At 62.8% G+C, this 55684-nt stretch carries 57 protein-coding genes and 1 pseudogene (1 of these 58 only partly in view); 30 read left to right on the forward strand and 28 right to left on the reverse strand.

The genetic code is table 11. The features are described 5' to 3' along the window. Window positions 1-7 precede the first annotated feature (7 nt). Window positions 8-310, forward strand: coding sequence for a PilZ domain-containing protein (locus K3146_RS00840; RefSeq protein ID WP_221544325.1), 303 nt, complete (start codon window positions 8-10; stop codon window positions 308-310). Window positions 311-331: 21 nt separating this feature from the next. Here K3146_RS00840 and K3146_RS00845 read toward each other — a convergent pair whose 3' ends face one another. From K3146_RS00845 to K3146_RS00880, 8 genes are all read right to left on the reverse strand, one after another. After that, window positions 332-2056 carry an amidohydrolase gene (locus K3146_RS00845; RefSeq protein WP_221544326.1) on the reverse strand — a complete coding sequence of 575 codons (1725 nt, stop codon included), beginning with the start codon at window positions 2054-2056 and terminating at the stop codon, window positions 332-334. Window positions 2057-2140: 84 nt separating this feature from the next. Further along, window positions 2141-2947 carry a TrmH family RNA methyltransferase gene (locus K3146_RS00850; RefSeq protein ID WP_221544327.1) on the reverse strand — a complete coding sequence of 269 codons (807 nt, stop codon included), beginning with the start codon at window positions 2945-2947 and terminating at the stop codon, window positions 2141-2143. A 1-nt stretch (window position 2948) separates the two neighbouring features. Further along, complete coding sequence (locus K3146_RS00855; RefSeq protein ID WP_221544328.1) at window positions 2949-3227, reverse strand: HPr family phosphocarrier protein; 279 nt, start codon at window positions 3225-3227, stop codon at window positions 2949-2951. Beyond that, window positions 3224-3649: a PTS sugar transporter subunit IIA gene (locus tag K3146_RS00860; RefSeq protein ID WP_221544329.1), complete on the reverse strand. Its 426-nt coding sequence runs from the start codon at window positions 3647-3649 to the stop codon at window positions 3224-3226. Before K3146_RS00860 ends, K3146_RS00855 begins: the two co-directional genes overlap by 4 nt. Before the next feature lie 74 nt (window positions 3650-3723). After that, window positions 3724-4584 (reverse strand): RNase adapter RapZ, encoded by an 861-nt coding sequence (rapZ, locus tag K3146_RS00865; protein ID WP_425594588.1) that lies wholly within the window; start codon window positions 4582-4584, stop codon window positions 3724-3726. A 32-nt stretch (window positions 4585-4616) separates the two neighbouring features. Continuing rightward, window positions 4617-5075, reverse strand: a complete 459-nt coding sequence (locus tag K3146_RS00870) for an HPr kinase/phosphorylase (RefSeq protein WP_221544331.1) — start codon at window positions 5073-5075, stop codon at window positions 4617-4619. Continuing rightward, the gene (locus K3146_RS00875) at window positions 5072-6637 is read right to left on the reverse strand and encodes a sensor histidine kinase (protein WP_221544332.1); all 1566 of its coding nucleotides are present in this window, start codon (window positions 6635-6637) and stop codon (window positions 5072-5074) included. Before K3146_RS00875 ends, K3146_RS00870 begins: the two co-directional genes overlap by 4 nt. Next, window positions 6630-7379, reverse strand: a complete 750-nt coding sequence (locus tag K3146_RS00880; protein ID WP_221544333.1) for a response regulator transcription factor — start codon at window positions 7377-7379, stop codon at window positions 6630-6632. The genes K3146_RS00875 and K3146_RS00880 overlap by 8 nt, the downstream gene beginning before the upstream one ends. A gap of 185 nt (window positions 7380-7564) precedes the next feature. Between K3146_RS00880 and K3146_RS00885 the strand changes: the two genes are divergently transcribed. Then, the gene (locus K3146_RS00885) at window positions 7565-9154 is read left to right on the forward strand and encodes a phosphoenolpyruvate carboxykinase (RefSeq protein ID WP_221544334.1); all 1590 of its coding nucleotides are present in this window, start codon (window positions 7565-7567) and stop codon (window positions 9152-9154) included. Window positions 9155-9303: 149 nt separating this feature from the next. After that, entirely contained in the window at window positions 9304-9798 is a 495-nt protein-coding gene (locus K3146_RS00890; RefSeq protein WP_221544335.1) for a DUF937 domain-containing protein, read from the forward strand. Here the strand turns inward: K3146_RS00890 and K3146_RS00895 are convergent. The 4 genes from K3146_RS00895 to K3146_RS00910 all read right to left on the reverse strand — a co-directional run bounded on the left by K3146_RS00895 (window position 9795) and on the right by K3146_RS00910 (window position 15462). Further along, window positions 9795-11426, reverse strand: a complete 1632-nt coding sequence (locus tag K3146_RS00895) for an FAD-dependent oxidoreductase (RefSeq protein WP_221544336.1) — start codon at window positions 11424-11426, stop codon at window positions 9795-9797. The genes K3146_RS00890 and K3146_RS00895 overlap by 4 nt on opposite strands. A 192-nt stretch (window positions 11427-11618) precedes the next feature. Next, window positions 11619-13157, reverse strand: coding sequence for a DUF1570 domain-containing protein (locus K3146_RS00900; RefSeq protein ID WP_221544337.1), 1539 nt, complete (start codon window positions 13155-13157; stop codon window positions 11619-11621). Window positions 13158-13194: 37 nt separating this feature from the next. Beyond that, complete coding sequence (locus tag K3146_RS00905) at window positions 13195-15051, reverse strand: DUF885 domain-containing protein (RefSeq protein ID WP_221544338.1); 1857 nt, start codon at window positions 15049-15051, stop codon at window positions 13195-13197. Window positions 15052-15087: 36 nt separating this feature from the next. Continuing rightward, window positions 15088-15462, reverse strand: coding sequence for a DUF3597 domain-containing protein (locus tag K3146_RS00910; protein ID WP_221544339.1), 375 nt, complete (start codon window positions 15460-15462; stop codon window positions 15088-15090). A 117-nt stretch (window positions 15463-15579) separates the two neighbouring features. Between K3146_RS00910 and K3146_RS00915 the strand changes: the two genes are divergently transcribed. Further along, window positions 15580-15789, forward strand: a complete 210-nt coding sequence (locus K3146_RS00915; protein WP_221544340.1) for a hypothetical protein — start codon at window positions 15580-15582, stop codon at window positions 15787-15789. An 18-nt stretch (window positions 15790-15807) separates the two neighbouring features. Here K3146_RS00915 and K3146_RS00920 read toward each other — a convergent pair whose 3' ends face one another. Both K3146_RS00920 and K3146_RS00925 read right to left on the reverse strand, forming a co-directional pair. Next, entirely contained in the window at window positions 15808-16476 is a 669-nt protein-coding gene (locus K3146_RS00920) for an energy transducer TonB (protein WP_221544341.1), read from the reverse strand. 163 nt (window positions 16477-16639) lie between these two features. Then, window positions 16640-17296 (reverse strand): alpha/beta hydrolase, encoded by a 657-nt coding sequence (locus tag K3146_RS00925; RefSeq protein WP_221544342.1) that lies wholly within the window; start codon window positions 17294-17296, stop codon window positions 16640-16642. Between the two features lie 130 nt (window positions 17297-17426). Here K3146_RS00925 and K3146_RS00930 point away from each other — a divergent pair, with 130 nt between their 5' ends. The 4 genes from K3146_RS00930 (at window position 17427) to aqpZ (ending at window position 20742) form a co-directional block, all read left to right on the forward strand. Continuing rightward, window positions 17427-18512, forward strand: a complete 1086-nt coding sequence (locus tag K3146_RS00930; protein WP_345723794.1) for a cysteine desulfurase family protein — start codon at window positions 17427-17429, stop codon at window positions 18510-18512. Next, window positions 18509-19603 (forward strand): cysteine desulfurase family protein, encoded by a 1095-nt coding sequence (locus tag K3146_RS00935; RefSeq protein WP_221544343.1) that lies wholly within the window; start codon window positions 18509-18511, stop codon window positions 19601-19603. The genes K3146_RS00930 and K3146_RS00935 overlap by 4 nt, the downstream gene beginning before the upstream one ends. Then, a complete protein-coding gene (locus K3146_RS00940) occupies window positions 19600-19926 on the forward strand; it encodes a 2Fe-2S iron-sulfur cluster-binding protein (protein WP_345723454.1) in 327 nt (108 codons plus the stop codon). Before K3146_RS00935 ends, K3146_RS00940 begins: the two co-directional genes overlap by 4 nt. A gap of 90 nt (window positions 19927-20016) precedes the next feature. After that, a complete protein-coding gene (gene aqpZ, locus K3146_RS00945) occupies window positions 20017-20742 on the forward strand; it encodes an aquaporin Z (protein WP_221544345.1) in 726 nt (241 codons plus the stop codon). 46 nt (window positions 20743-20788) lie between these two features. On the opposite strand, the gene K3146_RS13520 is transcribed toward aqpZ, so the two are convergent. Further along, window positions 20789-20920, reverse strand: coding sequence for a hypothetical protein (locus tag K3146_RS13520; protein ID WP_282098452.1), 132 nt, complete (start codon window positions 20918-20920; stop codon window positions 20789-20791). Window positions 20921-20959: 39 nt separating this feature from the next. Between K3146_RS13520 and K3146_RS00950 the strand changes: the two are divergent. Next, a pseudogene (locus tag K3146_RS00950) lies at window positions 20960-21115 on the forward strand (2Fe-2S iron-sulfur cluster-binding family protein); the annotation flags it as partial. Here the strand turns inward: K3146_RS00950 and K3146_RS00955 are convergent. The 3 genes from K3146_RS00955 to K3146_RS00965 all read right to left on the reverse strand — a co-directional run bounded on the left by K3146_RS00955 (window position 21112) and on the right by K3146_RS00965 (window position 23875). Further along, the gene (locus K3146_RS00955; protein ID WP_221544346.1) at window positions 21112-22107 is read right to left on the reverse strand and encodes a DUF4349 domain-containing protein; all 996 of its coding nucleotides are present in this window, start codon (window positions 22105-22107) and stop codon (window positions 21112-21114) included. The pseudogene K3146_RS00950 and the gene K3146_RS00955 overlap by 4 nt on opposite strands. Further along, window positions 22104-23144, reverse strand: coding sequence for a DUF4349 domain-containing protein (locus tag K3146_RS00960; protein ID WP_221544347.1), 1041 nt, complete (start codon window positions 23142-23144; stop codon window positions 22104-22106). The genes K3146_RS00955 and K3146_RS00960 overlap by 4 nt, the downstream gene beginning before the upstream one ends. A 173-nt stretch (window positions 23145-23317) precedes the next feature. After that, window positions 23318-23875, reverse strand: coding sequence for a type 1 glutamine amidotransferase domain-containing protein (locus tag K3146_RS00965; RefSeq protein ID WP_221544348.1), 558 nt, complete (start codon window positions 23873-23875; stop codon window positions 23318-23320). 144 nt (window positions 23876-24019) lie between these two features. Here K3146_RS00965 and K3146_RS00970 point away from each other — a divergent pair, with 144 nt between their 5' ends. From K3146_RS00970 to parC, 3 genes are read left to right on the forward strand one after another with little or no spacing between them, the layout of a single operon-like run. After that, window positions 24020-24796: an ion transporter gene (locus tag K3146_RS00970; protein ID WP_221544349.1), complete on the forward strand. Its 777-nt coding sequence runs from the start codon at window positions 24020-24022 to the stop codon at window positions 24794-24796. A gap of 28 nt (window positions 24797-24824) precedes the next feature. Next, window positions 24825-25883: an alpha/beta fold hydrolase gene (locus tag K3146_RS00975; protein ID WP_221544350.1), complete on the forward strand. Its 1059-nt coding sequence runs from the start codon at window positions 24825-24827 to the stop codon at window positions 25881-25883. Between the two features lie 60 nt (window positions 25884-25943). Next, window positions 25944-28238 (forward strand): DNA topoisomerase IV subunit A, encoded by a 2295-nt coding sequence (gene parC / locus K3146_RS00980; RefSeq protein WP_221544351.1) that lies wholly within the window; start codon window positions 25944-25946, stop codon window positions 28236-28238. 76 nt (window positions 28239-28314) lie between these two features. Here parC and K3146_RS00985 read toward each other — a convergent pair whose 3' ends face one another. From K3146_RS00985 to K3146_RS01010, 6 genes are all read right to left on the reverse strand, one after another. Continuing rightward, window positions 28315-28893: a hypothetical protein gene (locus K3146_RS00985; RefSeq protein WP_221544352.1), complete on the reverse strand. Its 579-nt coding sequence runs from the start codon at window positions 28891-28893 to the stop codon at window positions 28315-28317. Window positions 28894-29174: 281 nt separating this feature from the next. Continuing rightward, window positions 29175-30350: a CCA tRNA nucleotidyltransferase gene (locus tag K3146_RS00990; protein WP_247711033.1), complete on the reverse strand. Its 1176-nt coding sequence runs from the start codon at window positions 30348-30350 to the stop codon at window positions 29175-29177. A gap of 112 nt (window positions 30351-30462) precedes the next feature. Further along, on the reverse strand, window positions 30463-31056 hold the full coding sequence (locus tag K3146_RS00995; protein ID WP_221544354.1) for a CoA pyrophosphatase: 594 nt from the start codon (window positions 31054-31056) through the stop codon (window positions 30463-30465). After that, entirely contained in the window at window positions 31053-31601 is a 549-nt protein-coding gene (locus K3146_RS01000) for a DUF1285 domain-containing protein (protein ID WP_221544355.1), read from the reverse strand. The genes K3146_RS00995 and K3146_RS01000 overlap by 4 nt, the downstream gene beginning before the upstream one ends. Before the next feature lie 36 nt (window positions 31602-31637). Further along, on the reverse strand, window positions 31638-32183 hold the full coding sequence (locus K3146_RS01005; protein ID WP_221544356.1) for a GNAT family N-acetyltransferase: 546 nt from the start codon (window positions 32181-32183) through the stop codon (window positions 31638-31640). Window positions 32184-32232: 49 nt separating this feature from the next. Further along, window positions 32233-33405 carry a PQQ-dependent sugar dehydrogenase gene (locus tag K3146_RS01010; protein WP_221544357.1) on the reverse strand — a complete coding sequence of 391 codons (1173 nt, stop codon included), beginning with the start codon at window positions 33403-33405 and terminating at the stop codon, window positions 32233-32235. On the opposite strand from K3146_RS01010, the gene K3146_RS01015 reads away from it, so the two are divergent. After that, the gene (locus K3146_RS01015) at window positions 33404-34027 is read left to right on the forward strand and encodes a ribonuclease HII (RefSeq protein WP_221544358.1); all 624 of its coding nucleotides are present in this window, start codon (window positions 33404-33406) and stop codon (window positions 34025-34027) included. The two genes, K3146_RS01010 and K3146_RS01015, sit on opposite strands and share 2 nt — an antisense overlap. Here the strand turns inward: K3146_RS01015 and K3146_RS01020 are convergent. Continuing rightward, window positions 34024-35202 (reverse strand): fumarylacetoacetate hydrolase family protein, encoded by a 1179-nt coding sequence (locus tag K3146_RS01020; RefSeq protein WP_221544359.1) that lies wholly within the window; start codon window positions 35200-35202, stop codon window positions 34024-34026. The genes K3146_RS01015 and K3146_RS01020 overlap by 4 nt on opposite strands. A 273-nt stretch (window positions 35203-35475) precedes the next feature. On the opposite strand from K3146_RS01020, the gene K3146_RS01025 reads away from it, so the two are divergent. After that, a complete protein-coding gene (locus K3146_RS01025) occupies window positions 35476-36618 on the forward strand; it encodes a site-specific DNA-methyltransferase (RefSeq protein WP_282098453.1) in 1143 nt (380 codons plus the stop codon). Between the two features lie 459 nt (window positions 36619-37077). On the opposite strand, the gene K3146_RS01030 is transcribed toward K3146_RS01025, so the two are convergent. Continuing rightward, window positions 37078-37599, reverse strand: a complete 522-nt coding sequence (locus K3146_RS01030) for a hypothetical protein (RefSeq protein ID WP_221544360.1) — start codon at window positions 37597-37599, stop codon at window positions 37078-37080. 550 nt (window positions 37600-38149) lie between these two features. Here K3146_RS01030 and folP point away from each other — a divergent pair. Further along, window positions 38150-39259, forward strand: coding sequence for a dihydropteroate synthase (gene folP, locus K3146_RS01035; RefSeq protein ID WP_221544361.1), 1110 nt, complete (start codon window positions 38150-38152; stop codon window positions 39257-39259). 22 nt (window positions 39260-39281) lie between these two features. Here folP and K3146_RS01040 read toward each other — a convergent pair whose 3' ends face one another. Then, entirely contained in the window at window positions 39282-40064 is a 783-nt protein-coding gene (locus K3146_RS01040) for an SDR family oxidoreductase (protein WP_221544362.1), read from the reverse strand. Window positions 40065-40198: 134 nt separating this feature from the next. Next, window positions 40199-41611: a sigma-54-dependent transcriptional regulator gene (locus K3146_RS01045; RefSeq protein ID WP_221544363.1), complete on the reverse strand. Its 1413-nt coding sequence runs from the start codon at window positions 41609-41611 to the stop codon at window positions 40199-40201. A 196-nt stretch (window positions 41612-41807) separates the two neighbouring features. Here K3146_RS01045 and K3146_RS01050 point away from each other — a divergent pair, with 196 nt between their 5' ends. The 15 genes from K3146_RS01050 to K3146_RS01120 all read left to right on the forward strand — a co-directional run. Next, window positions 41808-41933 (forward strand): aa3-type cytochrome c oxidase subunit IV, encoded by a 126-nt coding sequence (locus K3146_RS01050; protein ID WP_221544364.1) that lies wholly within the window; start codon window positions 41808-41810, stop codon window positions 41931-41933. 10 nt (window positions 41934-41943) lie between these two features. Further along, on the forward strand, window positions 41944-43065 hold the full coding sequence (locus K3146_RS01055) for a Re/Si-specific NAD(P)(+) transhydrogenase subunit alpha (protein ID WP_221544365.1): 1122 nt from the start codon (window positions 41944-41946) through the stop codon (window positions 43063-43065). 376 nt (window positions 43066-43441) lie between these two features. Next, a complete protein-coding gene (locus tag K3146_RS01060) occupies window positions 43442-43726 on the forward strand; it encodes an NAD(P) transhydrogenase subunit alpha part 2 (RefSeq protein WP_006833497.1) in 285 nt (94 codons plus the stop codon). Window positions 43727-43851: 125 nt separating this feature from the next. Next, window positions 43852-45300 (forward strand): NAD(P)(+) transhydrogenase (Re/Si-specific) subunit beta, encoded by a 1449-nt coding sequence (locus K3146_RS01065; protein ID WP_221545179.1) that lies wholly within the window; start codon window positions 43852-43854, stop codon window positions 45298-45300. A gap of 4 nt (window positions 45301-45304) precedes the next feature. Next, window positions 45305-45646: a hypothetical protein gene (locus K3146_RS01070; RefSeq protein ID WP_221544366.1), complete on the forward strand. Its 342-nt coding sequence runs from the start codon at window positions 45305-45307 to the stop codon at window positions 45644-45646. A 56-nt stretch (window positions 45647-45702) separates the two neighbouring features. Continuing rightward, a complete protein-coding gene (locus K3146_RS01075) occupies window positions 45703-46890 on the forward strand; it encodes a parallel beta-helix domain-containing protein (protein ID WP_221544367.1) in 1188 nt (395 codons plus the stop codon). Continuing rightward, on the forward strand, window positions 46887-47888 hold the full coding sequence (locus tag K3146_RS01080) for an SO2930 family diheme c-type cytochrome (protein WP_221544368.1): 1002 nt from the start codon (window positions 46887-46889) through the stop codon (window positions 47886-47888). The genes K3146_RS01075 and K3146_RS01080 overlap by 4 nt, the downstream gene beginning before the upstream one ends. 171 nt (window positions 47889-48059) lie before the next feature. Beyond that, a complete protein-coding gene (locus K3146_RS01085; RefSeq protein WP_221544369.1) occupies window positions 48060-49061 on the forward strand; it encodes an alpha/beta fold hydrolase in 1002 nt (333 codons plus the stop codon). Between the two features lie 53 nt (window positions 49062-49114). Next, window positions 49115-49804, forward strand: coding sequence for an aspartate/glutamate racemase family protein (locus K3146_RS01090; RefSeq protein WP_221544370.1), 690 nt, complete (start codon window positions 49115-49117; stop codon window positions 49802-49804). Window positions 49805-49947: 143 nt separating this feature from the next. Then, entirely contained in the window at window positions 49948-51072 is a 1125-nt protein-coding gene (locus K3146_RS01095; protein WP_221544371.1) for a S8 family serine peptidase, read from the forward strand. Window positions 51073-51226: 154 nt separating this feature from the next. Further along, window positions 51227-52387: a deoxyguanosinetriphosphate triphosphohydrolase gene (locus tag K3146_RS01100; protein WP_221544372.1), complete on the forward strand. Its 1161-nt coding sequence runs from the start codon at window positions 51227-51229 to the stop codon at window positions 52385-52387. After that, window positions 52380-53075 (forward strand): NAD(P)H-binding protein, encoded by a 696-nt coding sequence (locus tag K3146_RS01105; RefSeq protein ID WP_221544373.1) that lies wholly within the window; start codon window positions 52380-52382, stop codon window positions 53073-53075. Before K3146_RS01100 ends, K3146_RS01105 begins: the two co-directional genes overlap by 8 nt. Window positions 53076-53085: 10 nt before the next feature. Continuing rightward, window positions 53086-53538 (forward strand): ABA4-like family protein, encoded by a 453-nt coding sequence (locus K3146_RS01110; protein ID WP_221544374.1) that lies wholly within the window; start codon window positions 53086-53088, stop codon window positions 53536-53538. Window positions 53539-53594: 56 nt separating this feature from the next. Then, window positions 53595-55145: a fatty acid--CoA ligase gene (locus tag K3146_RS01115; protein ID WP_221544375.1), complete on the forward strand. Its 1551-nt coding sequence runs from the start codon at window positions 53595-53597 to the stop codon at window positions 55143-55145. Continuing rightward, window positions 55142-55684, forward strand: partial view of a DUF938 domain-containing protein gene (locus tag K3146_RS01120; RefSeq protein WP_221544376.1) — the 5' portion only. 48 nt of this gene lie beyond the right edge of the window; 543 of the gene's 591 nt are visible here — the first part of the coding sequence; its start codon is at window positions 55142-55144; its stop codon lies off the right edge, out of view. Before K3146_RS01115 ends, K3146_RS01120 begins: the two co-directional genes overlap by 4 nt.

The raw sequence follows: 55684 nt of genomic DNA on the forward strand, positions 1-55684 counted from the left end.
CGGACGAATGGAACTACGACGGGAAAAACGATACTCGATCACCGTCGCTGGGCGGTATCGCAAGGGCACGGGTGTGCGCTTCAACATCGCCATCAAGAACCTGTCCGAATTCGGCTGCCAGTTTGCCGATCTTGTCGGACGCGTGCAGGAAGGCGACGATATCACCATCCGCATCGGTGATATCGGCCCCATCGCTTCTCAGGTGAAATGGATCGAAAAGCGCCAAGCGGGCGTCCAGTTCGAACAACCGCTTCACCCTTCGGTGCTGGAGCACATAATCTCTGAAGGCGGACGCAACGAAGCTGCCTGATCGCGCCGCTCTGACGGTCCCTCAGCGCTCGAATACGATTCTTCCATCGACGATAGTCATAAGGATGCGTCCGCGCAGGATCGCAGCGGGATCGGTCTGTGCGAGAGTGAAGGGGTCAATGTCCATCACCGTAAGGTCCCCCCAACGCCCCGGCGCGATGATGCCTGTCTCGTTTTCCCGAAAACTCGCATAGGCGGCCCAGCTGGTATAGGCGCGGACCGCCTCCTCAATACTGACTGCCTCTTCCGGATACCAACCGCCTTCAGGCTGCAACTGCTTGTCGCGCCGCGTTATGGCCGCGTGCAGGCCGTAGAAGATGCTCTGGTCCGAGCCGGGGCCGTCTGCATTAAAGACGAGCGGCACACCAGCACGGCGCAGGGTGCGCCAGGCATAGGCACCCAGAATGCGCTCCGGCCCCAAGCGGTCCTCGGCCCAAGTCTTGTCCTCGACAGCATGTGGTGGCTCCATCGAGGCAATAATTTCGAGATCGGCAAAGCGCGCAAAATCGACTGGCGCGATGACCTGCGCATGCTCGATCCGGTGCCGGTTCTCTTGCGTGTCGGGGAACTCGGCAAAAGTAGACGCGAGGATATCGAGCGCCTCGCGATTGCCCGCATCTCCGATCGCGTGGATGCCGACCTGGAAACCGGCCCGCATCGCGGCCGCGTTGAGTTCGCGGTCGAAGCCGTAACCTGACCCGCTCACACCGCGATGCCCCGGACGGTCGGCATAGTCTTCGAGCAGGCGCGCCCCGCGTGAACCGAGCGCGCCGTCGTAATAGGCTTTGACCGAGCGGGTCACGAGCATGCTGTCATTGTCGGTATCGGCTCCGCGCGCGATCCATTTGCGCATGAGCGGTTCGTCTCGCAGCGAAAGCATCGCATAGACACGCACCGGCAGACGGCCTTGCGCTTCCAGCGCCTCGAAAGCCGCCATCGACCGCGCGTCGGCCCCGGCCTCGTGGAGGGCCACATAGCCATCTTCCGCCATGCGGCGCAGGCCCTTGAGCGCTTGCCGTTGCATGGCCTCGGCGGTGGGCTCGGGCATTGCCGCGTCGAGCATGGTGGTCGCGCGGTTGAGGAACAGGCCGCTCGGCGCACCATCATCGCCAAGACGCATTTCTCCGCCCTCGGGAACCGAACTCGTGGCGGTTATACCAGCCGCGTCGAGTGCCGCCTGGTTCACCCACAGCCCGAAACCGTGCAGGCTACGCATGACGACCGGATGGTTGGGCACGGCCGCGCTCAGCAGGGCCTTGTCGGGATAGCTGTTGGCCCAGGCTCCTTCATCCCATCCCGCACCGACGATCCATTCGCCCTCGGGGGTAGAGGCGGCACGCTGCGCGACCAGCTCGACGGCGTCTTCTTCGGTCGCAACATCGGTCAGGTCGACCGCATCGAGCTTGGCACCGAGTTCGACCACATGGGTGTGCGATTCCACGAGGCCCGGAATGACGGTCGCCCCTTCGAGATCGACTACCCGCGTCCCGTCCCCGCGCAGGCGCAGCGCTGCCTCAGTATCCCCGACGAAGACGATCAAGCCGTCATCGATGACGACCGCACTGGCATCGGGCCGCCAGCCGGTCGTGCCGTGCGGGGCGTCCGCCGCAGGCACCCCATCGAGCCCCGGTTCGCCCCAGTCGAGCGAATAGACTCTGGCATTGGTGAGGATGGTGTCGGCCGGGTCGGTAGGCGTGGCGGGCGTCGAAGCGCAACTCGCCAGCATGAGGCCTGCCAATCCCGCCAAGATTCCTGAAGTCCTGCGTACCACTGGTCCCTCCTCGCATTCTCCGCACGAAGGGAAGCAAGAACCGCTCAAAGGTTCAAGTGGTTACGCAAGCGAGGCGAGAACTTCATACCCCAGAACCGCCGCTGCAACGGCCGCATTGAGGCTGTCCGCACGGCCCTTCATGGGCATGGTGACGCGCAGGTCGCAGGCCATTTCGTATTCCGCGGGAAGGCCACGGCTTTCGTTTCCGACCATCACGAAGCAGGGAGCGGAATAGGGTGCTCCGCGATAGGGCTGCGCATCGCGCAGGCTTGCGGCGACGAGCTGTCCGGTCCCGCCGCGCAGCCATGGTTCGAACTCATCCCATGATGCCTGTGCGATCCTTTGCGTGAACACCGCGCCCATGCTGGCGCGAACGGCTTCGACGCTGAAGGGATCGGCGCAGTCGTCGATCAGGATCAAACCGCCGGCGCCGATGGCATCTCCGGTGCGCAGCATGGTGCCGAGATTCCCCGGATCGCGCAGAGCCTGGGCAACCAGCCAGATGTCGGCGGAGGATCGATCGAGATTGGAAAGCGAGGTGTCGAACTCTCCAAAGACGCCCGCCACGGCCTGCGGATTGTCCTTGCCGGTGATCTTGGAGAGGATGTCGGGTGTGGTCTCGATCACCTTTCCGCCCGAGGCCTCGACTGCATCTTCCAATGCCGCGAGCAGCGGGTGCGGGTCGCGCCGATCGGCGAGTACCAGCACTTCGGGCACATGGCCGCATTCGCGAGCGTCGGTGAGCAGCCGCAGGCCCTCGGCGAGGAACTTGCCTTCGCGTTTGCGGTGTTTCTTTTCGCGCAGCGCCCTCAGCGCCTTGACCGTGGGATTGGAAAAGCCGGTGATGACCCGGCGATGTTCGGCCATCTTACGGCTCCCCGAAGCCGTCCTCGACCATGGCGGTAAGGTCGGCAAGGACCGCGTCGGCATTGTCGCCTTCGACGCAGATCTCGATCGTGTCGCCCTTGGCCGCGCCGAGCATCATAAGGCCGAGGATGGAGCCACCCGCTGCCTCGTTATCGCCTTTGGCAACGCGCACCTTGCAGCCGTCGGGCAGTTCGGCAACCGCGCCGACGAACTTCGCGCTCGCCCGCGCGTGGAGACCGCGCTGGTTGACCACGAGAACCTGTTTGCTTGCCCCGCTCAACTTGCCTTCCGTGCGCTATCGAGATCCTGGCCGAGGAATTCGCTCGCCACGGTGATGTAGTTACGACCGGCGGTCTGCGCCGCGCTAACTGCCTCGACGACGCCCATGCTTTTGCGCGCGCCGGCGAGACGGATCAGCATGGGCAGGTTGATCCCCGCGATCACTTCCACGCGGCCGGTATCGAGCAGCGAAATGGCAAGGTTGGAGGGCGTCCCGCCGAAAAGGTCGGTCAGAATGATGGCACCGTCACCCGTATCGACGCTGGCGATCGCGTCGGCGATATCCTTGCGTCGCTGCTCCATGTCGTCGTTCGGCCCGATGCAGATGGTTGCCACCCCCTCCTGCTTACCGACCACGTGCTCCATCGCATCGATGAAGTGTTCGGCCAGTCTGCCGTGGGTGACGAGGATCATTCCGATCATGTGTGAATTGCGTCCGTTATGCGTCCCGAGGGTGTAGATTTCCGATTCTCGAGCATCATTTTCCCGGCCTCGTATCAGCGCCGCTCAAGCGGTTCGGCGGGCCGGCTTGTCAGATTGCGGTGGATGACCGTGGGCGAAAATCCCGCCTCGCGCAAGACCTCGGCAGCGCGTTCCGCACTGTAAACCGAACGGTGTCTCCCCCCGGTACAGCCGAAGGCGATATTGAGATAGCTGCGGTCCTGCGCCGCATAGCGCGGCAATAGTTCGAGCAGCGTATCGGTAATCCGCCCGAAAGCTGGGGCGAAGGCCGGGTCCTTCTCGATATGCGCCGCAACAGCTTCGTCGAGGCCCGTCCGTTCGCGCAGGTCGGGGTTCCAGTGCGGGTTGTCGAGGAACCGCATGTCGAACAGGAGGTCGGCCAAAGGCGGCATACCGCGGGCAAAGCCGAAGCTCGACACGGTGATCGTCATGTCGCGCCCGCCGCTCTCGCTGAAGCGTTCGCGCATGACTTGCTGCAATTGCTGGGTCGAGTACTCGCTCGTGTCGATCAGGGTTCCGGCCCAATGGCGCAGCGGGCCGAGTAGCTCGCGTTCGGCCTTTATCCCTGCGGCAACAGGCCGTTCGCGCGCCATGGGATGGGGCCTGCGCGTTTCGTTGTATCGCCGTTCAAGCTCGCTATCGGAACAATCGATAAAGAGCGAGGACAGGTCGACTTCGCTTGTCGCGGCCAGTCTCTCGCACTGCGCGATGATCTCTGCCGGCACGAAACCGCGGGTGCGCGAGTCGAACCCGATCGCGAGCGGTGCATGGCCTTCTGCCTCGCTGCCGAATAGGCTTTCGAGGAAGCGGATCGGCATGTTGTCGATCGCCTCCCAGCCGAGGTCTTCCAATACGTGAAGCGCGGTGGATTTCCCCGCCCCTGAAAGTCCGGTCACGAGAAGAATGCGTTGACGGGACGCGTCCTGCGTCACTGGGCTGCCTCTTGCTCGCCCGATTCTTCTCCCGGAACGGCGAGACCATGCTTGCCAAGCGCGTATTCCGCACGCAGCGCCTGCGTCGCGTCTCCGGGGCGGAACAACAGGACAGGAATGTCCACGCCCGCAAGTGTCGTGGTGGCGAGCTCCATGGGATAACGCGGTGCAAGCGTCGTCAACTGGAGCACCAGCGAGATCGGTGCCTCGCAAGTCGGCAGTTTCACGAGCCCGACATTGCGAACCTCGATCAGGCCCTTGGTGGTGGTCGGTGGACAGGCGAGCGGGTGTCCGTCGCGTTCCTCGATCCTGAGGCCGTCATCGCCGATCAGCGTGGCACCGCGATCGATGAGCGCCAAAGCGAGTGAGCTCTTGCCGCTTCCAGCCTCGCCCGCAATCAGCAGACCGCGTCCGCCGACCTCGACTCCAGTCACATTGGGCAGCTTGATCTTCATCGCGCGGCAGGCAGGTCGAGCACGAGGCAGGCGCCCTCGCTCCCGTCACTGCGTCCTTCGGCGTGGAGCGAGCCATCATGCGCTTCGGCGATTGTGCGGCCAATCGCGAGGCCAAGGCCCGAATGGTTGCCGAAATCCTCGCCTTCCGGCCGGTCGGAATGGAAACGGTGAAACACTTTCTCTCGCTTTTCTTCCGGAATACCCGGCCCTTCGTCGCATACCGTGAGGAGCACACGCCCTTCGCGTCGGATCAGCGTCGCGTCAATAGTTCCGTTGGGAGGCGAAAACGAGACTGCATTGTCGAGAAGGTTCTCGATCACGCGCTCGAGCCGCATCCCGACACCCGAAACCGAGTGCGCCCCGCCATCGCAGGAAATGGTCACTGCGCGGCCCTCGTTCTCCCCCCGCTCTTCGCGGCTGGAGACGATATTGCGCAGAAGCTCGGCGAGATCGACGCGTTCGAATTCGGCGCGCGAGAGTTCCGCGTCGATGCGGCTGGCATCGGAGATCTCGGTCACAAGGCGGTCGATCCGCCGCACGTCATGCGTGGCGATGTCCAGCAGCTGGGCACGCAATTCCGGATCATCGACCGTGCCGAGCGACTCGGTTGCGCTGCGGAGGCTGGCGAGTGGGTTCTTGATCTCGTGAGCGACATCGGCGGCGAAGCTTTCGACCGCGTCGATCCGGTGGCGCAGCGCCGCGGTCATGTCCGACACGGCGCGTGCCAGCATGCCGATCTCGTCACGCCGGTCGGGCAGGCGCGGAACTTCGACCTGCCGGTCACGCCCCTGCCGCACGCGGACCGCGGCCTGGACGAGTTCGCGCAAGGGGCGCACGATGGTCTGCGCGAGGAAGAAGCTGAGCAAGGTCGATACCAGCAGGAACAACAGCACGACCAGCGCCACCGTGGTGCGTGCCTCGCGCACGCTTTGCGTAATATCGGCGGGATTTCGCGTGATGAGCAGCGTGTCGCCATCGAGGCCGACCGGTGCCGCCGCGTTGATCACATGGGTGCCGTCGGGCGCGTCGCGCAATACGATCTGCGTTAGGCTTTCCTCGCGTGCGCGGACGAGTTCGGGCCAGGCGCTCGCGTCGTCTGCCTCCGGATCGACATAGTCGGGCAGGGCAGGTGCACCCACGACACGGTCGAACCAGCGATCCATCCGCAGCGCGAAATCGCTCTGGTCGACTTCGGTCGCTTCCGGCAGGTCGAAACTGGGTGCAGCGAGCTTGAAACTGTCGGATTCCAGCTTGCCGTCAGGCCCGTAGACGCGGATGCGCAGGCGCTGTTCCTTGCCGATCTGGATCAGCAGTGCTTCCTGGCGCTGCGGCGTCGCACCGGCCAGGGCCTCGGCAGTTATCTGCGCTTCGACAAGGGCGAGCTTGAAGCGCTCGTCGAGCAATTGTTTGCGATAGCTGTCGAGATACAGCACGCCGCCGCCCAGCAGCACCAGCGGCAGGACGTTGACGAACAGGATACGGCTGGTCAGCGACAGCCGCCGCGACCATCGCAGCTTGTCCAGCCGCGGATCGCCCCGAAGGACGCTGCCTTTTTCAGCCATCGCTGAAGCTGTACCCGGCGCCATAGAGCGTCTCGATAGCCGAGAATTCGCCATCTATGCTGCGGAACTTGCGGCGCATGCGCTTGATGTGGCTGTCCACGGTCCGGTCGTCGACGAAGACATCGTCGGGGTAGGCCGCGTCCATCAATTGGTTGCGGCTCTTGATAACGCCCGGATGGGTTGCGAGCGCCTCGAGCAGGAGGAATTCGGTGACGGTGAGCGAGACATGCTTGCCGTCCCACGTCACATGGTGGCGGGCCGGGTCCATGCGCAGGCGGCCGCGCTCGATAACCTCGGGAGCAAGCTCGCCAGGTTCGATCGGCATCGGGCGGCGCGCATCGCTGCGCCGCAGGATCGCGCGGATCCGGGCCAGCAACAGGCGCAGGCTAAAGGGCTTGGCGATGTAATCGTCCGCACCCATCTGGAATCCCGCTTCCTCGTCCTGCTCGTCATCCTTGCTGGTGAGGAAGATGACCGGCAGGGGCGAGTGTTCGCGCAGGCGGCGGAGCAGTTCCATCCCGTCCATTTTCGGCATCTTGATGTCGAAGATGGCAAGATCGGGCGGGTTGCCGAGTAGTGCGCTCAATGCCGCTTCGCCGTCAGAATAGACCCGCGTGGCGAAACCTTCTGCCTGCAGCGCGATCGAAACGGTCGTCAGGATGTTGCGATCGTCATCGACCAACGCGATCACGGTGCGATCGTCGCCCTGCGCCACGGCGCCCTCTCCGGCTTCTTTTTCCATCACTTGAGGCGATTAACGCCTTTATCCGCGCAAGACAACGCGCGTGCCATCCCGGCTTGGTACAATTCCGGCGAGCGGGTTTGACCTTCGGGAACACCCCGAGTAAATGCGGATCAACGGGCAGCGCATTCGTATGCGCCAGCGATTCCCGACCAGATTTGACACTAATCGCTCTGGAGATTTCAGTGACCACCGAGCTTTCCCACTCGCTTGCCGCGCAGGGCATCGAGACTGCTGCAAAGATTCACCCCAATCTGACGTCGGAGGAGTTGACCGCCGCCGCGCTCGAGCGGGGCGAAGGCCGCCGCGCCAAGCATGGTCCGCTGGTGGTCGAAACGGGCAAGCACACGGGTCGCAGCGCAAAGGACAAGTTCATCGTCCGCAACGCCGAGACCGAAGACACCGTCTGGTGGGACAACAACGCCTCAATGACGCCGGAACATTTCGCGGCTCTCAAGGAAGATTTCATGTCCGCGCTCAAGGGCAAGGAAGAGCTGTTCGTGGCCGACCTGTTCGGTGGTTCGCAGCCCGAATACCGCGTCAATGTGCGCGTCATCAACGAGCTCGCCTGGCATAACAAGTTCATCCGCACGATGCTGGTTCGCCCGACGGCGGACGAACTCGACGGTTTCGAGCCGGAATACACCATCATCGACCTGCCGACCTTCAAGGCCGATCCGGCCCGTCACGGCACGCGCAGCGAAACCGTGATCGCGGTCAATCTGGAAGAAAAGCTTATCCTCATCGGCGGCACGAAATATGCCGGCGAGATGAAGAAGAGCGTTTTCGGCATCCTCAATTACCTGCTGCCGCCCAAGGGCGTGATGCCGATGCACTGTTCGGCCAATATCGGCCCCGACGGCAAGAGCGCAGTGTTCTTTGGCCTCTCGGGCACCGGCAAGACCACGCTGTCGGCCGATGCCAGCCGCACGCTAATCGGCGATGACGAGCATGGCTGGTCGGACACGGCGGTCTTCAACTTCGAAGGCGGCTGCTATGCCAAGATGATCCGCCTCGATCCCGAGAGCGAGCCGGAAATCTATGCCACCACGCGCATGGAAGGCACTGTCCTCGAAAACGTGGTGATGGACGAGAACGGCGAGATCGATCTCGACGACAACAGCCTCGCCGAGAACACCCGCGGTGCCTATCCGCTGTCCTCGATCCCCAACACCAGCGCCGACAATCTCGGCCCGCCCCCGTCGAACGTTATCATGCTGACCGCCGATGCCTTCGGCGTGCTGCCTCCGATCGCGCGTCTCACGCCCGACCAGGCGATGTACCACTTCCTGTCGGGCTATACCGCCAAGGTTGCAGGCACGGAAATCGGCGTGACCGAGCCGACCGCCACCTTCAGCACCTGCTTCGGCGCGCCTTTCATGCCGCGCCACCCGAGCGTGTACGGCAACCTCCTGAAGAAGCGTATCGCCGAAGGCGGTGCGCAGTGCTGGCTGGTGAACACCGGCTGGACCGGCGGCAAGTATGGCACCGGCAACCGCATGCCGATCAAGGCGACCCGCGCGCTGCTCAATGCCGCGCTCGACGGCAGCCTGAACGACGCCAAGTTCCGCAAGGACCCGAACTTCGGCTTCGAGGTCCCGGTCAGCGTGCCGGGTGTCGACAGCACCATCCTCGACCCGCGTTCGACCTGGGGCGACAAGGACGACTACGACCGCACGGCGCAGAAGCTGGTGCAGCTGTTCGTCGACAATTTCGAACCCTTTGCTGCGCATGTCGACCAGGGCGTGCGCGACGCTGCACCCGAAGCAGCCTGACAAGATAGCCCGCAGCGAGCGGGCGCATAGTCGGAGAGGAGGCCCCCGGCCGCGCAAGGAGAGAGGTGCGGACCGGGGGCTTTTCCGTTTGCATGGTAGCGCAGAGGGCTTAGGCTGGTCTCAAACTAATTGAATCGAGGAGAGAACAGATGAGCCTTGCCCAGATGCTGCAGCAGAGCGGTGCGATCGAAAGCATGGCACGCGAGCTCAATATCGACGAGCAGACCGCGCGCACCGGTGCAGGTGCTCTCCTGCCCGCAATCGTTGCAGGCATGGGCCGCAGCACGGTGGGATCGAGCGGGCTTGGAGGCCTCGGCGGTCTGATCGGCGGGCTCGGCGGTGGCGGCCTGCTCGAAAGCGTGCTCGGCGGCGGACCGACCGATACGGGCAAGGGCAACGATATCCTCGGCAACATCTTCGGCGGCAAGGAAACCAGTCGCGGTGTGGCCAGCGAGGTTTCTGCCATCACCGGGATCGACGAAGGGTTGCTCAAGCAGATGCTACCTATCCTGGCGATGGCCGTGGCCGGCTACATGGCGAAACAGGCGACAGGCGGAGGGCAGTCGCAACAGGGCGGCGGTCTCGGCGGCGGCGCGCTGGGCGGGATACTCGGCTCGATCGTCGGCGGCCTGGCGCGGCGTTAGATTTCGCTCGCCGGGGCGGGCATGTTTTCGACGTAGTCCCAGATTCGGCTGATCACCACCGATCCCTCGCCCACTGCGCTTGCGACTCGCTTGACCGAACCGGCGCGGACATCGCCCACGGCGAAGATGCCGTCCGCGCTGGTTTCGAAGGGAGTCGGCCGACCGACTTCCGCGCCTGTCTTGACGAAGCCCTTGGCGTCGGTCTCGGCGAGACCCGATAGCCATGCCGTGTTCGGCGCCGCCCCGATCATGATGAAAAGCGCCCTCGTTTCGAGCAAGCTCTCGTCTTCTTGCTGGCAGAAAGTGACACCTTCTAGGTGATCGCCGCCACGCAGGTCGGACACTTCCGTATTGTAGTGGATCGTGATCGAAGAATCAGCTTCCAGCCGCTGGGTAAGATAGCTCGACATGCTGGCAGCAAGGCTATCGCCGCGCACCACGAGATGCACATGCGAAGCGCTGCGGCTGAGATACATGGCCGCCTGGCCGGCTGAATTCCCGCCGCCGATCACCACCGCTTCGGTGCCATGGCAGAAGCGCGCTTCCATATCGGTGGCCGCGTAGAAGACGCCTGCGCTCTCAAAGTCTTCCAGACGGTCGAGCGGCAGGCGGCGGTATTGAACTCCGGTCGCAACCAGAATGGATTTCGCGCAGACCTCATCGCCGTCGTCGAGCGTAACACAGAAGGTGCCGTCTTCCCGCCGCGCCAGTGCTTCGACGCTACGCGGCATGGCAAAGCGCGTGCCGAATTTCATCGCCTGGATCTGTCCGCGGTAGACGAGATCGGCCCCGCTGATCCCGGTCGGGAAACCCATATAGTTTTCGATGCGGCTACTGGTACCGGCCTGCCCGCCGATGGCCGTGTCCTCGACGGTGAGCGCGCAGAGGCCTTCACTGCCCGCATAGACCGAGGCGGCGACCCCCGCAGGACCGGCTCCCACTATCAGCAGGTCGTAAAGCGTCTCGCGGCAGACATCGAGATCCAGCCCCAGATGTTGCGCCAGTTTCCGCGGCGTCGGATCATCCAGCACCTCGTCCTGGCCAAGGATTACCGAAGGCTGGTGATCGGTCAGATTGCAAACAGCGAGTGTCTCGTCGTCGCGCCCGTCCATGTCGAGGCTCTGGAACGGGATGCGGTTCCTGCTCAAGAACTGTTCGACTTTGCGCACTGCGCCATCGCGGTCCGCGCCGATAAGCTTGATATTGCTGTTCTTGAGTTCGAACTGCCGCCGCCTGCGCGCGGAAAACACCCTGATCACATGGTCGGAAAGCTCGGGAACACGCGCCATCAGATCGAGCATATCGACGCGTGGCACCTCCAGTGTCCGCGTTCGCTTTGCGGCACGCATCGGAAGAAAATAGGTACCCGCGTTGAGGAAGGCGATCTCTCCCATGAACTGAGTCGGGCCAAGCGAGCTGTCGAGCAGGCGCGCTTCCGAATAGGGGTCTTTCACCTCGATCTCGCCTTCGAGGACATAGACGAACCGGTCCATGGTCTCACCGACCTCGGCGACCATGTCGCCGGGCTCGTAAATTCGCTCCTCGCCGATGTCGCGCAGCATAGCGACATGCGCATCGGCCAGCGGCACGCGCGGCATTGTTTCGAGGTTTTCGCCGAGCGATTCCATATCTTGTCCCTTTGATGTCGCTGCAACTTAGGGACGGTCAGCGAGGAGAAAAGGTCCTAGGTCCGTGTCAAAGTGCCCGGTCAAAGCTCGTGCGGCGGTCTCGGCGGCGGCGGGCTGGGCGAGATACCCGGCTCGACCGTTGGCGGTCTGGTGCGGCGTTAAAGTAAACGTCCGCCGGCTATTGTCGGCAACCTAATCCTCTGCCGACACGTCCTCGGCATATGTCGCGCCAATACCGGGAAACCATGGGCGACCTTCATCGGCTGTTTCCAGATCGGCAAGGAAGAGCTTGGCTTGTTCGCTCAACCCGCCTCCGTGCGGGTTCATCGCCAGAGGGTGCAGCCTGATCTTTGCGTCAGCAATTTGTCCTTGCGCGGCCTGGATAAGGGCCGCGTTCATTGCGAGCGACATGTCAAATGGCGATAGTTGGGCTGCACGTAATATGCCAGAACGTGCCAGATCGCTGGGCGCGACGCCGCGTTCGACAAAAGTCCGGTAGTAGTAGATTAGCGGTGCCGGATGGTCGGGTTCCAGCTTGTTGAGGTCGGATAATGGCTTCATTGCGGCCTGATATGCTGCATCGGCATCTTCAGCCTCGGACGCCTTGCTGAATAGGGCATAGGCCTTCTGGACGTAGGCGTTCACCCGCGATGGATCACTTGCAAGTGCGCGATCCGCGGCTGCGATCGCCGCATCATCGAAGCCAGCATCGAACTCGGCTTCGGCCAACGCCGTTTGGACGCCGGGATCATCCGGATAACGCGCCGCGATCGCCCTTGCATCCACGACCAGCTCGAGCGCCTCCTCGCGAGAAACGCCGCGCTGAGAACGTATCCGAACTTCCATCATCTCGGCTTCGCCTGCCGAGAGTTCGCGGATCGAAACTGGGCCGAAAGGAATTTTCTCAGGTGGAAGTACGAAACTCAGCATGCTCCGCTGGCGGACGTATCGCTCCAGCTCGCGCTGCAGGACGCTGAGGTCGCCAAAGGCTTCGCGCCCGGCTTCGAGCGAGGAGGAGCCCGTACTCAAAAGCATCCAGTATCTGGAAAATTGCCCGGCGCGGTTTTCGTCAAAGATCAGGAGATGATAGAGTGCCCAGCTCCAGCCATAGAAGGCATCATAACGCTTGCCGCGTCTGGCTTCGTAAAGATCCGCATCCAACAACTCCTCCACTGCGACTGGAGTTGCATAGGCAATTTCGAGCGCTCGGTGCTCGGCCGGGCGCCCGATCCGAACGGTACCATTCTTCTCGAAGCTCGCAGAGGCGTAGAATTCCGCTGCACCCTCGCTAAGCCAGCGCGGCATCCCATAGCGGGAGCTCGAGATGAGAAAGTGGTGAGCATATTCGTGTAGCAGGATGACGGTAGAGAAACTCGGGTAGCCGCGCTTAAGCCGAATGTCCTGCACAAAGGCCCGCGATGCACCCGCACGCGGAATGTAGAACCCGGCGACGTTCTTGTTCTCACCCGCGTATAAGTCACGAATGTCGTCCTGATCGCCCACCACGAAAATTGTGACCCGGTTTGATGGGCTGGGAGAAGGCAGATCGCGGCCACTGACCGATTCCATGGCCGCGTGGAACTTCTCGAGGTCCTCCGCGAACCGCCGAACGTCTTTCTCACTGTCATCGGCATAGATGACGAAGTGCTCGCTCGACGCCTCATACCAGCGTGCCTGTACGGGCTGGGCGACTACGACAACAGTAAAAAGCAGTGCGAGTATTCGAAACATCCGGCGACCCCCTCGATGAATTCGAATCATTATTAGATCAGCTATCCCTAACAAGTCCAATATACCGCGCCACATTGGCTTCCATCACGTCCATCGGCACGTTGCCGCCCAGCACCACGGCGTCGTTGAAGGCCTTGAGGTCGTAGGCAGCGCCGAGTTCGCGCTGGGCCTTCTCGCGCTGGGCGACGATGCGGCTGTGGCCGAGCTTGTAGCCGGTCGCCTGGCCCGGCCAGCTGCAATAGCGGTCGACCTCGCCGAAGACTTCGACCGGCTTCGAGCCATTGCGCTCGATGAAGAACTGGCGGCCCCGCTCGCGGCTCCAGCCCATGGCGTGGAGACCGGTGTCGACCACCATGCGGCAGGCGCGGAAGGCGAGGCTCTGGAGGTATCCGAGCTGGCCGACCTCGAAGCCGTCATAGGCGCCAAGCTCGTCGGCCAACTGCTCGCCATAAAGCGCCCAGCCTTCGCTGAACGGATTGAAGGCGAGGATCGAGCGGATGAGCGGCAGCCGGTTAGAGAATTCGCCTTCCCACACGTGGCCGGGAATGGTCTCGTGGAAGGTGAGATCTGCAAGGTCGTATTTGCGGTGCAGGTCGGTTGTCCTGAGGTTGATCCAGAACCGTCCCGGGATCGTCCCGTCCTTGCTGCCCGATCCGCCATAGGCACCCGGCGCGCCCACTTCCTCGGCCGGCGGAATGCGGACCACCTCGAGATTGGGATCGACCAGCGTGTTGAAGGCGCGCGGCATCTGCGCCCTGATCCAATCGATCCGGTCATTGATGAATGCCATGATCTCTTCACGGCCCGGATCGCCTTCGGCAAACTTGTAGCGAGGATCGTCGGCGAGCGCGGCCATGCGGGCCCCAACGGTGCCCTCGGTATAACCGATCGTGCGCAGGATCGGGTCCATGCGGGCATGGAGCGCCTCGAGCTCTTCGAGCCCCTGCTGGTGGACTTCCTGCGGCGTAAGGGTTGTCGTCGTGCTGGAGCGCAGCGCCCAGGAATAGAATTCCTCGCCCTGCGGCCGCGCATACATGCCCGGATCGCCCGCCGCGACAGCGCGCTCGGCCCGCAATTCGGCCAACTGGCGTTCGAGCGCCTCGGCGATCGGGCCGGTTTCAAGGGTCATCGCCATCCTGCCGTGGCTGTGCTGCATCCCCTTCTCGGAGAGCTTGGCCTGCAGGTCCTTGGCGAAAAGCTCGCCCTTGCCGGCGCTGGCAATGGTCTGCTCCATCTGGCCGATGGCCTTGTCGAGGAGGAAGTCGGGCGGCACCAGCCCCATCGCACGGGCCGAACGGATCCGTTCGAGCTCGCCGTCGAAGACCGCGGGCATCTGCTGCAAGCGTTCGATATAGGCATCGGCGTCGTCGCCATGCGCGATCAGATGGCTGGATTGCATGAAGCGCGGAAGGTCGAGATAGGCCCCGACGTTCTGGATCACGACATAGGGCGCGGTCCGCCAGCTGCCGACCGGCACGTCGCCATAGGGCAGCGCCAACCCGTCGAGCGCAAGCCGGTACGCGCTTTCGACCACTTCGAGATTGGTCAGGCTGGTGCTGTCCAGCCCCTGGCGGGGGAAGGCCTTTACCCGCTCGAGATCCTGCTTCAGCGTGGCGGCCTTGGCCTCCAGGCCTACGGGTGACGCGTCTTCCAGCCGGCCGCGCAGGTGTGCGTAGGGTCCGGTATCGACGCCAAGGCCGGTAGCACGCGTCGGTTCATGTTCGAGCAGCCGGTAGGCGACTTCTTCGAGCAGGCGTTCCGCTCCGGCAGCGCCGCTTGCCGGCGCGCCATCGGCGCGCGGGAGCGAGGTGCATCCTCCGAGCGTGAGAGCAGTGGTCGCGCCAAGTCCGGCAAGGACTTGGCGACGGGTCGTTTCGAAGCTGTGATTGGTCATGCGGCCGCTGTGCGCGAGCCGCAAAACCAAGTCAAATCAATCGAGGAATTCGGCGGGGACCTTGCCGCCATTGGCCGACAATTCGCGCATGGTGCGCTTGTGCAGCCAGATATTGTCCTCGGCCGTACCCGAATAATCTTCGCGGCCCAGTTCCTGTGCCAGCGCCTTGCGGTTTTCGTAGGTTGAATCGACCCCGATCAGTTTCATCAGGTCGACGATCGAGGTGCGCCAATTGAGGCGGTCCGAACCTTCCATGGCATCGAGCTGCTGCTCGACATCGACTTCGCTTACGGCGCGCGCTTGGGTGGTCGGGGCATCGGCCCATGCGTTGCCCGTCTTGGCCTCGGGCGCTTCCTGTGCCTTGGCTTCCTTGCCGAAGATCGCTTCCTTGATGCTGCTGAAGATACCCATCTTTCACCCTTCCTCTGCTTGCGCGGCGATTTTGCCGCCTGTTTGACCACTAAACGGCATTGGCAGTTCTACGTTCCACCGCTTTCCACCAAGATGCGAAAGCGCTAGCACGGCGCCATGCTCGATACCGTCCTTTCGATCGTTGTCCTCGCTGCTGTCGCGCTGTTCTTCGGGGCATTCCTGCTGTGGCGCAGGACGGGCAATTTCAAGAATGCCTTCCTGATGGTGATCCTCGCGCTGGTCGCTTTGGCCAATGTCGCGATCTGGACAATACCCGCGGCAGACGGAGAAGCCCCGCTCGACAAGGTCGAACGGGGCTCCGACTAGGCAGCGACCCGCAGGAGGCTATTCGGGCAGCTGCCAGCGCACCGAGGAGGTGTAGCTACCGGCAACCGGCTCGCCATTGCCGCCGCGCGCAGGCTGGAATTTCGCGCGTCGCTGGACGAGCTTGCAGGTCGCTTCATCGAGATCGGTGTGACCTGTCGAGCCGAGAATACGGCAGCCTGTGACCTGTCCGGTGGCGGAGATGTCGAGCCGGAAGCGCGCAACTCCTGTATATTCGCGCCGCACCCAGGTCGGGCGGTAGTCGCTGTCCCTAAGCCACGCACCCGGATCGTTTCGCGGCTTGGCCGAGACAGGATCGAAAGTGGCCACGGGAGCGGGCGGTCCGGGGTCAGCCTTGGGCCAGATGTCGGGGCTCGGCGGAGCCGGGGGAGGAAGCTCGATATCGACCTCTATCGGCGTGCGGTCGACATAGATGTCGATCGGAATGTCGGGCACGTGGACAGTCGTTTTCTCGGGTTTTGCGTCCTGCGCCTTCTCGACTGGTTCGGGGGGCTTGGGCGGTATCTCTTTCTCGAATTCGATTATCGGAGGATCGTCGGGCTTCGGCGGCGCGACGAGTTGCGTCACGCTCAGGCCTGCAATGATCGTAGCGCCAATGGCGGCCTGCACGATGATCGAGCTTGCCAGCCCGGCTGCGGATGGTCCCCTATTCTGGTCTACGTAAGACATTGTCGGTTCCTCTTCCTTGCGATTCCCATTGGTTGGCATGTTACAACATTACCTGTGGAATGCAAGATGCTTGTCCGGTGCTTGTCAGGAGTCCGTCCTGCAGCACGAAAAAGGGCCCGGAATCCGGGCCCTTGATCGATCTGCAAGCCTGAGGCCTCGCGTTCTACGTAATCGGGCAGGCCGGATCGAGGCGGAAGTCGAGATAGTTGTCGACCGACTTCATCAACTCTTCCTGCTCGTTCTCGAAGAAGTGGTTCGCGCGCGGGATCTCTTCGTGATGCACGGTGATGTGCTTCTGCGTGCGCAGCTTCTCGACCAGCTTGGTGACCGCGTTGGGCTGGACCACCGTGTCCTGCGCGCCGTGGATGAAGATGCCGGAGGCCGGGCAGGGCGCGAGGAAGGAGAAGTCGTACATGCTCGCCGGTGCGCCGATGCTGATCCAGCCGCGGATCTCAGGGCGACGCATGAGAAGCTGCATGCCGATCAGTGCGCCGAAGCTTACGCCGGCAATCCAGGTCACCTGCGCTTCGGGATGGACCTGCTGCACCCAGTCGAGCGCGCTTGCAGCATCGGAAAGCTCGCCGATGCCATTGTCGAAACTGCCCTGGCTGCGGCCGACGCCGCGGAAGTTGAAGCGCAGCGTTGCAAAACCGCGATTGACGAAGGTCTTGTAGAGCCGCTGCGTGATCTGCTCGTTCATCGTGCCGCCGCCCTGCGGGTGCGGGTGGAGGATCATCGCCACGGGTGCGCGCGGGCGGGGTCCGGGAGAGAAACGGCCTTCGAGGCGGCCTTCGGGGCCGGGAAAGATCACGGTGGGCATGTAGGAGGTGTACCCCAGTAGAATTTGTCGAGGCGCTTGCACCCGAAAGGGCTTTGCGCGAAGTGGCGCGCTATATAGGGTTTCGCTGCAAAATCGCAATAAATTAAGGCCCCGTCCCGTCACGAACCGCATCTATCTCGACCATGCCGCCACCACGCCGCTGCGACCCGAAGCGCGCGCGGGGATGGAGGAAGGCTTTGCGCTCTGGGCCAATCCCAGCAGCCCGCACGCCGAAGGCCGCCGGGCAAGGGCCGCGCTGGAGGACGCACGCGAGCGGGTCAAGGAAACGCTCGGCTGGGAAGGCGAGGTGATCTTCACTTCCGGTGCGAGCGAGGCGGCGGCTTTGGCCATCGACAGCGCTGACGTGCTCGACGAAGTCGTCAGTTCGGTCGAACACGACTGCATCTACGGCTTCGTTCGAGAAAGAGGCTTGGATGTTGTGGGCGCGTTTGCCGATGGTTCGGTCGACTTCGGCAGCCTCGACGAACACTCGGCAGAACCATCTCACTATGCGCGGGACCACATCGAAAATCGACGACTTGTCGCAATCCAGCATCTCAATTCCGAGACCGGAAATCGTCAGGATAGTGGAATGGTGGCCGAGGTCGTCCACGGGCACGATGGTCTGCTGCTGGTCGATTGCGCGCAATCTGCCGGCAAGTTTGCCCTGCCTCAACTCGCGGACATGGCGATTATCTCAGCGCACAAGTTCGGCGGACCTATCGGTGTCGGCGCCTTGCTGGTGAAGGATTTTGCCTTGCTCAAGCCATCAGGCGGACAGGAGCGCGGCTATCGGCGAGGAACTGAAAACCTGCCCGGAGTGCTTGGCATGGCGGCGGCGCTGGAGGCTTGCGGCGATCCCTATCTCGACCCGACGATCCTCGAACCGCTCGACCAGCTTGCGCAGGAATGTCGTGACCTAGGCGGCACGTGGCTGTCCGACCGCCTTTCGGACCCCACGCCCTATATCCGCGCCATCGCCATGCCGAAGATGAGCGGCAGCGCTCAGGTCATGCGTTTCGACATGGCGGGGATATCGGTTTCGCAGGGCAGCGCCTGTTCGAGCGGGACGATGAAGACCAGCCACGTCCTCCAGGCCATGCAGGTCGAACCCGACGTCGCCGACCGCACCATCCGCGCCAGCTTCGGCTGGAACACCAGGCGCGATGAGGTGGAACGCTTCTGCGAGATATGGCTTGAGTTGGCGAAAGCATGATCTACCTCGACTACCAGGCCACCACCCCGCTTGCCCCTGAGGCGCGCGATGCGATGATGCGCTGGCTCGACGGCCCGGGCGGCACCGGTTTCGGCAATCCGCATAGCCCGCACAAGATGGGTCGCGAGGCGAAAGCCGCCATCGAATTCGCGCGCGATCAGGTCGCCGCGCTGTTTCCGCCGGGCGGCAAGGTTATCTTCACCTCTGGCGCGACCGAGGCGATCAATCTGGCCATTCGCGGATCAGGGAATGGTGGCTCCATTTCCGTCTCTGCGATCGAACATGCCGCCGTGCTCGATACGGCGCGCGATCTGGCCAATTGCCACGTGCTCAACGTCGCCAAGGACGGGCAGTGCAATACCAAGCAGGACCTGCCGCAGGACACGCGGCTGGTCTGCCTGATGCAGGTCAATAACGAGATCGGCGTGATCCAGCCCACGGTCGAGTGGCATCGCAAGGCCAAGGAGAACAACGCGCTCTACCTGTGCGATGCGGTGCAGGCCTATGGCAAGATCGAGGTCACCGGCGCCGACATGATCGCGGTGAGCGCGCACAAGTTTCACGGGCCAAAAGGCGTGGGCGCGCTGTGGGTGCGCGACGGGCTCGACCTGCACGAGGTCCAGACAGGTGGCGGCCAGGAGTTCGGCCTGCGCTCGGGCACGCTCTCGCCTGCCCTGATCGCCGGCATGGGCGCGGCCGCCGCCGAGGCAAAGGACCGGATGGAGCAGGATGCCGAACACGTCCAGAAGCTCTGGAAACGCGCCACCGAGATCTTCGAGAACTGGGAGATCAACGGCAGTTCGGAAGCGCGCTATCATGGCAATCTCAACATCCGCCCGCGCGGCCCCAACGGCGGCGGGCTCGATGTGGGTCGATTGATGAGCGAATGCCGCAATGTGATGTTCTCCGCCGGATCGGCCTGTGCCAGCGGATCGGGCCGCACGAGCCATGTGCTCGAGGCGATCGGACTGCCCAAGAAACTCGCCAAATGCTCGATCCGCCTCGGCTTCGGGCGCTACACGACGATGGAAGAAATCGAGGAAGCGGGCCGGATCATCAACGAGGCGGCGAAGGCGCAGGGATCGCTGTGAAGGTCCATTTCATCACTTCCGCAGGCGACCAGGTCGATGCGACTGGCGAGGCAGGGGAAAGCCTCCTTCGCGTCGCCCAGGCCGCCGGTATGCCGCTGGAGGGGACCTGCGAAGGCCAGATGGCCTGTTCGACCTGTCACGTGGTGGTCGAGAAAGAATGGTTCGACCGCCTGCCTGAAGCCAGCGAAGAAGAGGAAGACATGCTCGACCTCGCCGCAGGCGTGCGCCGCACCAGCCGCCTATCTTGCCAGATCGTGCTCGACGAGGAACTGGACGGGCTCACCATCACCATCCCCGCTGAGAGCCACGACATGAGCCGCTAGGGAGTTTTCCACCGCCTCAGGGCCGTGACTTTGCCTTTTGGAAGTTTCGGTAGCAATTTACCTCCCAGTCTCATGGGATGGAGGACTGCTATGATACGCAAACTTGCAGCGGAGCTTTTCGGGACGTTCTGGCTGGTATTCGGTGGCTGTGGTGCCGCAGTACTGGCGGCGGGATACCCTGAACTTGGAATTGGGTTCGTCGGGGTTTCCTTCGCTTTCGGCCTTACGGTGCTGACCATGGCCTATGCCGTCGGCGGGATTTCAGGCGGGCATTTCAACCCTGCGGTTTCGCTGGGCCTTGCCGTGGCGAAGCGCTGCTCATGGGGCGAGCTGGTGCCATACTGGATTGCCCAGCTCCTCGGTGCTTTTGCCGCAGCAGGGACGCTGTTCGTCATCGCGTCGGGGCAGGCCGGATGGTCACCCGGCGGCTTTGCATCGAATGGCTTCGGCGATCTGTCACCCGGCGGTTTCTCGATGCAGGCGGCACTGCTCGCCGAAGTCGTCCTCACCGCCTTCTTCCTGATCGTGATCCTGGGATCGACATCGTCGAAGGTACCGGGCGGCTTCGCGCCGATTTCGATCGGCCTCTGCCTCACCCTGATCCACCTGATTTCGATCCCGGTGACGAACACTTCGGTCAATCCGGCACGCTCGACCGGGGTGGCCTTCTACGCCGAGACGGCGGCCGTGGGGCAGCTGTGGCTGTTCTGGCTGGCCCCGCTGGTCGGTGCTGCCATAGGTGCGGCCCTCTGGCGGTATCTCATCGCACCCGATGAATCGCTCGAAGGTATCGGTGGCGACGGCGACGCAGCCTGAATGCGAATGCGGGCATTGGCTTGATATGCCACTGCCCGCACATCGATCAGCCCTGGTCCTGCTCGGGTTCCTTGGCGCTGGGCGGTAGCCACCCGTCATTGCCGATCCCGCTCGACAGGCCGATCCGCTTGGACAGGTCCTCGCCCTCGGTCGAGGAGGAGACCAGTTCACCCTTCATGCCTTCCGACCTCGCGGCGAGCGCCTTGCCGAGGGTACGCGCCTGCCTGAAGCCAGCGAAGAAGAGGAAGACATGCTCGACCTCGCAGCAGGCGTGCGACGCAACAGCCGCCTGTCATGCCAGATCGTGCTCGACGAGGAACTGGACGGGCTCGCCGTCACCATCCCCGCCGAGAGCCACGACATGAGCCGCTAGCTGGCTTGCGCCTTGGGATTGCGCCACCAACGGATGCGTAAACCGAAGCGGTGAAGTATCCACCTTAGAGCCAGCAGTAATAGGATGATCGGGGTCAGGAAAGTAATCGCGTAGATCAGGAATCCGATCGAGGTTCCAAGCGTGGTGCCGATAGAACGGGCAGCGGTCATCACCGGTCGGCTGAAGCCAAGTTGTGTCTCGCCAAAGAAAGGCTCGTATTCGATCCTAACCGCGCTGTATCGAATGCGGTTGCGCAACTTCTCAAGCTTTGAGCGCGTGGCGTCGATTTCTTCGTTGACGTCGGCCACGGCCTTCTCGGCTTTCAGGAGCTCATCGACCGAGCCGCGATTGTTGCGAAGGATGGCGGTGAGCTTCTCGCGCAATAGTAAGCGTGATTCCAGACGAGCCTCGCTGTCGATGATCTGTTCGCTCAAATCCTCACCGTCACGGACCGACGAGACCAATTCGCCCCCTAGCCTTTCCGCCGGACCGGAGATGTTTCCACCGAAAGTATTCGCGTCATCGGCGGCAATCTGGAGTTCGAGTTCCCCGAACCCGTCCCAGCTATCCGCGGTCGCTCGCGATATGCGCATTACCCGGCAGCGAGTGCCAAGCGACTGGCACATGGCAACGTGTGCCTGCTGGAGCTCGTCGATTTTGTTCTCACCGATCCTGAAGCCGTAGCCGTAGGTATAGGCGATCTGCGCATTCAAGGTGGCGGCATCGGCGGGCTTTGCATCGGCTGCTTCTGCTTCGGATTTGCGCGTAACCCTAGCCACGCTGTCGCGGGCGGTGGGAGCATCCTCTCCGAACAAGTCGGGCCCCGTCTCCATTGCTTCCATGAAGCCGAAAGATGTCTGAGGTGCTGAGTCGTCGGACCTCGGCTCGACCTGCGTAATCAGATCGCGCGGACTGGTTTCCGGTTCTGCTTCACTGCAACCCGCAGCAAGAAGACCAGAGAAGCCTACAAAAATGAGCGTGCGAATGTTCATTCAACCTCCTTCTCTGCCGTTGTCTCAGTCGGCCGCTCTTCAGGCCGCGTCCACCCCTCGTTGCCGATACCTGTCGATAAGCCGATCCGCTTGAAGAGCCGGATCGCGCCCCAGATCAGCAGGCCGATCGGCAGGATCACGAAGCCGAGGATCATCAGTACGGCGATGAGATTGCCGAAGATCGTCGCAAGCGAGCCCCAGGCACTCCGGATCGGGTCGAGGAAACCGCCTTCGCTGGGTGTGCCTGCCTGGTATTCGAGCGTCATGGTCGAATAGGCAACGCGGCCGCGCATCTCGTTCAGCCAGCTGCGCGCCTGGTCGATCTCTTCGTTGACCTGCGCAACGCCGCGTTCTGCCGCCACGAGTTCCGCGACCGTGCCCTTGCGGTTGCGCAGCACATCCATCAGCCGGTCGCGTAGCACGGTGCGGGCGCGCAAACGTGCCTCGGTGTCGACGATGCGCTTGGACAGGTCCTCGCCCTCGATCGATGAGGAGACAAGTTCGCCTTTCATGCCTTCGGAGGTCGCGGTCAGCGCCTTGCCGAAGGTCCGCGCCTGGCCACTGGCGATGGCGATCTGCAGGCTCCCATATGCATAGTCTCCCTCGCTCTCGCCCGAATTCATCGAGACGATCCGGCACACGCTCGGCCCTTTGGCCTCGCACATGTCGGCGTGCTTTTCCTGCATGGGGCGGATGAGGTTCGGCGCCACCCGGAAGCCGTAGGCATAGGTGTAGGCCACCTGCGGCATGCCCACGGGGACCGGCGTGGTCGCCGAGGGCGGGATTGTGTCGACCGTCTCCCGTACGGAGTTGGTTCGCGGCGGTGCAGGCGGAGGAGGTGGGGGTGACGCGATGCTGGGCAGGGATGGGCCGGACTCCATGGCCTCCATGAAGCCAAATTCGCTCTCCGGGGCCTCTGCCGCCGCTTCGATATCCATGGTGGTCGCATATTCGACCGTCTCCTTACGATCCGGCTCTCCGCACGATGCGAGAGCTAGGGCAGACAGGCCGGCCATCAAGACAGAACGTTGCATCATCGATTCTCTCCTCACCACAATTTCGCCCTATTGTGGCCACAATTCAGCCACATTTGCAAGTTGCAATGAATGATACAACGTATCCTTTAGCGAAGATGTGTCAAGTTCGGGCAAAGAGAAGGCCCCGCCGCGTGATGCGGCGAGGCCTCTGCAAAGATCAATATTTCAGTCGGTTATGCGGCTTCAAGCTCACGCTTGTCCACGCTCTCGCCGAGCATCTCGATCAGGGCCTTGCTGAATGCCGGAATGTCGTCCGGATTGCGGCTCGTGATGAGATTGCCGTCCACTGCGGCTTCGTGGTCGACCACATTTGCGCCTGCATTCTTCAGGTCGGTGCGGATCGAGGGCCAAGCGGTGACGGTCTTGCCCTTCACGATATCGGCCTCTGCCAGCAACCACGGCGCGTGGCAGATCGCTGCAATCGGCTTGCCGGCCATGTCGAATTCACGGACGATGGCGATGGCGCGCTCGTTCATTCGCAGGATATCGGGGTTCATCTGGCCGCCCGGCAGCAGCAGCGCGTCATAATCCGAGCAATCGCTCACTTCGTTGACCGTCTTGTCGACCGTGACGCTGTCACCCCAGTCCTTGTCCTTCCATCCCTTGATTTCGCCCTTTTCGAGACTCACGACGGTGGTCTCGAAACCGGCGTCTTCGAGATTGGCCTTGGGCTTCATCAGTTCCGACTGTTCAAAGCCATTGGTGGCGAGGATCATGATGCGTTTCGTCATAGGGTAACTCCTTGATTTCGTGTTACCCATGCAACGTGTGGAGACCGGCCGACGTTCCGTCGTGACAGGTGAGCCGTGGCAGTGCTAGGGCAGGCCGTGCGTGGCCCGTGTCAGGGCAGATTTCCCGGTTTGGAGTTGCTAGACATGAGCCTGCGCGAACGCGTTCGCCGACTGGTCGAGACGCGCGCTTTCGAGCGCTTCATCATCACCGTCATCGTCATCAATGCCCTTGGTCTGGGCCTCGAGACTTCTCCAGGCGTGATTGCAGGATTCGGCGAAACCATCCGTCTGCTGGACCGGATTGCGCTCGGCATATTCGTCGTCGAACTGGCGTTGAAGCTGTTTGCCTATGGCTGGCGCTTCTTCCGCAATGGCTGGAACGTCTTCGACCTTGCCATCGTCAGCGTCGCGCTGATGCCTGCATCGGGTGCATTCAGTGTCCTGCGCGCGCTGCGCATCCTTCGTGCCTTGCGCCTGATCTCGGTCGTGCCGAGCATGCGCAAGGTTATCGTCGGTCTGTTCAGCGCGATCCCCAGCATCGGCACCGTGATCGTCATGCTGCTGCTGCTGTTTTACATCAGCGCGGTCATGGCCACGAAGCTGTTCGGCGAGGCATTCCCCGAATGGTTCGGCAATCTCGGCGCGTCGCTCTATTCGCTGTTCCAGATCATGACGCTGGAGAGCTGGTCGATGGGGATCGTACGGCCGGTAATGGAGGTCTACCCTTATGCCTGGGCGTTCTTCGTGCCTTTCATCCTGCTCACCAGCTTCATCGTGCTCAACCTCTTCATCGGTGTCATCGTCAACGCCATGGCTGAGGCTACGGAAGACGAGGCGCATGACGAGCGCGAGGAAATCATCCATCAATTGAAGCTGTTGCGAGAAGAGGTTGCGCAGCTGCGCCGAGACGGCGATCATTGACCGGCTTTCACTGCTTGGAGGATCGACGATGAAACGGTTTGTACTCGGACTTCTTGCGGTCATCGCCATAATTGCCATCGGGCTGGCGGGCTACGGCTTGTGGCTCGGCCGCGATGGCGATCTCGTTACCCCGCAAGGCGAAGGGACGGTAGCGATTGCCAGCGGCGAATACGAAGCTTTCCCGCTTCCGGCCTATGCCTCCGAAGTCTTGCCCGAGGGTACCAAGAGCTACTTCGTCGAGCCCGAACCCGGCATCAAGATCCACGTGCTCGAAGTCGGAACGGGCTATCCGGTCTATCTCCAGCACGGCAACCCGACCAATGCGCTTCTCTACCGCAAGGTTGCCGGCCAGCTGCCGCTCGACACTTACCGCCTGATCATGCCGACGATGCCCGGCCTGGGATTCTCGTCGAAGATCCCGGCAAGCGAGCACACTCTCGATAATCACATGCGCTGGATGGCGGGGGTCCTTCAGGAGCTCGCGATCGAAGAGGTCATCTATGTCGGCCAGGACTGGGGTGGTCCCGTGGGAATGGGCGCACTGGCCCGCACTCCGGGTATCCTCAAGGGCGCGGTCGTGATGAACACCGGCTTCGCAGCGCCGACCGAAGAGAGAAGCCTGTCCGACGCGCATGCCATGGCAAACCGCCCGATCATCGGCGAGCTGGCGATCGGGGGGCTTTCACCGCTTTGGCCGCGATTGTCCGCGATCCAGGGCGACCCCGATTCCATGCCGGAGGATGTGATCGCGCTCTACAGCCAGCCGGTAGTCCAATCAGGAAACGAAAAAGCCCCGCTTGCGCTCATGCGGATGGTCCCGACCGGGCCGGACCATCCAAGTGCCGAGCAGATGCGCGAAATCGAGGCCTATGTCGAAACGCTGGATATTCCCGCCGCACTGGTCTGGGGAATGCGCGATCCCATCCTGGCCTCGGGGCTGGAGCGCATGAAGGCATTCTTCCCCAACGCCCCCGTGACCGAGACCGAGGCCGGTCACTTCCTGCAGGAAGAAGTGCCCGAGGAAATTGCCGCTGCGATCGTCGGCGTGCATGGCGAGCTGACCGCCGACAGTACGGACGATGAATAGCGCAGATTCCCTGTGGAAACGCCCCTCCCTATGGGCCGCGCGCATTGCTAAGCCGGTGGGATGTCCGACGCCAAGACTTTAGATGATTCTGATCCTTTCGACGCGATCGTCGATGCACCTTTCGATAGCGCCCTTTCCGAGCGGTATCTTGTTTACGCGCTGAGCACGATCACCGCGCGTTCGCTGCCCGACCTGCGCGACGGGTTGAAGCCGGTTCACCGGCGCCTGCTGTGGACCATGCGCCAGTTGAAGCTCGATCCCGCAAGTGGGTTCAAGAAGTCGGCGCGCGTAGTGGGCGAGGTCATCGGTAAATACCACCCGCATGGCGATACCGCAGCCTATGATGCCATGGTCCGCCTCGCGCAGGATTTCGCGCTGCGCTATCCGCTGGTGGAAGGGCAGGGGAACTTCGGCAATATCGATGGCGATAACGCTGCGGCCTATCGCTACACCGAGGCGCGGCTGACCAAGACGGCGATGCGCCTGATGGAAGGCCTCGACGCGGGCACGGTCGACTTCATTCCGACTTATAATAACGAGGAAGAAGAGCCGGAAATCATGCCGGGCCTCTTCCCCAACCTGTTAGCCAATGGGGCAAGCGGGATTGCGGTGGGCATGGCGACCAATATCCCGAGCCATAACGTCGCCGAGATCGTCGATGCGACGCTGGAAGTGATCGACAACCCGCATGTCGAACACGCGCGGCTGATGGAAATCTTCAAGGGGCCGGACTTCGCCACCGGCGGGGTCGTGCCCGAAAGCGCCGAGGTGATCAGCCACGCCTATGAAACGGGTCGCGGGTCCTTCCGAGTGCGCGGCCGCTTCCATGCAGCCGAAGCGGAAAAGGACGAGGACAAGGCTGCCGGCATCGAGCGGCTGGGCGGTGGCCAATGGCAGCTGGTCATTTCCGAGATTCCCTACCAGGTCGCCAAGGGCAAGCTGATCGAGCAGATCGCGCAGGCGATTGCCGACAAGAAACTCCCGATCCTCGAAGATGTGCGAGACGAAAGCGACGAGCAGATCCGCATCGTGCTCGTCCCGCGCAGCCGCAATGTGGACCCGGAGCTGCTGAAGGAGAGCATCTACAAGCTCACCGACATGGAAACGCGCTTTGGCCTCAACCTCAACGTGCTCGACCATACGCGCACGCCGATGGTGATGGGGCTGAAGGAACTGCTCGACAACTGGATCGCCAGCCAGATCGACATCCTTCAGCGCCGCAGCCAGCACCGGCTCGACCAGATCGCGCGGCGGCTGGAGCTGGTCGAAGGCTATATCATCGCCTTCCTCAACCTCGACCGCGTGATCGAAATCATCCGCACGGAGGACGAGCCCAAGCCGGTGATGATGGAGGAGTTCAAGCTCACCGACAGGCAGGCCGAGGCGATCCTCAACATGCGCCTTCGCAGCTTGCGCAAGCTGGAAGAAATGCAGCTCCGCAATGAGAAGGATGAGCTGCTCAAAGAACAGGATGAGCTGGAAAAGCTGCTCGGCAGCCCGGCCCGACAGCGCACCCGCCTGAAGCGCGACCTCAATGCGCTGCGTAAGGAATATTCGGAAGACACCGACCTCGGCCGCCGCCGCACCACCATCGAAGAGGCTGCGCCGGCGGTCGAATTCAGCATGGATGCGATGATCGAGAAGGAGCCGGTGACGGTGATCCTCTCGCAGAAGGGCTGGGTGCGCGGAGCCAAGGGCCACCTGCCGCTCGACCAAGATTTCAAATACAAGGAAGGCGATGGGCACGCTTTCGTCCTCCACGCCCAGACGACCGACAAGCTGTTGCTGATTGGTGATGACGGGCGGGTCTTCACGCTGGGGGCCGACAAGCTGCCCGGCGCACGCGGTTTCGGCGAGCCGGTTCGAAACACGCTCGACATCGATGGGCAGGCGCAGATCGTCGCGGTGATCGTGCATGCAGAGGGGCAGGAAGTCCTGCTTGCCGCCAGCACCGGCAAGGGTTTTGCCGTGACCACCGACCAGATGCTCGCCGAAACGCGCAAGGGTCGTCAGGTGATGAATGTGAAGGACAAGGTAAAGCTTGTCGTCGCGCGTCCGATCAGCAAGGCGCACGACCACGTCGCTGTGGTGGGCGAGAACCGCAAGCTGGTTGTCTTCAACCTCGAAGAGTTGCCGCGCCTCGCCAAGGGGCAGGGCAACAAACTCCAGAACTACCGCGACGGCGGCTTGTCCGACGCCACGACCTTCACGATGGAGGAAGGCCTCAGCTGGGCGATGGGCGGCAAGGGAGATCGCACTCGTACCGAGACCGAGATGTGGCAGTGGAAGGTCGCTCGCGGCGGGGCGGGGCGTCTGCCGCCACAAGGCTTCCCGCGCGACAACAAGTTCGGGTGATACAAAAAGACCGGAGGCGCTTGCGCACCCCCGGTCCCTTGCGACCCTGGTTTCCCAGGGAACTGCTTGATCTGGATTATTCGCCTGCTTCGTCGGCAGCAGCTTCAGCCTGCTTCGCGCGGGCCTGCGCCGGGGTGAGGATTTCCGCACCTTCGGCAACCGGCGTCATGTTGGCAGTCAGGTCGGCTGCGGCGTAGAGCACCATCAGCGCGCCTTCACCGTTCAGGGCGAAGCTGTCGCGGTTGAGGGTGACGATGCCGGCATCGCCCTTGAGGATGACCATGTCTTCACTGTCGACAGTGTAGACGGTGCCGACCGGCTGGCCGTCGGCGCTGAGCACGGCTGCATCGACGACGAGTACGGCGTCACGCTTTGCATTTGCTTCGGCGATCTGCGCATCCATCATGCCATCGAGCTGTTCCTTGGTCACGGTGATGGTCGGACCGGCTTCGCTCTGGCCATACATGTCGACGCCCAGCGGCACCTGATGCTTGCCGGTGTCGAGCACGGCCTGACCGTTGTCGACCGAGACGATGGTGCCGACTTCATTGCCTTCCGGACCGGTGACGGTGGCGCCTGCCACGACCTGCTCGTTGGCGAGCGCGGGGGTGGCGGCGAGTGCGACGGCTGCGAGGGCCAGCTTTGCGAGTTTCATGTGTTTCTCCAAGACGTAGTAAACTTATGCGCCCACAGCACGCGAAACGCGCTGCAAACGGGTCTGAACGGTAAGAGCGGCAACGAGAGTGGAAGCCCCGATGATGGCCGCATGCCCCCCTTCCCGAGGAAGCGGCCTGCTCTATGGCAAACCGGTTGGTCATACGCAACCGGCCTCGAGAAACCTTATGCTGCACTGCAGCTTAAGCGAATATGAAGATGGCTGAAGCTGCGGTTCAGGAAGGCGAAACCGCCCAATTCCTTCACTTCTTCAACGAATCGCTATGCCGAGAGTTCCGCATCGAGGATGGCATCGACGCGTTCGCGGGCGGGGAATCCTTCCTCAACCCAGCGTGCTTCGACCCGGCGCAATATCCGTGCGACATCGGGACCCGCACTCACGCCGCGCTGCACTATCTCGCCGCCCTTGAGCGGCAGTTGCGGGACGGTCCATTTCGCGAGCTCTTCGGTGTCTGCCCCTTGCAACAGCAAGCGGTCGAATGCCGCCTCGCTGCCCTCGTAGTAGGCCAGCGCGCGAGGATTGGCTGTGTCCTCCTCGCGCCGCGCCGCGGCGGTGACGAGGCGCGTCCGCTGCTGGCGCGACAGGCGCAGGCGGGCCGCGACGCCTTCGGCAACCCGCTCGATCGGCGGCAGAAGCGCGGCAAGACGGCGTACCGGATCGCCCGGGACGCCTTCGCGGTCTTCGGTCGCGACCAACTGGCCCAGGCATTCGATCTCGCGCGCCCGCGCTTCGGGCAGGATTACCTCGAGGACGCCGAGTTCCTGCATCAACCCGATCGTCGGTGAAGGCGCGGGAAGGGCAAGGATCGCGAGCAGTTCCATGGCCACGCGCTCCCGGCTGAGGCCCTTGAGCGTGTGGGCAAGTTCCCGGCAGGCGGTCACCGCCTCTTCATCGAGTGCATCGCCGAAACGCGCCTGGAAGCGAAAATAGCGCAGGATGCGAAGGTGATCTTCGCGAATGCGCTCGGCGGCCTCGCCGATGAAGCGCACGTGGCCGCGTTCCAGATCCTCTACCCCACCGAAGTAATCGCTGATCTCGAGGCTCTCGGGATGGGCATAGAGCGCGTTGATCGTGAAATCGCGGCGCGATGCATCTTCCTTCCACTCGGTGGCGAAGGCGACGGTCGCGCGGCGGCCATCGGTCGAGACGTCGCGGCGCAGAGTGGTGATCTCAACCGGGCCATCGGGCAGGATTGCGGTCACTGTGCCGTGGTCGATACCGGTCGGAACTGTCCTGATCCCGGCTTCCTTGCAGCGGTCGATCACCTCGGCCGGAAGCAGCGGAGTGGCGAGATCCACATCGTGGATATCCTTGCCCAGCAAGGTATCGCGCACCGCCCCGCCGACATAGCGCGCATCATCGGCACCCAGCGCTGCAATCAGCTGCGCCAGGTCTTCGCGCTTGGTCCATTCTGCTTGGGGTAGAATTGCCACCAGAACTCCGTTCGCCCTGAGCTTGTCGAAGGGCCGTACTTACTTCCAGGAGCAGCGCTAGAAGAAAAAGCGGCACTTCGACAAGCTCAGTGCGAACGGGGACGGGAGGTTGCTCTCAGTCGAACCACGCCAGACGGCGCGACAGATTGATGCAGATCGCCGCGGTCACGCCCCAGATGCGATAGCCCTCGTGGTCCATCTCGTAATAACGCCGCATGGCACCTTTCCAGAACACCTCGTTCTCGTTCCAGCGACCGGAGTCCATCAGGAGGTCGAGCGGGGCTTCGAACCAGCTTTCCACTTCGCGAGCGTTCGGGCGGATGGGAAGATCGGGCGGAACCGTGGCGAGCACCGGGGTAATGTCGAAGCCGGTCCCGGTCTGGTAGCGATCGGTTGTGCCGATTACCCGGACATGGCGTTCTTCGATGCCCAATTCCTCCCAAGCTTCGCGCAACGCTGCCTCGACCGGGTCCTCGCCGTGATCGATCTTGCCTCCGGGAAAGGCGACCTGGCCCGGATGGTCGCGCATGGTGCGCGGGCGCTGGGTCAACAATACGGTCGGGGTCTCACGCTCGGTGACTGCTATCAGCACGGCAGCATCGGCCGTCCGGTCGAGATCGGCAAATCTTGCATCCGACAGCAGGCCATCGACATCGCGCGAATGGCCCTGTTCGAACAGGTGCGCCAGGCGATCGAAGAGCGCGCTCATGCGGGCAGGAGCGAGAAGGTTTCCCCGCCACTCTCGACCGTCCAATCCTCGCCATGCGCCAGCGCGATCTGCGCAAGCTGTTCATAGGTCGAGCGATTGAGCCGCGCTTCGCAGCCGCGGCGCACGTGGAGATAGAGGGCAGGGTGGTCGGGATCGCCCGCGGCGCGGATCGGATTGTCCGGCCCGGCCACGACCAGCTCGTCGGTGTTGAGGCGGAAGGCGAGGTCGCCGTCCTTCTTGCTCACATCGGTGGCGATGAAGCAGGCATCCTCCACCTCGATGGAAAGCTTCTGGTAGGGGACGACGAGCCAGTAGCTCCCGTCGTCCTCGCGGTTCAACAGGCCTGAAAAGGCGCGGACCATCGCCGGACGGGTGATCGGGCTTTCCTCGTGCAACCAGGTGCCGTCAGCCTTTATGACCATGTGGCTGTCGTCGATATTGTCCGGCGACCATTGCTCGACCGGCGGCAGGCGGCGTTCGGCCACCGCCTCCGCAATTTCAGCAAGCGACATTCCGGCAAGTTCGGGGGGCGGGGTATAGACCATCGATGGGTGAACCGATGGCAGAGGCGAAGGTTCTCTTCAATCCTTCGCGGCGGCGCTCGTCTCGGCAGTCCACGGGCCAAGCATGCCCTCCGGTGGCAGGATCGCGGGATTGCCCGTGCGCAGCAGCAGGCGCTCGCGTTCGAACGGACCGGGGCAATGCCAGTCACCGGTATGCTCGGCAGTGAAGCTCCATTGCCCGTAATATTCGGGATCGCCGATCATGACCTGCGGGAAGGGCGGTGCGCCCTGGTCGAAGGCGGCATCGACCGCGCCGAGGCTGGCGGCCATCAGCGCCCTTCCAAAGCCTTCGCCCTGCCGCCCGGGGACGACTGCCACCGGCCCTACCATGATGAGCGGATGCGGGCGCCCCTTCGGATCGGTTAGCGCGACCGGCCAGAGCTGGATCGACCCGGCGAGATAGTCCTCCTCGTCGAGCACGGCAAAGCTCATGGCGGGCAGATAGTCGACGCCATCGCGAATGCGGTAAGCGGTACGCGCGTGGCGTTGCTCGCCGAAAGCGGCATCGAGCAGTTGCTCTACCAGCGCTGGATCGACCGCGGAGAGGGGAACGAGTGTCGCCATGGGCTGCGCCGATTAAGCGCGCGGTGCCGGGGTGTCGATCAAATTTCGCTTACTGCGGGCGAAGTTCGAGCAACCTGCCTCCGCTGCCATCCTCAAGCACCCACAGCGCACCGTCAGGCCCTTCGATGACCGAACGGATGCGCTTGCCCATGTCGTAGCGCGCAACCTCGATCGCGCTTTCGCCATCGATCGCCACGCGGACGATAGCGTTGGAGGAAAGCCCAGAGATCAGAGCGTCGCCTTTCATGCCGTCGAACAAGCTGCCGCGATAGAAGACCATGTTCCCCGGCGCGATTACAGGCGTCCAGCTGATCGCTGGCTTGGCAAAACCGTCATCCGCCGAGTGATCGGGGATGTTGTCGCCATTGTAGTGCACCCCGTTCGAACGCACCGGCCAGCCGTAATTCGCGCCGCGCTTGACCAGGTTGAGCTCATCGCCGCCCTTGGGGCCGTGCTCCATGTCCCAGAGCCTGCCCTGCGCATCGAAATCCATGCCGAGGATGTTGCGATGACCGTAGGACCAGATTTCGTCGCCGAACGGGTTGTCGGCAGCCGCGCTGCCATCGAGGTTCAGTCGTACGATCGAGCCGAGCGTGTTCGAGCGATCCTGTGCCGGGTCGAGCTTCTGCCGATCGCCGCTGGCCACATACATGTAGCGTTCGTCCGGGCTGAACAGGATCCGGTGCGAATAGTGCCCGCGGCCAGTGGTCTTCGGCGCCTGTCGCCAGATCACTTCCATGTTGCGGATTTCGCAGCTCTGGTGATCCTCGCACACCATCTGCCCGCGGCCGACGACTGCGCCGCGCGTGTCGCCGCTGCCGGCCTCGGCCCAGCTGAGGTAAATCGTGCGGCGATCGATGGTCGACGAGGCCTCGCTCGGCAGGAAGGCGATGTCGCCAAGCCCGCCCTGGCCGCCGTAGTCGACCTGCGGGACGCCGGTGAAGAAGATTGCGCGCTGGTTCGCCGTGTTCATGCCGCGGATCGATCCACCCTTCTCGGTGACGACGATGACGTCGGTCCCCGGCACGAAGGCCGCAGCCCATGGCTCGTCGAAACTGCCATGCTCGCTGACGGCGAAATTGCCGTCGAAGCCAGCGGTGGTCGAGGTCGGGGAAGGCGTCGAGACGGTTTCCCCGCCGCCAGTGGTGGACGAACCCGAGCCGCAGCTTGAAGCCATCAGCAGCGGCGATAGGGTGGCGAGGAGGATTGTCACGCATTTCATGTTTTCATCTGCTCCCGAACTTGATCTTGGCGATGCCCCGCTTGTCGTGGGGGTGGACGAGGCCGGACGTGGCCCCCTGGCCGGTCCCGTCGTGGCCGCTGCGGTGGTCCTGTGCAAACCATGCCCCGACGGGCTGGATGACTCCAAAAAGCTTTCCGCGCGCGCACGTTCCAGACTCGAACCGCAAATTCTGACACGTTGCGCCTGGGGGCTGGCGGTGGTCGAGCCGGAAGAGATCGACCGGCTCAACATTTTCGGCGCAACCATGCTGGCGATGACGCTGGCGACGCAGCGCTGTGTCGAGGCGCTCGGAACGCAGCCGGTGGAAGTGCTGATCGACGGCAACATGACCCCGCAAGGCCGCCGCGAGGAATGGCGCTGGCCCGCCCGCGCGATCGTGGGCGGCGACGGGCTGGAGCCATGCATTTCCGCCGCCTCGATCCTGGCCAAGGAACATCGCGACAGGATCATGATCGCGGCCGCCGAACGCCACCCCGAATATGGCTGGGTCAGCAACAAGGGCTATGGTTCGAAAGCGCATATGGAGGCGCTTCGCATCCACGGCCCGACCCCGCTCCACCGCCGCAGCTTCGCACCGGTCAGCCAGATGGAATTGCTCTAGCGGGTGACTTCGACCTCGATATCGCCGAGCCAGTTCGAGGCATAGCGCACGCTATCGCCCGGCTGGAGGTAGTGGCGGGTCTCCAGCTCGTTGGCGATGAAGGTCTCGCGGGCGCTGTCCATGAAATCGCGCCCCGATAGCGGGCCTCCCTGCAGGACATAGGCCGCGACCGCCTCGATCATGTCGCCGCGAGTGGGGCCGGTGAAGATCGTGCCTTCGGAGGTGCCCGACATCAGCGTGGTCGAGGTGTCGATGCGCTCTCCTTTGGCCAGTTTCACGAATCCGCCGTCGTAGAAGAAGCGCGCTTCGCCCATGTCGCCCAGCGCTTTCTCGGCAAGTTCCCCGAAGTCCAACGTCATCTCCCGCCCGCGCGCGTCCTGCCGGGGTTCGCCGTTGACTCTGGTGGTCATGCGCAGATCGGCCGTGAAGGCCTCCCAGTCGCGCGGGATCACGAGGAAGGGGCCAGTGGGGAAGAAATCGGGTCCGCTCTTCGCGTCGGAGAAGCCATAGCCGCTGTCGAGATTGTCCGGGTCCGCCATTTCGACCAGCGCATTGCGGTTGGTGAAGTCGGCGCAAAGGAACAGGCCCTTCACCGCGGCATCGAAATCCGCCCGGCTGGCGATGTCGCGGTCGAAGCGCATGCAGAACTCGACTTCGTAATCGAGCAGCACGCCGTCCTCTGCGCGCACCTGCGTGCGGGCAGGCGTCGCAGGGCCGAACTTGGGGAAGATGAAGACGCTGCCGCTGTTGGCTTCCTCGGCATGTTCGGGGAAGTTGGTCCCGATACCGATATGGCGCGTGCCATCGGTCCCGGTAGGCAGGAGGTCGGCGATGGAGATGGTGCGTTCGCGCCCGGGCAGGTCGCGCGGATCGAATTCGGCGGATGCCAGGGCGACGAAGGGATCGGCACTGGCCTCGGCACCCAGTTCGCGCAGGTCGATACCGCTCACACTGTCGCCGTCGAAGCCCAGCACCAGCAGCGTTGCGATCGTCTCGCCCTCCTTGAACCGGGCCAGCGTTACCGCCTCTTCCATGGGGGCGATCCGGGCCGCTAGCGGCTCATCCTCGAAACTCGCCGGATTGTAGCGCGGGTCGGGGGAAGTAGCCCACGCGATGACCACACCTGCTGCCGCGAGGCCAACCGCACCAAGCACGCCCTTGCCAAACCATCCCATACACCCCGTCTCCTGCCGCCAAGCAACCGCTCCCCGACCCTAGAGCGAAAGACGGCAGAACCCAAAATCGGCATATCGCAAGGCGATTGAGTCCTTCGCGCCACACCGCATCATCTGGAGTCCGCGCGGGCGGGGCGGACTCAACATCTAGTGGGGACTCGTTTCGTTCCGCTTATGGTTAACACCATCTTTAGGACTTGCGGCTAAACAACTGTCTTGACCCGGAATCCATTTGGACTCACCCTGTGGATAACTTTGGACAGGGGTAATGACATGGCGGTCCTGGAGACCACGAAGACGCGCGCCGCTACGGCAGCGAAGGCGAAACCGGCGCAGAAAGCCGTGGACTTGCCATTGGGGCAGATCCTCGATGGCGACTGCGTGGAAGCCATGCGCAAAATCCCCGATGCGAGCATCGATCTCGTCTTCGCGGACCCGCCCTACAACCTCCAGCTTGGCGGCGATCTCAACCGGCCCGATGGCAGCCATGTCGATGCGGTGACCGACGATTGGGACAAGTTCGACACCTTCCAGCTCTATGACGATTTCACCCGCGCCTGGCTGACCGAGGCCAAGCGCATCCTCAAGCCCGATGGCGGGCTGTGGGTGATCGGCAGCTATCACAATATCTACCGCGTCGGCGCGATCCTGCAGGACCTGGGCTTCTGGATCCTCAACGACATCGTGTGGCGCAAGTCGAACCCCATGCCCAATTTCCGCGGCACCCGCTTCACCAATGCGCATGAGACGCTGCTGTGGTGTTCGCAGGGCGAGAAGGCGAAGTACCACTTCAACTACCGCGCGATGAAGACGCTGAACGACGAGCTCCAGATGCGCAGCGATTGGGTCCTGCCGATCTGCAACGGGGCCGAGCGGCTGAAAGAGGGCGGTCACAAGGTCCACCCGACGCAAAAGCCCGAAGCGCTGCTCTACCGCGTGCTGCTCTCCACGACGGAAAAGGGCGACGTCGTGCTCGACCCCTTCTTCGGCACCGGCACCACGGGCGCTGTGGCCAAGCGTCTGGGCCGCAACTGGATAGGTTGCGAACGCGAGAATGTCTATCGCGATGCCGCGCTGAAGCGGATCGACAAGGAACTCCCGCTCGACGAAAGCGCGCTCACCACCATGCAGGCCGGCCGCAGCGCCCCCAAGGTGGCCTTCGGCGCGCTGGTCGAGAACGGCTATTTGAAGCCCGGCACCGAACTGTTCGACAAGAAACGCCGCTGGATCGCCACGGTACGCGCCGATGGCTCGCTGGCGTGCGGCAAGCAGACAGGCAGCATCCACGGTCTGGGCAAGGACCTACAAGGCGCCCCCAGCTGCAACGGCTGGACCTTCTGGCACTACGAGGTGGATGGCGACGTAAAGCCCATCGACGCCGCGCGGCAGTTGTACCTGCTGGCGGTGGAGGATTGAGCAACGTCTAGTTCGGAGAGAAAGCAATAAAGAGTTGGCGCATTCTTTCCATAACCGAGCTAGTCCCTATAGCTATCTGTCACGATGCCATTGCAAACAATGCAGGCAGCCTCGCCCTCTTGAGTTCGCCAACGGCAGAACTCCGTGATCGGGCAGTCTGGGGAAAAACCGAGAGATGCTGACCCTTCTGCGACAAGTGCGGTTGCGAGAGTGCATTTGTTATCGCAAAAATGACTGCATGCTCCTTGCGCACAAGGCGATGTGAATCGCAGGAATTCCGTCAACGCGACTTGCGCGCTGTTCTCTTCAAGATTCCTGATCTCTCTCGTCACAGGGATGGTTTGATCGAAAAGCTTCACCCGTGGACTATCGTCTTCTTCGATGACAATTCCTAGGATTTCGCTTCTTGGTCGATCGGAGCGAGAACTGGGGCACAAGATCTTGTTGTTGATCATTGCCCTAGAATTCCCATACGATTTTTATTCCGACCGACGTCTTCCCATCAGTATCTGTCTTACCCTCGATCTCAATTTTGTCTGGCATCCAAGCTGGTCGATCCTTCTTGGCAGTCTTTCCCTTCTTCGTTCTTGCGCTCTGCGGTGTGACTACATCAAAGGTTACTGAGCTTGCCTGGTGCTCGAAAAATGCTAATCCTTTCCAAAGCTCTTGTTCATCGCTGCTGGGGGAGCCGCCTTCCCGAATTCGATCAAGAGTTGTTTCGTCAAGATCAAATAGCTGACCCCAAGTCTCTGGGGATTCAATCAGATTGAGATAGAGGCGGATCCCTAGTGAAGGATCTCTTGCAAACTGATCGTTAAGCATCCCCAAGCTTTGACGATTGAGTTCATTGCCCGTCGCCAAGCGAGATATTTCGCGGCGAGAAAGGCTCGATGGATGTTTCCTGCCAAGTCTTTCGCCAACTCGCTCGAACCGATCACTAGCGGGTTCAATCCAAATACCGGCGGTGACGCGGTCATCCAACTTTCCCCTCTGGTTGGATATCGCACGTATCAGGGCATTTGCTACGTCCTCCGTGAGTTCGCCCAAAGAATCGTTATTAATCTTGCTGGAGCTAGCCACAAAATTTCTCCCAAAAGAACTAAGGTGAAAAATAGCCAGCGAAAATCTCAACTGTCACATGGACAGGTAAATGAGAAGTGCGCAACTACGTGGGGCGATAATTCGCTCTCACAATTTGCGACTCGTTAGTTTGATAATGAATTCACCTTACATCAAAAAACCTGCTTCGAAAAGATTTTACCTAAGGACTGATATCTTCGGTAGTTCCCGACTTTAGTCCGATTCGACCTATTGTTCGCTAGTCCTTAGTCTGAACGTCAACCATCCAATCGAATGGTTCTGGATGGCCATAGTCGTTTAGCGAAGAACATCGCATGGCAGTTGATCATAGAAAGGGTTCGAGGTTGGCTTGCGACGTGCGAGATTTATGTCCAATTCCATCATTGAATTTTCAAATTGACCCTTCTGAAAGAGTTCCATCCTGTCGGCTCCCTGCTAGGGCTGTCCCAACATGACTGACAGCATCTACATCCGCCCCATCGGCCTCGTGCCCGGTCCGCAATCCGAGCATGGCAATGCCATCCCTCTTGCCGGGACCATGGTTTATGCCAGCCGCTTTGCCGTGATCCTGCGCCGGGATGGCGAGATTGCCGAGCGCTGGCTCGCTGCGCCTGAAACGATGGCGGAGGTGCTTGGCCAGCTGCCGGACGAGGTCGCTGGCGATGCGGAGCAGCAGTGGGCGAACCTCACGCTCGCGCATCCGGCGCTGGAGCTGGGCAGCCGGACCGTCCGGCTCGACCAGCCGCAGGTGATGGGCATTCTCAACGTCACGCCCGACAGCTTCAGCGATGGCGGTGCGCATGCCGATCCCGATGCTGCGCGCGAACATGCCGCGGCGATGGTGGAGGCGGGGGCAAGCATCATCGATGTGGGCGGCGAGAGCACGCGGCCCGGCGCGAAAGCCGTCTGGGAAGGCGACGAAATCGAGCGGGTCGTCCCCGCGATCGAGGCGGCCGCGGCGATGGGCGCGGCGGTCAGTATCGACACGCGCAAGGCGGCGGTGATGGAAGCCGCGCTCGACGCGGGCGCGGTGCTGGTCAACGACGTCAGCGGGCTAACCCACGATCCGCGCAGCGCCGAGGTAATCGCCTCGCGCGGATGCCCGGTGGTGCTGATGCATGCGCCGGGAAGCGGGCAGGACCTGCACGAGGGCGGGGACTACGCCAATCCGGTGTTCGACGTCTTCGACGAGCTCCGCCGCCGCCGCGACGAGGCGCTGGAGGCGGGCATCGACGCGAGCCGCATCCTGCTCGATCCGGGTATCGGTTTCGGCAAGAGCCTCGCGGACAATCTCGCGCTCCTCAACGCGCTGCCGCTGTTCCACGCGCTCGGTCACCCGCTGATGCTGGGAGTGAGCCGCAAGCGGATGATCGGGGCGCTGTCGAACGAGGCCGACGCCGATGCACGGCTCGGCGGCAGCATCGCCCTGGCGGTGAAGGGCATGGATGCGGGCATCCAGCTCCTGCGCGTCCATGACGTCCCCGAAACCGTCCAGGCGCGCAATGTCTGGCGCGGATTGCGCGATGCGGCGCTGACCGATTTCGGGGATCTGCCAGCATAGCTGGTTGGGGGGGCTTGCCGGGCTAGTCCCCCGGCGAAGCAGCGCTCCCTGCCAGCAGGCCGCCGTCGAGGGTGAGCTCGGCGCCGGTCATGTAGCCGCTCTCGGTGCTGGCGAGGTAGACGCAGAGCGCGGCCACTTCCTCGACCGTGCCGAAGCGTTTCAAGGGTGTGTCCTTGACCATCGCGGCCTTGCGTTCTTCGAGATCGGGACCGTCGCCCAGCAGCGTCTCCCACATCGGGGTGAGCACGGCAGCCGGGTGGATCGAATTGCAGCGGATCGCCCAGCCATGCTGCGCGGCGTAAAGCGCCACCGACTTGGAGTGATTGCGGATCGCCGCCTTGCTCGCCGCATAGGCCGCAGCGCCCGGAATGCCGACAATGCCCGAGCGCGAAGACATGTTGATGATCGAGCCCGCGCCCTTCGCCTTCATGGCGCGCAGGGCATAGCGGCAGCCGAGGAAGCAGCCGTCGGTGTTGACCGCGTGGACGCGGTGCCATTCCTCGAGGCTGGCGTTTTCAGGGTCGTGCGGCGCGGGGCCGTCCTCGAAGCCGGTGATCCCGGCATTGTTGACGAGGACGTCGATGGCCGGGAAGCGCTCGGCGAAGGCGTCCCAGTCGGCCTCGCTCGCGACATCGAGCTTCACGAAGTCGCAGCCCAGTTCATCGGCCGCTTTCCTACCTTCGGCCACGTCGATATCGGTCAGCACGACGCGCGCGCCTTCGTTTATGAAGGCCTTGCACACGGCCTTGCCGATGCCGCGCGCACCGCCGGTTACCACGCAGAGCGTGTCGTTCAGTTTTTGCATGAGAAGTCTTTCGAGAAAATCAGGTGAGGCAGATCGGGACTCATGGTCCCGCCAGTGTATCATATCCGCCGTGGCGGTGGCCTTAGTTCACCTGACATGCTCCTCGAGATTGGCTGGCCGCGCCTATGACAGCACTAGGCGGCGTTGTCGATGCCCAGTTCCTGCAGCTTGCGGTAGAGCGTCGAGCGCCCGATCCCGAGACGGCGGGCGACTTCGGTCATCTTGCCGCGATAATGGCCGATGGCGAGGCGGATGATGTCGGCCTCGATCTCGCTCAGCGAACGGATGTGGCCGTCCTCTGCATAGAGCAGCGTGCCAAGGCCGCGCGACTTGCTCTCGCCGCGATCGGCCTCGCCGAGCAGTTCGGCAAGCTGCGGGAAACTGTGCGCGGTCAGCGCTTCGCGGCGTTCGTGGACGCAGGCGCGGAAAAGCACGGTCTGAAGCTGGCGGACGTTGCCCGGCCACTCATAAGCCTCGAGCAGCGAGAGACCGCTATCGGCGATCGAATGGTGCTTGTTGCCTTCCTGCTTGCCGAATTCGGAGAGGAAGTAGCGGACCAGTGCCGGGATATCGCCCATGCGCTCGCGCAGGGGCGGAAGAGTGATGCGCGTAGGGGAAAGCTTCTCGAACAGCTCGGGCGAGAACTTGCCTTCGTCTACCAGCACTTCGAGGCGGCGTTCGCTGCCTGCAAGGATGCGGACATCGATGCGGAAGCCGTGGCTCGCACCGGTGGGGCGAACGATGCCGGTTTCGAGGACCGCGGCGAGGCGTTCCTGGATCTCGCGGTCGACGGTGTCGATCTCGTCGAGGATCAGCGTCCCGCCGTCGCAGATCGACAGCAGGCCTTCCTGCCGCTCGAACGCGCCCGCAAAAGCGCCTTTCTCGTGACCGAAGAGGAGAGATTCGAGCGTGTTGGCGGGCAGGCCTTCGCAATTGACCAGCTTCTTGGGGCCCTTGGACCGGGTAGAGGCGTGGTGGATGGCACGCAGCAGCATTTCCTTGCCCGTGCCGCTTTCCCCCTCGACCAGCACGTGCCCGTGACCACGCGCGGCAGTGGCTGCCTTGGCGAGGGCGGTGCGGAAGGCCGTATCGCTGCCGACCATGGCGTCGAAATCGAGGATCGGCGGCAGTTTTTCGGCCAGCGGCTGCAGCTCGTCACGCGAACTGTCGCCTCGCACCGCGCCGCGCAGCGCCAGCGCAAGGCGTTCGGGCACAACCGGCTTGATAAGATAATCGCTCGCGCCAGCGCGCATGGCCTCGACCGCCTGCAGCGGCGAGTTGGAGCCGGCGATCATGACCACCGATACTTCGCTCGCACTGCGGACCTGGCGGATGTAGTCGCAAGGATCGTCGCCCGCCACACGCTGGTCGAACAGCAGGCAATCAGCTTCGCTGCCTTCCTTGGAACCCAGCAGCTCTAGCGCTTCTTCGCAGCTTTCGGCGGTCTTCACGCGCCAGTTTTCGCGCTTTGCGAGCGACGTGATGATCCGGGCCTGCGCAGGCTCGTTATCGACCAGTATCAGCAAACGGCTCTTCTCTGTCGCCATGGACGCTCACATTCCCTTGCCCCGCGATACACGTGTCGCGCGCTTTGATTTTGCATAGCGCATGCGGGTAAATGGCGGATTAACCCCACAATTCGCGCAGGTCCAATGCTTCGAGGCAGCAGCTATGCCCTTGTCGATCCGGTCGCCGCATTCTAGACCCCCATCCGCATAACGGACAAAAGAGGGAACTGCACTTATGGATTCCGCCAACGACAGGAAGGCGCACGAGAAAACCTACGGCTCCTTTATCGCCATGCTCAAGTGGGTGGTCCCGCTGCTGGCTGTCATCACCGCGGTTGTCGTCGTCCTGATTTCCGGCTGAGCGCGGCCCTATGCGGATCGCGGTGCTCAAGGAGCGTGCACCCGGTGAAAGCCGGGTCGCCATCACGCCCGAAACGGTGAAGACATTTGCCGCTTTGGGAGCCACAATCGCGATCGAGGAGGGGGCGGGGGTTACCGCCTCCATATCCGACGAAGCCTATCGGGAGGCCGGGGCCGAAGTGGTTTCCGGCCCCAAGGCTGTCGAAGGCGCGGATATCGTGCTGGGCGTACAGGCGCCGGACGTCATGGCCCTGGCCGGGGCGAAACCGGGCGCCTGGGTGGCGGCGACCTTCGATCCTTTCCGCAATGGCGAGCTGGTCGAGGCCTATGCCAAGGGCGGCTTCGAGGCGCTCTCGATGGAATTCATGCCGCGGATCACGCGTGCGCAGAGCATGGATGTGCTCTCCAGCCAGTCGAACCTCGCCGGTTACAAGGCGGTGCTGACCGCGGCCAACGAGTATGGCCGCGCCTTCCCGATGATGATGACCGCCGCCGGCACGGTGCAGGCGGCGAAAGTCTTCGTTATGGGCGTGGGCGTGGCGGGCTTGCAGGCCATTGCGACCGCTAAGCGGCTGGGCGCGCAGGTGAGTGCGACTGACGTGCGCTCGGCAACCAAGGAACAGATCCAGTCGCTCGGTGCAAAACCGGTGTTTGTCGAGGAAGTGGCGGGCATCGAGGGCGAAGGTTCGGGCGGCTATGCCACCGAGATGAGCGAGGAATACCAGAAGGCGCAGGCAGAGCTGGTGAGCTCGCATATCGCCAAACAGGACATCGTCATCACCACCGCGCTGATCCCCGGCCGGCCCGCGCCGAAGCTGATTTCGGACGCGCAGATTGCAACGATGAAGCCCGGCAGCGTGATTTTCGACCTTGCCGTGGCGCAGGGCGGAAATGTGGAAGGTTCGCAACCCGACCAAACCGTCGAAAAGCACGGCGTGAAGATCGTAGGCTATTCGAACACCGCAGGGCATCTCGCCGCAGACGCTTCGGCCCTGTTCGCGCGCAATCTGTTCAACTTTCTCTCCGCCTTCTGGGACAAGGAAGCAGGCAAGCCAGTCCTCGACGAGGAAATCGGCGATGCCGTCCGCCTCACGCAGGGCGGGAAGGTCGTGAACGAGAGGCTGGCGGGTTGAAAGCAGGATTGGCTTTCGTACTGCTTGTGGCATCCTGCGGTGCACCTTCGGCGGGCGGCCAATCCACGGAAGACGGTCTAAGCGACGCGTATTGGGCAATGAGAGACGCAGGCGTTTGTGCCTCGTTGGACCCGCGAACTGAAATTCGTGCCTACTGGGAAGAGGTGGAGCGGACCGAGAACCTGTTGTTCGAGGGGTGGCGGTCCGGGTTGGGCGAAAAGCTCACGGCGGCAAAGACGTCTTGGGAGGAGGACGATGCAGTGTCAGACAAAATCTGCCCCTTTCAGATGCAGGGCGCAGCTGAAGAACCCAGTCTCAAGCAATATGCTGAGGCAAATGACGCCATTGAGGCGGCAATAGCAGCGGAGGCTGGTTAGTGGACTTCATTTCAATCCTGTCGATTTTCGTGCTGGCGTGCTTCGTCGGCTATTACGTGGTCTGGTCGGTCACGCCCGCGCTGCACACGCCGCTGATGGCGGTGACCAATGCGATTTCCTCGGTAATCATCGTCGGAGCGCTGATAGCGGCGGCGGCGGCGGATGTACCGGGGGCGAAGTGGTTGGGGCTGCTCGGTATCGTGCTCGCCAGCGTGAATATCTTCGGCGGGTTTGCGGTTACGGCGCGAATGCTCGCCATGTACAAGAAGAAGGAGAAGAAGTGATGAAGCGCTTCCTCTCCATTCCGTCATTGCGAGGCGACGCAGTCGCCGCGGCAATCCATCGCCCTCGCGCGTGGCTAAGTGGTCGGTCGATGGATCGCGTCGTCGCTTCGCTCCTCGCGATGACGATGCTTGTTTTTGCCACACCTGCCCATGCCGCGACCGGCGAGACGGTGAATCCGTGGGTGGCACTCGCCTATCTCGTGTCGGGCGTATTCTTCATCCTCGCGCTGCGCGGCCTGTCCTCGCCCGCGACGAGCCGGACGGGCAACCGTTTCGGCATGATCGGCATGCTGATTGCGGTGGTGACGACGCTGGTGACGCACGACATTGCCAATATCGTCGAGATCCTGATCGCAATTGCGGTCGGTGGGGTCATAGGCCTCGTTATCGCGCGGCGCATTGCGATGACCTCAATGCCCGAGCTGGTCGCGGCGTTCCACTCGCTCGTCGGCCTTGCCGCGGTGCTGGTGGGCTGGGCAGCCTATCTCAATCCGGGAGCCTTCGGCCTGCTGACCGACACCGGCATCGGCGCGGTTTCCAAGGTCGAGATGGGTCTTGGCATTGCCATAGGGGCGATCACCTTCTCGGGCTCGGTCATCGCCTTTGCCAAGCTGTCGGGACGAATGAGCGGCTCGCCGATCCTCTTGCCTGCGCGGCACGTCATCAACCTCGGCACGCTGGCGGCGATCATCGTGTTGACGGCGCTCTTCGCCATGGCCGGACCTGCCGAGACCATGCCGCTGATCATCGCGCTGACGGTGCTCGCCTTCCTCATCGGCTTCCTGCTGATCATTCCCATCGGCGGGGCGGATATGCCGGTCGTGGTCTCGATGCTGAACAGCTATTCGGGCTGGGCGGCGGCGGCGATGGGCTTCACGCTCGGCAATACGGCGATGATCATCACTGGCGCGCTGGTCGGGTCCTCGGGCGCTATCCTCAGCTACATCATGTGCCGCGCGATGAACCGCAGCTTTATCTCGGTGATCGCAGGCGGGTTCGGCGCAGACGATAGCGGCGCTGGCGGCGGAGAGGCGAAGGAGCAGCGGCCCTACAAGCAGGGCAGCGCGGCCGATGCGGCCTTCATGCTCGAGCAGGCGGAAAAGGTCATCATCATCCCCGGCTACGGCATGGCAGTGGCGCAGGCGCAGCACGCGCTTCGTGAGATGGCCGACATGCTGGAGGAGAAGGGCGTGGAGGTGAAATACGCCATCCACCCCGTCGCCGGGCGGATGCCGGGGCATATGAACGTGCTGCTCGCCGAAGCGCAGGTGCCTTACGAAAACGTGTTCGAGCTGGAGGACATCAACAGCGAATTCGCGCAGGCCGATGTCGCCTTCATCATCGGCGCGAACGATGTGGTGAACCCGGCGGCCAAGACCGACAAATCATCGCCCATTTACGGCATGCCCGTGTTCGATGTGGACAAGGCCAAGCAGGTCTTCTTCATCAAGCGCTCGATGGGTGGCGTGGGCTATGCCGGGGTCGACAACGACGTATTCTACATGGACCAGACCATGATGCTGCTGTCCGATGCCAAGAAAATGGTCGAGGAAATCGTGAAGGCGCTCGACTAAGGCCATGCGCAAGGTGCTGATCATCATCGTCCTGCTGGCTATCGTCGGCATCGGCGCCTGGGGCTATTTCGGCGGCATCGAGCGGGTCACGGCCGGACGTATCGAGACCGCGCTGGTCGTACGCGGCGTGCCGCAACCCGTCGCAGCCTGCATGGGTACGCGGCTTTCGGAACGGCTCACGATCACCCAATTGCGCGAGCTCCAGCAGATCGGCGAGCGCGAACGCGAAGTCGGCATGCCCGCCAGCACCGTCGAGTTCCTCGAGCGCCTGCGCTCGGTCGAAGATGTCGAGCTGATCGAGGTCGTCGGCACTTCGGCAGCAATCTGTTCGTTCACCGCGGGTTAGACGCGCTTGCAATAGTTTTCCCGCTTGGCACTATGGCGGCCAAGAGGGAGAGACTCATGATCCGCATTGCCATTTCCGCCGCACTCCTCGCCAGCGCCGCCCCGGTGCTTGCCGAAACGCACAGCATCGAACCGGGCGATGGCGCGCAGGAGCGCCTGCAGGAAGCGCTGATCCTGGCCGAACCGGGCGACGAGATCGTGCTGGCCGCTGGCCGCTATCACATCACCGACGGGCTGAGCCTCGATGTCGATGGCGTGACCGTGCGCGGCGCGGGAATGGACGGAACCGTGCTCGATTTCACCGGCCAGCAAGGCGCGGGCGAGGGGCTGCTGGTCACCAGTGACAATGTCACCCTGCGTGATTTCGCGGTCGAGAACCCCAAGGGCGACGGGATCAAGTCCAAGGGCGCGGACAATATCGTCTATCACCGCATTCGCGTCACCTGGACTCGCGGTCCGCATGAGGAAAACGGCGCCTATGCGATCTATCCGGTGGAAAGCACCGGCGTGCTCGTCGACGGTGTGAAGGTGACCGGCGCCTCCGATGCGGGGATTTACGTGGGCCAGTCCAGCAAGATCACCGTGCGCAATTCGATCGCCGAAGCCAATGTAGCGGGTATCGAGATCGAGAACAGCCGCGATGCGCTGGTCGAACACAATATCGCCACGCGTAATACCGGTGGTATATTGATTTTCGACCTGCCCAACCTTCCGGTGATGGGCGGCGGCAACGTGATCGTGCGCAACAATCTCGTGGTCGCCAATGATACGCCGAATTTCGCGCCTCCGGGCAATATCGTGGCGGGCGTGCGGCGCGGCACGGGGATCATGGTGATGGCCAATGACAATGTGCTGGTCGAAGGCAACCTGCTGTCGGGCAATCCCACCGCGCCGATCATGGTGATCGCCTATGTCCAGCCCTATGACGACGAGCGCTACAATCCGCTCCCGCGCGAAGTGGTGGTGGGCGAGAATACGATCGAAGATGGCGGCTACGATCCGCAGCTCGACGGTGCCGATATGCTCAAGGCGGCCTTCGGCGGCGAATTGCCCCCGATCATGTGGGACGGCCTCGGCAGCCTCTATGTCAGCGGCGATACGCCCGGCTGGACGCTTGGCCTGACCGAGCAGGGCAAGGGACTGGGCGATGCGCAGCCCGCGCCGCTCGCAGCCCCCGCGCCGGCGGCTGATTTCGACGAGACCGGCATCGGTGCGCCTGCCGAGCTGGACGAGCGGCTGGGATGAAGCTTGGGGGTCTCCTCCTCGCAGCGGCGGCACTGTCGCTGGCTACTGCTTCAGGCGAGGCGCGGCGGGCGATGCCCGACGTCGCCGATGACGTGATTACCGGTGACCGCCTCCCACGCACGCTCGAGGAATATGGCTTCTTCATCCATGCCGATGCGCAGGTGCCGACCCTGGGCGTGGTCCCCTATCGCCTCAATACCCCGCTCTATTCGGACGGCGCGGAGAAGTTGCGCTTCGTCTATGTGCCCGAGGGCCAGGAGGTCGGCTTGGGCGAGGACGGTTTGCTGCAATTCCCGGTCGGCAGCGCGATCATCAAGACCTTCGCATTCGGGGAGGGCGAAGAACGGCGGCTGATCGAAACGCGTGTGCTGTTGCATCGTGCCGATGGCTGGCTCGCGCTGCCCTATCTCTGGAACGAGGAGCAGACCGAGGCCCGGCTGGCGGTTGCAGGGGCGCGGATCGACCTCTCCACGCCAAAGGGCGAGGCCATCAGCTACCGCGTGCCGAACAAGAACCAGTGCAAGGAGTGCCACGGCCTCGATGGCGCGGTGACGCCGATTGGGCCGAAGGCGCGCAATCTCTCGGCTGTATGGCTGAAGGAGCATTTCGGGATGGCGCCAAAGGATGCAGGTGTCATGCCGGTCTGGGAAGAACGCGCCTCCGCCAGCGCCGAAGACGCGGCCCGCGCCTATCTCGACGTCAATTGCGCGCATTGCCACCGGCCTGGTGCGACGGCCTCGAACAGCGGCCTCGACCTGCGCTGGGAGCAGCACGATCCGATTGCCATCGGCATCATGAAGCGACCCGTGGCCGCAGGGCGCGGGGCGGGCGACCTGCTCTTCGACGTGGTCCCGGGCAAGCCGGAGGAATCCATCCTGCTCCACCGAATGTTGAGCAATGATCCGGGTGTCGCCATGCCCGAACTCGGCAAGTCGACGATCGACGAAGAAGGAACCGAGGCTGTCCGCAAGTGGATTGCGGGCATGCCCGACAGCTGACTTTCCTACTTTGCGGTGCCACTGATAAGACCCGGCCATGATGACATCGGGCAAACATGAAACCGCGCATTTCCGGCATTCAGCACCGGAACGGCGGCCCGGGGATTTATTAGCTCAGGACTGTGTTCCATGTGTTCCATCCTGTAGGACCGGTATTGGGGGAGTAGGTGTATGAAATGGGTGTGGCGCGGATTGGGGGTATTGCTGGCGGTGCTGGTCATCGCCTTTTTCGTCATGCGCGTGCCCGATACCGATCCGGCGGAAATGCGCGCCAAGTATGGCAGCGCGCCTTCGCAGTTCCTCGACATCGGCGAGGGGCGGGAGATCCATGTCCGCGATGAAGGACCGCGCGATGCGCCCGTGATCGTCCTTCTCCACGGATCGAATGCCGATCTCCATACCTGGCAGCAGTGGACCGAAATCCTGCGCGAGGACTATCGCGTCATCCGGTTCGACCAGCGCGGTCATGGCCTGACCGGACCTGCGCCGGACGATGATTACAGTGCGGTCGGCTTCGGCGCGGACATCGATGCGGTGACCGAGGCGCTGGGCGTCGATACCTTCACCCTTGCGGGCAATTCGATGGGCGGCGGGATCGCCATGGCCTATGCGATGGACAACCCCTGGCGGCTCGATGCGCTGGTCCTGGTCGATGCAGGTGGTGCGCCGATCGAACGCGAGGGCGGGGGCAATATCGCCTTCACGCTCGCTGGCATGCCCGTCATCGGCGACATCATGAGCCAACTGCTGCCGCGCAGCCTGATCGAACGCAGCCTGTCGCAAAGCGTCTCCAACCAGGATGTGGTGACCGACGAAGCCGTGACGCGCTATTGGGAGATGGCGCGCTATCCGGGCAATCGCGGCGCAACCCGCATTCGCTTTTCTGCGCCGCGCACTGCCTTCGACCCGGCGGACATCGCCCGCGTGCAGGTGCCGACGCTGATCATCTGGGGCAAGGAGGACGCGCTGATCCCCTATGCCGCCGCCGAATGGTATGACGAGCAGCTGCCCAACAGCACGCTCGTCGCCTATGACGGGATCGGGCATATTCCCATGGAAGAGGCACCCGAACGCAGCGCCACCGATCTCGCGATCTGGCTCAATGAGGCGCTGATCCCTCCCGAAGTGCCGACCGAGGAACCGGCGGATGCCGAACCCGTTCTAACCCCTTGAACATGAGGGGCCGCACAGGGGCGGCAGGGCCATAATCGAAGGGAGCGCGGATCTTGCGCACATTGGGTCTCATCGGCGGGATGAGCTGGATTTCCACCCGCGCCTATTATGAACGGATCAACAAGCTGGTCCAGAAGCGCGCCCAGCCCATGGCGAGTGCGCCCATGCTGATCGACAGCCTCGACTATTCGCGCATCGCAAGTGCCAAGCAGGCCGACGATTGGGACGCCATCGCCTCGATCCTGGTCGAGAGCGCGCGAAAGCTGGAATCTGCCGGTTCCGAGGCGATCGTCATCGCCGCCAACACCATGCACAAGAGCTACGAGCGCGTTTCGGAAGCGATTTCCATCCCGGTGCTGCACATTGCGGACTCGGTGGGTGAAGCGATGGCCGAGGCCAAGTGCGAAAGCGCCGCTTTATTGGGAACGCGTTTCGTGATGACCGAGAGCTTTTATCGCCAGCGACTTGTCTCGCACGGGGTCGACCTGCTCCCGCCCGATCCCAATGATGTCGAACTGGTCGACGGGATCATCTACAAGGAGCTGATGCTGGGACGGGTCACGCGCGACGCGGAACGCCAGCTCAAGACGATCATCACCATGAAGGAGAAGGAGGGGGCGGATGCCATCGTCCTCGCCTGCACCGAGCTGGAACTGGTGGTGGACACCGCCGCGAACGTGCTTCCGGTCTTCAACTCGACCGATATCCACTGCCGCGCCGCGACCGACTGGATCCTGGGCTAAAGCCCGGAGGCCCGTAGATTTGCAGCGCAACTGGCACGCTTTGTCGTGTTTTGGTGAAAACTGTCCTTAATGACATTGCCTACATGATCGCAGGCAGCATTGTGTCCTCCTCGATCTCTAGGGAAGGGACTGCTTTAATGACAATGAAATTGGGTCGCGTTGCGACCGCAAGCGTGGTTGCGCTTGCGGGAGCAGCCGTTGCTACGCCAGCCATGGCGCAAAAAATCGAAAATCAGTATGTTTGCGTGTTCAATCCGGGCCTCGTGGCCAAGGGCCAGGTCAAGGCCGAGGCGCGCCGCTCTGCCAATGCAGCAGCCGGAAACGTGCGCTTCACTTACGAGAACACGATCCGCGGTTTCGCGGTGAACGCCTCGGCGCAGGGCGTCGCCAATATGCAGGCGAAGAACCCGCGTATCGCCTATTGCGAACAGGACCAGGTCTACAAGACCAGCGCTCCGCCCCCGGGCAAGGGACCGGGCGGTGGTGGCGGTGACGGTGGCACCGGTCCGGCTGAGGAAACACCCTGGGGTGTGGAGCGCGTTGGTGGTGGCCAGACCGGCGCTACGGGCCGCGCTCTCGTGATCGACAGCGGTGTCGATCTCGACCATCCCGACCTGATCGTCGATGCAGGTCTTTCGCGCAACTTCACGCGCGACAAGACGGCCGATGACCAGAACGGCCACGGCACGCACGTCGCGGGTACGATTGCCGCGATCAAGGGCAATGGCATTGGCGTTGTGGGTGTTGCACCCGGCGTCACCGTGGTCGGCATCAAGGTGCTCGACCGCCGTGGTTCGGGTTCGACGAGCGGCGTGATTGCCGGGATTGAGTATGCGGCTTCGATCGCCAATTCCAATGACGTGGCGAACATGTCGCTTGGCGGAGGCTTCAGCCAGGCGCTGAACGATGCGGTTATCGCTGCGGCAGAGGGCGGCCTTCGCTTCGCTCTTGCGGCCGGCAATGAAAGCACCGACGCTGCGACCAAGTCGCCCGCTTCGGCCAATCACCCGAACATCTACACGATCAGCTCGTTCGCGCAGGGCGACAACTGGTCGAGCTTCTCCAACTACGGCAATCCGCCGGTCGATTATTCCGAGCCCGGTTCGGCGATCTATTCGACCTACAAGGGTGGCGGCTACGCAACGCTGTCGGGCACCTCGATGGCCAGCCCGCACATGGCCGGCCTCTTGCTGCTCGGTCCGATCCGTAGCGGCGGAACTGTGAATGGCGATCCGGATAGAAATCCGGACACCATCGGCATCAACTGATCGGTTGAAGTCGATCCTCCGAAGGGCCGCGTGTCTAATGATGCGCGGCCTCTTCTTTTGCTCCCGTTCCGAGCGCTTTCTGCCGAAAAGCCGGAGGGTTCGCTTTTCGTTCACGTTGTCGCGAGGAATCGGCTGACCTAAGCGTCTGGCACCGATGGAGAGAGCCCCTTACGCCGCCGACCCCGCCGCATCGCGCGGGCGCGAATTCGCCGAAGATCGCGAAGGCGCGCGCGGGCCTCGCAGCGAGTTCCAGCGCGACCGCGACCGGATCATCCATTCGATTGCCTTCCGCCGCCTGCGGTCGAAGACGCAGGTGTTCGTTTCGCCCGACGGTGACCATTATCGTACACGGCTTACGCATAGCATCGAGGTCGCGCAGATTGGCCGCGTTATCGCACGTGAATTGGGGCTGGACGAGGATCTCACCGAAGCGCTCTGCCTCGGGCACGATATCGGCCACCCGCCTTTTGGCCACGCCGGCGAGAAGGCGCTGGAGCAGGCCATGGGCCACGCCGGTGGCTATGACCACAATGCGCAGGGTATTCGCACGCTTGCTCGCCTAGAGAGCCCCTATCCCGACCATGTCGGCCTCAACCTCACATGGGAGACACTGGAGGGCCTCGCGAAGCACAACGGACCGATTGTCGGCGCAAACTGGGCGCTGGCAGAGGTCAATGATGCCTTTCCGCTGGAGCTGGGCGAGTGGCCTTCGCTCGAAGCGCAGGTGGCTGCGGTGGCGGATGATATCGCCTATGACAATCACGATATCGACGATGGTCTTCGAGCCGGGTTCCTCTCGCTCGACGACCTGATGGAGATCGACTTCCTTGCCGACCAGTTCCGCAAGGTCGAGCAGCGGTACCCCAATGCGCCGCGCGATATCCAGTTGCGCGAGCTGGTCCGCAGCCAGATCGGCCTGATGGTCAACGACGTGATCGAGAATACGCGTGCCAATGTGAAGGGCATGGACAGCATCGACGAGGTTCGCGGGGCCGGGAAACAGCTCGCGGGCTTCTCGCTCGGCATCGCCACCGAGGAGCGGCGGCTCAAGAAATTCATGTACCAGCGGCTCTATTACCATCCCGAACAGATCGGCACGGCCGAGAAGGCGCGCGATGTGGTGGCGCGGCTTTTTGCCGCTTACCAGCAGGATCCGACAACCATGCCCGACGATTGGCTCTCGCGCCTGCCCCAGGATGAGCCCGGCAAGAGCCGTCATATTGCGGATTTCATCGCGGGCATGACCGACCGTTTCGCCATCCAGCAATGCCGGAAGATTTACGGGCGCGCACCCGAAGGCCTGTCGAATGTCTGATCCCCTGCGTCTCTGCCTGATCGGCGCGACCGGCCTCATCGGCGGCGCGGTCATGCGGGAATGCATTGGCCGCGAGGACATCCGCCTGCAGGCGATCGGCAGGCGCGAGGCGAAGCTGCCGCAGGGTATCCGCATCGAGTATTTTGTCGCCGACCCGAACAAGTGGGGCGAAGTATTCGAAGCCTTGCGCCCCAAGGCGGTGATCTGCGCACTTGGCACGACGTGGAAGAAGAGCGGCGAGGACGAAGAGGCATTCCGCGCGGTCGACCAGCACCTGGTGCTCAACACGGCCAGGGCGGCCCTGGACAACGGTGTCGACCGGTTTGTGGCCATCAGCTCGGTCGGAGCGGACATGGCCTCGCGCAATTTCTACCTCAAGGTGAAGGGCGAGGTCGAACGCGAATTGACGCGCATGCGCTTCAACCGCCTCGACATCCTGCGCCCCGGATTGCTCATCGGCCATCGCGAGAACGACCGGCGCACGGGCGAGCGGCTGGGTATTGCAGCTGCGCCCATCGCCAATCTCTTCATGCACGGCAAGTACCGCCAGTACCGCGGGATCAAGGCTGAACTGGTGGCACGTGGCGCGATCGCGCTGGCCAAGCGTGCGGCTCGTGGGCGTTTCGTGCACGACAACGACGCCATCCTGCGCGCGGCGAACACCTTGCCGCGCCTCGTCGACGAATAGGAGACCGGCCATGTGGGACATCGTGTTTTCGATAGGCAACCTTCTGGCGCTGATCCTTTGGGCAGCACTGATCCTGATGCCGCGCTGGCCTGCGCTACTTTCGGCTATCCTTTATCTCGGCGTAGGCATGCTCTGTCTTGCCTACTCGGTCGGCCTGATCGGAATACTGACCGGTGCGCTCGATCCCGTGGGCAGTTACGAAGGTGGGCTGGATTTCGGCTCCATCGAAGGTGTGCGGGCAATCTTCGCCAATGACGGCGGCGTGACCGTGGGCTGGATCCACTATCTCGCATTCGATCTCTTCGTCGGCCTGTGGATTGCGCGCGATGCCGATGCCAAGGGTTTCTCCCGATTGCTGCAGGCCCCGATACTGTTGGCCACGTTCATGGCTGGCCCGCTGGGATTGTTCGTATGGCTGGTCGTGCGAGAGCGGCGAGCAAGGCAGAGCGGTCGCTGGCAATAGGGTCCTTGCGCAGGGCACGCCGCGTGGCATGATGGTGCCTGAGAGGAGTGCCCCCAATGACCGCAGAGCCGAAGCTCAGTTTCGACCAGTTCATTCGTCACTGGGCCAAAGAGCGTCCCGACGGGGTGGCGCTGGAGCAGGATGGCGAAGTCCTGACCTTCGGCGAATTCGAAGCGCGGAGCGGGCAGATCGTCGCCATGCTGCAAGCCCACGGAGTTGGGAAGGGCGACCGAATCGCATGGCTTGGCAAGAATGCGCGCCTCTATTTCGAGATTTTCTATTCGGCCGCCCGGCTTGGTGTCGCCACCGTACCGATTGGCTGGCGACTCGCTGCACCCGAAATCGCCTATATCCTCGGCGACACCGGCGCGAAGCTGCTGTTCGTCGGCGAGGGGCTGGAGGAACTTGCGGCCAGGTCCTGCGACCAGATGGATCAGGCCCCCGAGGTGATTTCAACTGCCGCTGCGCAGGCTGCCATCGCTGCGGCTAGCGCCAGTGATTTCGAACCTGCAGGGCCGGATGATGCCGTTCTCCAGCTCTACACTTCGGGCACCACCGGAAATCCCAAGGGCGCGGTGCTGACCAACCGCAACTTGTTCTCGCTCCGCCTCCCCAGCGAGGAGGCAGGGCAGCCATGGTCGCACTTCACCGAGGACGAGGCGATCCTCGTCTGCATGCCATGCGCACATATCGGCGGGACGGGTCTCGGCATCATGGCCATGGGCAGCGGCATTCGCGCCATCGTGCAGGCTGAATTCACGCCCGATGGCGTTCTCGATGCTTTCGAGCAGGGCATCACGCGTCTATTCATCGTGCCAGCGGCCTTGCAGATGGTGGTCCAGCATCCCCGCGCGAAATTTACTGACATGTCGGCCATCAAATATGTGATGTACGGCGCCGCGCCGATCCCACTCGACCTGTTGCGCGAGGCGGTGAAGACCATTCCCGATGCCGGCTTCATCCAGTGCTACGGCATGACGGAAACGACGGGCACGATCGCGATCCTGCCGCCTGACGACCACGATCTCGAAGGGAACCAGCGGATGAAATCGGCGGGCAGGGCAGTGCCCGGCGCCGAGCTCAAGGTGATTGGAGAAGATGGCGAAGAACTGCCTCGCGGCGAAGTGGGCGAGCTGCTCTGCAAGAGCCCGTCCAACATGGCCTGCTACTGGAATCTTCCCGAAGCGACCGAAAGCTCGCTGGTCGATGGCTGGATGCACACGGGCGATGCCGCCTACATGGACGAGGATGGCTATGTTTTCATCCAGGACCGAATGAAGGACATGATCATCTCGGGCGGGGAGAACGTCTATCCTGCGCAGGTCGAAAGTGCGATCTACGGACATCCCGCTATCGCCGAAGTGGCGGTAATCGGAGTTCCCGACGATACGTGGGGCGAGGCCGTTAAGGCCTGCGTCGTCGCCAAGCCCGGACAAGAGATTGACGAGGGATCGATCATCGCCTGGACCAAGGAACGGCTAGCAGGTTTCAAGGTCCCCAAGAGCATAGACGTGATCGATGCCATGCCGCGCAACGCCAGTGGCAAGATCCTGCGCAAGGACCTTCGCGCACCTTATTGGGAGGGGCGTGAGAGGCAGGTGAATTGAAGCGCTACGCGCCCGCAACGGCGCGCAATTCCGATGCAATAGCGGAGGTGCTGGCGCGGGAATTGCCCGAAACCGGGCTGGTTCTCGAAATTGCCAGCGGGACGGGCGAGCACGCAGTTTTCATGGCGCGCCGCTTTCCCGGAATCGAGTGGCAGCCGAGTGATCCTGACATCGACGCGCTTCAATCGATCGCGTCCTGGACCGAAGAGGCAGGGTTCGAGAACCTGCGCCAACCGCTCGAACTCGATGTGCGCGAGCCGAATTGGCCAGTCCACCGCGCCGATGCAGTGGTGTGCATCAACATGATCCACATCAGCCCTTGGGCTGCCACAGAGGGGCTGTTTGCAGGTGCAAGCCGCTTGCTCGAAGCCGGCTCGCCCCTGATCACCTATGGCCCGTATTTTGAGGACGAGGTCGAAACGGCTCCTTCAAATCTCGCCTTCGACGAAAGCCTCAGGAGCCGCAATCCGGAGTGGGGCATCCGCAATGTCGCCGCGCTTGATGAGCTGGCGGACCGTACCGGCTTTGCCCGCAGTGCC

It is taken from the genome of Qipengyuania vesicularis, assembly GCF_019711415.1.
GTDB lineage: Bacteria > Pseudomonadota > Alphaproteobacteria > Sphingomonadales > Sphingomonadaceae > Qipengyuania > Qipengyuania vesicularis.

Coding starts and splice junctions, on each gene's coding strand:
- K3146_RS00840 (WP_221544325.1), top strand. CDS start 8: ATGGAACTACGACGGGAAAAACGATACTCGATCACCGTCGCTGGGCGG.
- K3146_RS00850 (WP_221544327.1), bottom strand. CDS start 2,947: ATGGCCGAACATCGCCGGGTCATCACCGGCTTTTCCAATCCCACGGTC.
- K3146_RS00860 (WP_221544329.1), bottom strand. CDS start 3,649: ATGATCGGAATGATCCTCGTCACCCACGGCAGACTGGCCGAACACTTC.
- K3146_RS00870 (WP_221544331.1), bottom strand. CDS start 5,075: ATGAAGATCAAGCTGCCCAATGTGACTGGAGTCGAGGTCGGCGGACGC.
- K3146_RS00875 (WP_221544332.1), bottom strand. CDS start 6,637: ATGGCTGAAAAAGGCAGCGTCCTTCGGGGCGATCCGCGGCTGGACAAG.
- K3146_RS00880 (WP_221544333.1), bottom strand. CDS start 7,379: ATGGAAAAAGAAGCCGGAGAGGGCGCCGTGGCGCAGGGCGACGATCGC.
- K3146_RS00890 (WP_221544335.1), top strand. CDS start 9,304: ATGAGCCTTGCCCAGATGCTGCAGCAGAGCGGTGCGATCGAAAGCATG.
- K3146_RS00895 (WP_221544336.1), bottom strand. CDS start 11,426: ATGGAATCGCTCGGCGAAAACCTCGAAACAATGCCGCGCGTGCCGCTG.
- K3146_RS00900 (WP_221544337.1), bottom strand. CDS start 13,157: ATGTTTCGAATACTCGCACTGCTTTTTACTGTTGTCGTAGTCGCCCAG.
- K3146_RS00905 (WP_221544338.1), bottom strand. CDS start 15,051: ATGACCAATCACAGCTTCGAAACGACCCGTCGCCAAGTCCTTGCCGGA.
- K3146_RS00910 (WP_221544339.1), bottom strand. CDS start 15,462: ATGGGTATCTTCAGCAGCATCAAGGAAGCGATCTTCGGCAAGGAAGCC.
- K3146_RS00915 (WP_221544340.1), top strand. CDS start 15,580: ATGCTCGATACCGTCCTTTCGATCGTTGTCCTCGCTGCTGTCGCGCTG.
- K3146_RS00920 (WP_221544341.1), bottom strand. CDS start 16,476: ATGTCTTACGTAGACCAGAATAGGGGACCATCCGCAGCCGGGCTGGCA.
- K3146_RS00925 (WP_221544342.1), bottom strand. CDS start 17,296: ATGCCCACCGTGATCTTTCCCGGCCCCGAAGGCCGCCTCGAAGGCCGT.
- K3146_RS00935 (WP_221544343.1), top strand. CDS start 18,509: ATGATCTACCTCGACTACCAGGCCACCACCCCGCTTGCCCCTGAGGCG.
- aqpZ (WP_221544345.1), top strand. CDS start 20,017: ATGATACGCAAACTTGCAGCGGAGCTTTTCGGGACGTTCTGGCTGGTA.
- K3146_RS13520 (WP_282098452.1), bottom strand. CDS start 20,920: ATGAAGGGTGAACTGGTCTCCTCCTCGACCGAGGGCGAGGACCTGTCC.
- K3146_RS00955 (WP_221544346.1), bottom strand. CDS start 22,107: ATGAACATTCGCACGCTCATTTTTGTAGGCTTCTCTGGTCTTCTTGCT.
- K3146_RS00960 (WP_221544347.1), bottom strand. CDS start 23,144: ATGATGCAACGTTCTGTCTTGATGGCCGGCCTGTCTGCCCTAGCTCTC.
- K3146_RS00965 (WP_221544348.1), bottom strand. CDS start 23,875: ATGACGAAACGCATCATGATCCTCGCCACCAATGGCTTTGAACAGTCG.
- K3146_RS00970 (WP_221544349.1), top strand. CDS start 24,020: ATGAGCCTGCGCGAACGCGTTCGCCGACTGGTCGAGACGCGCGCTTTC.
- K3146_RS00975 (WP_221544350.1), top strand. CDS start 24,825: ATGAAACGGTTTGTACTCGGACTTCTTGCGGTCATCGCCATAATTGCC.
- parC (WP_221544351.1), top strand. CDS start 25,944: ATGTCCGACGCCAAGACTTTAGATGATTCTGATCCTTTCGACGCGATC.
- K3146_RS00985 (WP_221544352.1), bottom strand. CDS start 28,893: ATGAAACTCGCAAAGCTGGCCCTCGCAGCCGTCGCACTCGCCGCCACC.
- K3146_RS00995 (WP_221544354.1), bottom strand. CDS start 31,056: ATGAGCGCGCTCTTCGATCGCCTGGCGCACCTGTTCGAACAGGGCCAT.
- K3146_RS01000 (WP_221544355.1), bottom strand. CDS start 31,601: ATGGTCTATACCCCGCCCCCCGAACTTGCCGGAATGTCGCTTGCTGAA.
- K3146_RS01005 (WP_221544356.1), bottom strand. CDS start 32,183: ATGGCGACACTCGTTCCCCTCTCCGCGGTCGATCCAGCGCTGGTAGAG.
- K3146_RS01015 (WP_221544358.1), top strand. CDS start 33,404: ATGTTTTCATCTGCTCCCGAACTTGATCTTGGCGATGCCCCGCTTGTC.
- K3146_RS01010 (WP_221544357.1), bottom strand. CDS start 33,405: ATGAAATGCGTGACAATCCTCCTCGCCACCCTATCGCCGCTGCTGATG.
- K3146_RS01020 (WP_221544359.1), bottom strand. CDS start 35,202: ATGGGATGGTTTGGCAAGGGCGTGCTTGGTGCGGTTGGCCTCGCGGCA.
- K3146_RS01025 (WP_282098453.1), top strand. CDS start 35,476: ATGGCGGTCCTGGAGACCACGAAGACGCGCGCCGCTACGGCAGCGAAG.
- folP (WP_221544361.1), top strand. CDS start 38,150: ATGACTGACAGCATCTACATCCGCCCCATCGGCCTCGTGCCCGGTCCG.
- K3146_RS01040 (WP_221544362.1), bottom strand. CDS start 40,064: ATGCAAAAACTGAACGACACGCTCTGCGTGGTAACCGGCGGTGCGCGC.
- K3146_RS01045 (WP_221544363.1), bottom strand. CDS start 41,611: ATGGCGACAGAGAAGAGCCGTTTGCTGATACTGGTCGATAACGAGCCT.
- K3146_RS01050 (WP_221544364.1), top strand. CDS start 41,808: ATGGATTCCGCCAACGACAGGAAGGCGCACGAGAAAACCTACGGCTCC.
- K3146_RS01055 (WP_221544365.1), top strand. CDS start 41,944: ATGCGGATCGCGGTGCTCAAGGAGCGTGCACCCGGTGAAAGCCGGGTC.
- K3146_RS01065 (WP_221545179.1), top strand. CDS start 43,852: ATGCTTGTTTTTGCCACACCTGCCCATGCCGCGACCGGCGAGACGGTG.
- K3146_RS01070 (WP_221544366.1), top strand. CDS start 45,305: ATGCGCAAGGTGCTGATCATCATCGTCCTGCTGGCTATCGTCGGCATC.
- K3146_RS01075 (WP_221544367.1), top strand. CDS start 45,703: ATGATCCGCATTGCCATTTCCGCCGCACTCCTCGCCAGCGCCGCCCCG.
- K3146_RS01080 (WP_221544368.1), top strand. CDS start 46,887: ATGAAGCTTGGGGGTCTCCTCCTCGCAGCGGCGGCACTGTCGCTGGCT.
- K3146_RS01085 (WP_221544369.1), top strand. CDS start 48,060: ATGAAATGGGTGTGGCGCGGATTGGGGGTATTGCTGGCGGTGCTGGTC.
- K3146_RS01095 (WP_221544371.1), top strand. CDS start 49,948: ATGAAATTGGGTCGCGTTGCGACCGCAAGCGTGGTTGCGCTTGCGGGA.
- K3146_RS01100 (WP_221544372.1), top strand. CDS start 51,227: ATGGAGAGAGCCCCTTACGCCGCCGACCCCGCCGCATCGCGCGGGCGC.
- K3146_RS01105 (WP_221544373.1), top strand. CDS start 52,380: ATGTCTGATCCCCTGCGTCTCTGCCTGATCGGCGCGACCGGCCTCATC.
- K3146_RS01110 (WP_221544374.1), top strand. CDS start 53,086: ATGTGGGACATCGTGTTTTCGATAGGCAACCTTCTGGCGCTGATCCTT.
- K3146_RS01115 (WP_221544375.1), top strand. CDS start 53,595: ATGACCGCAGAGCCGAAGCTCAGTTTCGACCAGTTCATTCGTCACTGG.